At 58.8% G+C, this 57,517-nt stretch carries 51 protein-coding genes, 4 tRNA genes and 1 pseudogene (2 of these 56 only partly in view); 33 read left to right on the top strand and 23 right to left on the bottom strand.

The annotated features are described in order from the left end of the window. Positions 1-65 carry the end of a glutathione-disulfide reductase gene (gene gorA / locus ABD827_RS08515; protein WP_344964077.1) on the top strand. It extends 1,288 nt beyond the left edge of the window, so the window shows 65 of its 1,353 coding nt (coding positions 1,289-1,353); the start codon falls outside the window, past its left edge; it ends in the stop codon at positions 63-65. Between the two features lie 724 nt (positions 66-789). Here the strand turns inward: gorA and ABD827_RS08510 are convergent. Continuing rightward, positions 790-1,122, bottom strand: coding sequence for a hypothetical protein (locus ABD827_RS08510; protein ID WP_344964075.1), 333 nt, complete (start codon positions 1,120-1,122; stop codon positions 790-792). A 378-nt stretch (positions 1,123-1,500) separates the two neighbouring features. Continuing rightward, positions 1,501-1,755: a hypothetical protein gene (locus ABD827_RS08505; protein WP_344964074.1), complete on the bottom strand. Its 255-nt coding sequence runs from the start codon at positions 1,753-1,755 to the stop codon at positions 1,501-1,503. A gap of 364 nt (positions 1,756-2,119) precedes the next feature. Between ABD827_RS08505 and ABD827_RS08500 the strand changes: the two genes are divergently transcribed. Further along, positions 2,120-2,575 carry an aminoacyl-tRNA deacylase gene (locus ABD827_RS08500; protein ID WP_344964072.1) on the top strand — a complete coding sequence of 152 codons (456 nt, stop codon included), beginning with the start codon at positions 2,120-2,122 and terminating at the stop codon, positions 2,573-2,575. A 102-nt stretch (positions 2,576-2,677) separates the two neighbouring features. On the opposite strand, the gene ABD827_RS08495 is transcribed toward ABD827_RS08500, so the two are convergent. Next, entirely contained in the window at positions 2,678-3,160 is a 483-nt protein-coding gene (locus tag ABD827_RS08495) for an FKBP-type peptidyl-prolyl cis-trans isomerase (protein WP_344964070.1), read from the bottom strand. Positions 3,161-3,333: 173 nt separating this feature from the next. Here ABD827_RS08495 and ABD827_RS08490 point away from each other — a divergent pair, with 173 nt between their 5' ends. The 8 genes from ABD827_RS08490 to phaR are packed head-to-tail and all read left to right on the top strand — an operon-like array spanning position 3,334 to position 10,248. Then, a complete protein-coding gene (locus tag ABD827_RS08490; RefSeq protein WP_344964068.1) occupies positions 3,334-3,981 on the top strand; it encodes a thermostable hemolysin in 648 nt (215 codons plus the stop codon). Then, a complete protein-coding gene (locus tag ABD827_RS08485) occupies positions 3,978-5,435 on the top strand; it encodes an AMP-binding protein (RefSeq protein WP_344964066.1) in 1,458 nt (485 codons plus the stop codon). The genes ABD827_RS08490 and ABD827_RS08485 overlap by 4 nt, the downstream gene beginning before the upstream one ends. After that, positions 5,432-6,094: an iron-containing redox enzyme family protein gene (locus tag ABD827_RS08480; RefSeq protein ID WP_344964064.1), complete on the top strand. Its 663-nt coding sequence runs from the start codon at positions 5,432-5,434 to the stop codon at positions 6,092-6,094. Before ABD827_RS08485 ends, ABD827_RS08480 begins: the two co-directional genes overlap by 4 nt. Continuing rightward, positions 6,081-6,890, top strand: a complete 810-nt coding sequence (locus tag ABD827_RS08475) for an SDR family oxidoreductase (protein WP_344964061.1) — start codon at positions 6,081-6,083, stop codon at positions 6,888-6,890. Before ABD827_RS08480 ends, ABD827_RS08475 begins: the two co-directional genes overlap by 14 nt. Beyond that, complete coding sequence (locus tag ABD827_RS08470) at positions 6,887-7,498, top strand: tetratricopeptide repeat protein (protein ID WP_344964059.1); 612 nt, start codon at positions 6,887-6,889, stop codon at positions 7,496-7,498. The genes ABD827_RS08475 and ABD827_RS08470 overlap by 4 nt, the downstream gene beginning before the upstream one ends. Before the next feature lie 54 nt (positions 7,499-7,552). Further along, positions 7,553-8,218, top strand: a complete 666-nt coding sequence (locus ABD827_RS08465) for a response regulator (protein ID WP_344964057.1) — start codon at positions 7,553-7,555, stop codon at positions 8,216-8,218. Next, positions 8,218-9,627, top strand: a complete 1,410-nt coding sequence (locus ABD827_RS08460; protein WP_344964055.1) for an ATP-binding protein — start codon at positions 8,218-8,220, stop codon at positions 9,625-9,627. Before ABD827_RS08465 ends, ABD827_RS08460 begins: the two co-directional genes overlap by 1 nt. Positions 9,628-9,687: 60 nt before the next feature. Further along, positions 9,688-10,248 (top strand): polyhydroxyalkanoate synthesis repressor PhaR, encoded by a 561-nt coding sequence (phaR, locus tag ABD827_RS08455; protein WP_298721461.1) that lies wholly within the window; start codon positions 9,688-9,690, stop codon positions 10,246-10,248. A gap of 49 nt (positions 10,249-10,297) precedes the next feature. Here phaR and phaP read toward each other — a convergent pair whose 3' ends face one another. Next, positions 10,298-10,948 carry a TIGR01841 family phasin gene (gene phaP / locus ABD827_RS08450; protein ID WP_298721458.1) on the bottom strand — a complete coding sequence of 217 codons (651 nt, stop codon included), beginning with the start codon at positions 10,946-10,948 and terminating at the stop codon, positions 10,298-10,300. Between the two features lie 812 nt (positions 10,949-11,760). Here phaP and gcl point away from each other — a divergent pair. The 7 genes from gcl to ABD827_RS08415 all read left to right on the top strand — a co-directional run bounded on the left by gcl (position 11,761) and on the right by ABD827_RS08415 (position 21,307). Continuing rightward, complete coding sequence (gcl, locus tag ABD827_RS08445) at positions 11,761-13,536, top strand: glyoxylate carboligase (RefSeq protein WP_344964051.1); 1,776 nt, start codon at positions 11,761-11,763, stop codon at positions 13,534-13,536. Between the two features lie 67 nt (positions 13,537-13,603). Beyond that, positions 13,604-14,386 (top strand): hydroxypyruvate isomerase, encoded by a 783-nt coding sequence (hyi, locus tag ABD827_RS08440; RefSeq protein ID WP_344964049.1) that lies wholly within the window; start codon positions 13,604-13,606, stop codon positions 14,384-14,386. A gap of 65 nt (positions 14,387-14,451) precedes the next feature. Continuing rightward, positions 14,452-15,339 (top strand): 2-hydroxy-3-oxopropionate reductase, encoded by an 888-nt coding sequence (locus tag ABD827_RS08435; protein ID WP_344964047.1) that lies wholly within the window; start codon positions 14,452-14,454, stop codon positions 15,337-15,339. A 176-nt stretch (positions 15,340-15,515) separates the two neighbouring features. Continuing rightward, entirely contained in the window at positions 15,516-16,784 is a 1,269-nt protein-coding gene (locus ABD827_RS08430; protein ID WP_344964046.1) for a glycerate kinase type-2 family protein, read from the top strand. A gap of 490 nt (positions 16,785-17,274) precedes the next feature. Further along, complete coding sequence (locus tag ABD827_RS08425; RefSeq protein ID WP_344964043.1) at positions 17,275-18,657, top strand: YfcC family protein; 1,383 nt, start codon at positions 17,275-17,277, stop codon at positions 18,655-18,657. Positions 18,658-18,903: 246 nt separating this feature from the next. After that, entirely contained in the window at positions 18,904-20,016 is a 1,113-nt protein-coding gene (locus ABD827_RS08420; RefSeq protein ID WP_344964041.1) for a carboxynorspermidine decarboxylase, read from the top strand. Between the two features lie 52 nt (positions 20,017-20,068). After that, the gene (locus ABD827_RS08415) at positions 20,069-21,307 is read left to right on the top strand and encodes a saccharopine dehydrogenase family protein (protein WP_344964039.1); all 1,239 of its coding nucleotides are present in this window, start codon (positions 20,069-20,071) and stop codon (positions 21,305-21,307) included. A gap of 305 nt (positions 21,308-21,612) precedes the next feature. On the opposite strand, the gene ABD827_RS08410 is transcribed toward ABD827_RS08415, so the two are convergent. From ABD827_RS08410 to ABD827_RS08390, 5 genes are all read right to left on the bottom strand, one after another. Further along, positions 21,613-22,443, bottom strand: a complete 831-nt coding sequence (locus ABD827_RS08410) for an IclR family transcriptional regulator (protein WP_344964037.1) — start codon at positions 22,441-22,443, stop codon at positions 21,613-21,615. 344 nt (positions 22,444-22,787) lie between these two features. Next, positions 22,788-22,864: transfer RNA gene (locus tag ABD827_RS08405), tRNA-Pro, on the bottom strand. Between the two features lie 65 nt (positions 22,865-22,929). Continuing rightward, positions 22,930-23,015 (bottom strand) — tRNA-Leu (locus tag ABD827_RS08400). 33 nt (positions 23,016-23,048) lie between these two features. After that, positions 23,049-23,124: transfer RNA gene (locus ABD827_RS08395), tRNA-His, on the bottom strand. A gap of 28 nt (positions 23,125-23,152) precedes the next feature. Then, positions 23,153-23,229: transfer RNA gene (locus ABD827_RS08390), tRNA-Arg, on the bottom strand. A gap of 228 nt (positions 23,230-23,457) precedes the next feature. Between ABD827_RS08390 and ABD827_RS08385 the strand changes: the two genes are divergently transcribed. The 10 genes and pseudogenes from ABD827_RS08385 (at position 23,458) to ABD827_RS08340 (ending at position 38,389) form a co-directional block, all read left to right on the top strand. Further along, positions 23,458-24,024 (top strand): TetR/AcrR family transcriptional regulator, encoded by a 567-nt coding sequence (locus ABD827_RS08385; RefSeq protein WP_344964035.1) that lies wholly within the window; start codon positions 23,458-23,460, stop codon positions 24,022-24,024. A 28-nt stretch (positions 24,025-24,052) separates the two neighbouring features. Continuing rightward, positions 24,053-25,183 carry an efflux RND transporter periplasmic adaptor subunit gene (locus ABD827_RS08380; RefSeq protein WP_344964033.1) on the top strand — a complete coding sequence of 377 codons (1,131 nt, stop codon included), beginning with the start codon at positions 24,053-24,055 and terminating at the stop codon, positions 25,181-25,183. A gap of 12 nt (positions 25,184-25,195) precedes the next feature. Further along, entirely contained in the window at positions 25,196-28,273 is a 3,078-nt protein-coding gene (locus ABD827_RS08375) for a multidrug efflux RND transporter permease subunit (RefSeq protein ID WP_344964031.1), read from the top strand. 495 nt (positions 28,274-28,768) lie between these two features. Next, positions 28,769-28,969 carry a hypothetical protein gene (locus ABD827_RS08370; protein ID WP_344964028.1) on the top strand — a complete coding sequence of 67 codons (201 nt, stop codon included), beginning with the start codon at positions 28,769-28,771 and terminating at the stop codon, positions 28,967-28,969. 77 nt (positions 28,970-29,046) lie between these two features. Further along, positions 29,047-29,961, top strand: coding sequence for a DMT family transporter (locus ABD827_RS08365; RefSeq protein WP_344964026.1), 915 nt, complete (start codon positions 29,047-29,049; stop codon positions 29,959-29,961). Between the two features lie 79 nt (positions 29,962-30,040). Then, a pseudogene (locus ABD827_RS08360) lies at positions 30,041-30,201 on the top strand (GntR family transcriptional regulator); the annotation flags it as partial. A gap of 27 nt (positions 30,202-30,228) precedes the next feature. Beyond that, on the top strand, positions 30,229-32,019 hold the full coding sequence (locus tag ABD827_RS08355; protein ID WP_344964024.1) for an aminopeptidase P family protein: 1,791 nt from the start codon (positions 30,229-30,231) through the stop codon (positions 32,017-32,019). Positions 32,020-32,176: 157 nt separating this feature from the next. Continuing rightward, the gene (gene pssA / locus ABD827_RS08350) at positions 32,177-33,526 is read left to right on the top strand and encodes a CDP-diacylglycerol--serine O-phosphatidyltransferase (RefSeq protein WP_344964023.1); all 1,350 of its coding nucleotides are present in this window, start codon (positions 32,177-32,179) and stop codon (positions 33,524-33,526) included. An 88-nt stretch (positions 33,527-33,614) separates the two neighbouring features. Next, positions 33,615-35,687, top strand: coding sequence for an ATP-dependent DNA helicase RecG (gene recG, locus ABD827_RS08345; protein ID WP_344964021.1), 2,073 nt, complete (start codon positions 33,615-33,617; stop codon positions 35,685-35,687). 668 nt (positions 35,688-36,355) lie between these two features. After that, positions 36,356-38,389 carry an AsmA family protein gene (locus ABD827_RS08340; protein WP_344964019.1) on the top strand — a complete coding sequence of 678 codons (2,034 nt, stop codon included), beginning with the start codon at positions 36,356-36,358 and terminating at the stop codon, positions 38,387-38,389. 49 nt (positions 38,390-38,438) lie between these two features. On the opposite strand, the gene ABD827_RS08335 is transcribed toward ABD827_RS08340, so the two are convergent. The 5 genes from ABD827_RS08335 to typA form a co-directional block, all read right to left on the bottom strand. Next, complete coding sequence (locus ABD827_RS08335) at positions 38,439-39,329, bottom strand: bifunctional GNAT family N-acetyltransferase/hotdog fold thioesterase (RefSeq protein WP_344964017.1); 891 nt, start codon at positions 39,327-39,329, stop codon at positions 38,439-38,441. 85 nt (positions 39,330-39,414) lie between these two features. Beyond that, positions 39,415-39,852, bottom strand: a complete 438-nt coding sequence (gene dtd / locus ABD827_RS08330; RefSeq protein ID WP_298721403.1) for a D-aminoacyl-tRNA deacylase — start codon at positions 39,850-39,852, stop codon at positions 39,415-39,417. Next, positions 39,849-40,808 (bottom strand): prolyl aminopeptidase, encoded by a 960-nt coding sequence (pip, locus tag ABD827_RS08325; RefSeq protein WP_298721398.1) that lies wholly within the window; start codon positions 40,806-40,808, stop codon positions 39,849-39,851. The genes dtd and pip overlap by 4 nt, the downstream gene beginning before the upstream one ends. Then, positions 40,808-41,710: a virulence factor BrkB family protein gene (locus tag ABD827_RS08320; protein ID WP_344964014.1), complete on the bottom strand. Its 903-nt coding sequence runs from the start codon at positions 41,708-41,710 to the stop codon at positions 40,808-40,810. The genes pip and ABD827_RS08320 overlap by 1 nt, the downstream gene beginning before the upstream one ends. Positions 41,711-41,875: 165 nt before the next feature. Further along, positions 41,876-43,702 (bottom strand): translational GTPase TypA, encoded by a 1,827-nt coding sequence (gene typA / locus ABD827_RS08315; RefSeq protein WP_344964012.1) that lies wholly within the window; start codon positions 43,700-43,702, stop codon positions 41,876-41,878. Positions 43,703-44,045: 343 nt separating this feature from the next. Between typA and glnA the strand changes: the two genes are divergently transcribed. Continuing rightward, a complete protein-coding gene (glnA, locus tag ABD827_RS08310) occupies positions 44,046-45,455 on the top strand; it encodes a glutamate--ammonia ligase (protein ID WP_298721389.1) in 1,410 nt (469 codons plus the stop codon). A 154-nt stretch (positions 45,456-45,609) separates the two neighbouring features. Here glnA and ABD827_RS08305 read toward each other — a convergent pair whose 3' ends face one another. Genes ABD827_RS08305 through slyA form a run of 3 tightly spaced genes read right to left on the bottom strand, consistent with a single transcriptional unit; the run spans position 45,610 to position 48,158 of the window. Then, entirely contained in the window at positions 45,610-46,626 is a 1,017-nt protein-coding gene (locus ABD827_RS08305; RefSeq protein ID WP_344964010.1) for a DUF2955 domain-containing protein, read from the bottom strand. A 10-nt stretch (positions 46,627-46,636) separates the two neighbouring features. Continuing rightward, on the bottom strand, positions 46,637-47,686 hold the full coding sequence (locus tag ABD827_RS08300; protein ID WP_344964008.1) for an HlyD family secretion protein: 1,050 nt from the start codon (positions 47,684-47,686) through the stop codon (positions 46,637-46,639). A 16-nt stretch (positions 47,687-47,702) separates the two neighbouring features. Further along, positions 47,703-48,158, bottom strand: a complete 456-nt coding sequence (gene slyA, locus ABD827_RS08295) for a transcriptional regulator SlyA (protein WP_344964006.1) — start codon at positions 48,156-48,158, stop codon at positions 47,703-47,705. Positions 48,159-48,380: 222 nt separating this feature from the next. Between slyA and glnL the strand changes: the two genes are divergently transcribed. From glnL to add, 3 genes are read left to right on the top strand one after another with little or no spacing between them, the layout of a single operon-like run. Beyond that, on the top strand, positions 48,381-49,451 hold the full coding sequence (gene glnL / locus ABD827_RS08290; protein WP_298721376.1) for a nitrogen regulation protein NR(II): 1,071 nt from the start codon (positions 48,381-48,383) through the stop codon (positions 49,449-49,451). Positions 49,452-49,460: 9 nt separating this feature from the next. After that, complete coding sequence (gene glnG / locus ABD827_RS08285) at positions 49,461-50,891, top strand: nitrogen regulation protein NR(I) (protein ID WP_344964002.1); 1,431 nt, start codon at positions 49,461-49,463, stop codon at positions 50,889-50,891. Positions 50,892-50,921: 30 nt separating this feature from the next. After that, positions 50,922-51,926, top strand: coding sequence for an adenosine deaminase (gene add, locus ABD827_RS08280; RefSeq protein ID WP_344964000.1), 1,005 nt, complete (start codon positions 50,922-50,924; stop codon positions 51,924-51,926). 94 nt (positions 51,927-52,020) lie between these two features. On the opposite strand, the gene hemN is transcribed toward add, so the two are convergent. The 5 genes from hemN to ABD827_RS08255 are packed head-to-tail and all read right to left on the bottom strand — an operon-like array spanning position 52,021 to position 55,774. Continuing rightward, positions 52,021-53,391 (bottom strand): oxygen-independent coproporphyrinogen III oxidase, encoded by a 1,371-nt coding sequence (gene hemN / locus ABD827_RS08275; protein ID WP_344963999.1) that lies wholly within the window; start codon positions 53,389-53,391, stop codon positions 52,021-52,023. Positions 53,392-53,403: 12 nt separating this feature from the next. Then, positions 53,404-53,847 carry a DUF2489 domain-containing protein gene (locus tag ABD827_RS08270; protein WP_344964264.1) on the bottom strand — a complete coding sequence of 148 codons (444 nt, stop codon included), beginning with the start codon at positions 53,845-53,847 and terminating at the stop codon, positions 53,404-53,406. A gap of 11 nt (positions 53,848-53,858) precedes the next feature. Then, a complete protein-coding gene (yihI, locus tag ABD827_RS08265; RefSeq protein WP_344963997.1) occupies positions 53,859-54,449 on the bottom strand; it encodes a Der GTPase-activating protein YihI in 591 nt (196 codons plus the stop codon). After that, a complete protein-coding gene (locus ABD827_RS08260) occupies positions 54,446-55,108 on the bottom strand; it encodes a class I SAM-dependent methyltransferase (RefSeq protein ID WP_344963995.1) in 663 nt (220 codons plus the stop codon). The genes yihI and ABD827_RS08260 overlap by 4 nt, the downstream gene beginning before the upstream one ends. A 48-nt stretch (positions 55,109-55,156) precedes the next feature. Continuing rightward, complete coding sequence (locus ABD827_RS08255; RefSeq protein WP_298721356.1) at positions 55,157-55,774, bottom strand: c-type cytochrome; 618 nt, start codon at positions 55,772-55,774, stop codon at positions 55,157-55,159. A 143-nt stretch (positions 55,775-55,917) separates the two neighbouring features. Here ABD827_RS08255 and yihA point away from each other — a divergent pair, with 143 nt between their 5' ends. Together yihA and rsuA are read left to right on the top strand one after the other, a co-directional pair. Then, entirely contained in the window at positions 55,918-56,571 is a 654-nt protein-coding gene (yihA, locus tag ABD827_RS08250; RefSeq protein ID WP_298721353.1) for a ribosome biogenesis GTP-binding protein YihA/YsxC, read from the top strand. After that, entirely contained in the window at positions 56,571-57,257 is a 687-nt protein-coding gene (gene rsuA / locus ABD827_RS08245) for a 16S rRNA pseudouridine(516) synthase RsuA (protein ID WP_344963993.1), read from the top strand. The genes yihA and rsuA overlap by 1 nt, the downstream gene beginning before the upstream one ends. 93 nt (positions 57,258-57,350) lie before the next feature. Here the strand turns inward: rsuA and ABD827_RS08240 are convergent, their stop codons facing one another. After that, positions 57,351-57,517 carry the final stretch of a PAS domain-containing protein gene (locus tag ABD827_RS08240; RefSeq protein WP_344963991.1) on the bottom strand. 2,668 nt of this gene lie beyond the right edge of the window, so 167 of the gene's 2,835 nt are visible here — the last part of the coding sequence; its start codon lies beyond the right edge, outside the window — the gene reads right to left on this strand; it ends in the stop codon at positions 57,351-57,353.

Below are 57,517 nucleotides of genomic sequence, written 5' to 3'. Positions count from 1 at the left end.
CCGACTTCGACGCCTGTGTAGCCATACACCCGACCGGCGCCGAAGAATTCGTCACGATGCGTTAATCGATTGATATAGAAAGTAAAAGGCCGAGCGATTGCTCGGCTTTGTTGTTTTAAACCATTAAACCGATGTCCGCTTTCGGTACTCGATAAAGGTCGAACAAAGGGTCCGCTCCGCTGACTCGCTCAAGCACATCCATGTGACGCTCAGCACATGACATCCCTGTCATGTGATGGCCGGCGGAGCGAATCCCTTTGTCCTCCCTGATGATCTGGTGCCGTCTGTTGGTCCCGTCTGCCGGCAATTCTCCATTCCAACTTTCAACCCGATCTGCCTATGACAAGGCTTCATATGGACTTCTTTTTAATAGAGCATCACGGGGTTCAGGTCTTTCTTTTTCCCCTGCTGCCCCTGTCTTCCCACTCAAGTTTTTTGCTGCATAAGGCAAGAAGCAAGACCAGACCCCAAGTACCTACAGTGCGGCTCACCGAGTCAGCGCAACAAACTGAAACGGGCCAGTTGGAACGACGATTACCGAGCTCAGTTATTCTTTGGTTAAATTAACAGCAAAGTATGCTCCCGCCCTGTGGCTAGAACCGCTTGAATGTTCATGTGGGAGAGTAATAAAGTTTCATACTAAAAAGTCTTCTGCAGCCAATTCCGTGGCTTTGGATACGAGCTGAATTTTAAAAAAGTATCATACTAAAGCTATGGTTATCGAGGCGTGTCCGTTAAAGCGGTGATATCCAAGTCGCATTGGTTTTTTTAGTTGAGAAAGAATTAACGTCAGTTACGGAGGTGATATTTACCACTAAGCGAGGTTTTCAATTTTTTATTACAAATCACACGTATAACATCACTTCGTTCGACCCTCTCGAAAACTTGTTCCTTAGTGAATTTTCCATCCTCTACAAGTGTTAACCATCGCTTTTCGGCATTATCTTTAGCTATTCTCATATTAATACCATCCGCAATATCTTTGTACATATGCTCACCTACGTCTTTAGGTAAACTAACCAAACTGTACATGAAACAATGGGACATTCCATCTAAGAACTCTTTAACTATAATATTTGCCTCCTCATCACTTTTACCTTCAGCATTCAGTTCTTTATGCATGTGCCCCCCCGAAAACTGAAAGCATATATTGTGAAACATTACGATTAAATCGCTGTTCAAGCTCAGTGTACTCGTCAGCATTGAGAATATTTGGAATTAAAAAAGGATAAATATATAAACATGCCTCATATGATACTCCATCTAGAAACATTGAAAACATCCATACAAAAATTAGCACATAACCAAAGTGTAAAGAATTCCCCTACACTTATAAGCTTCTTCAACTTAGTAAAGGACTGATTTAAGCAGCTAACCCATCAATAACCGGCGCAGCTTTGCTCCACTCAGCACATGAAAGGTGCATGGTTGATTGATTTTTTGACACTTATCCTTATTTTTTATGTACGTAGCTAAGACGTCAGTTATTATCACTTTGGCCTACACGCCGAAATCCGGTTCACCATATTTCGATTTAAGCTCTTTGATTTTATCCGGATTATTTATGTGAGTTTTCTCTGAAAATGTTTCATTTACATCTGCACCTATAGCACCAATATAACTCTCCTTTCGAACAGTTAAAAATACGCCTTTTGGAGTTTCGTTTTTATCAAACGCATGATCATATCTGATGTTACCTTGGACCCATCCTTTTTCAGTAAGATGTTGCTCTTCCCACTCTTTACTCAAAGACATAATACGCTCCTTGTTACATTGCCGTAGATAGAGTAGTCCTGAGCTTCTGTAGCGTCCAGAAATTGATAAAATTCACATAAGGTCATCACCAGCGCGCACATAACGGGGGCAGGTCTTGATTTTTGCCCCTTGGCCTTTTGATTAGCGCTTTCCACCGGCAACACCATACCGATGAGAGAGGCAGCAGGGATTGCTGTAGCCGACCGTCAAATGCCAGGGACGGCATTTGCCGAGCGCCGCATGGATGCGGGTTAAGCGCGTCGGCGTTAGCAACCCTGCTGCCTCTATACATACGCCCAGCCGTCAGCGTTCCCCCATGACCTATACTTCAACCGCGTGAAGCATTTGTCGAGGAGGATTTGTTATGCCGGCCCAACGATTACAACAATATCTGGATCAACAGGGGGTCAAATATCGGGTCATTACCCATTCGCCGGCGTTTACCGCCCAGGATGTGGCCGAAGTCGCCCATGTACCGGGCAGGGTGATGGCCAAGGTGGTGATCATGACGCTGGATGGTCAGATGACCATGATAGTGGTGCCCGCCCCCAAGAAGATTCATACCGACACCCTGGCCCAGGCGCTGTCGGCACAGGAGGTGGCCTTTCTGCATGAAAACGACTTTCGCGAGAAATTTCCCGACTGCCAGGTCGGCGCCCTGCCGCCCTTTGGCAACCTGTATGAAATGCCGGTGTATATCGACACCGAACTCGCCCATCAGCAAGAAATCGTGTTCAGTGCCGGCAGTTACCGCGAGCTGTTCAGCCTGCCCGTGAAAGACTACCTGAAACTGGTTCAGCCCAAGCAGTTTACCGACTAGCTCAGGCGTGTGCCGCAGCCAACAAAAAAGGCCGAGCAACAGCTCGGCCTTTTTTGTTTAGTCTTTTTCTTACCGCTTAAAGCTTACGGCTTAAAGCTGGTTTTAGTGGTGGTGACCACCTTCACCGTGGGCGTGGCCGTGCTCCAGCTCTTCTTCGGTGGCGGCACGTACGCTGACCACTTCCAGATCAAAATTCAGCGTCAAACCGGCCAGGGGATGGTTCATGTCCACGTCCGCCATAAACTTGCCGACCTTGGCTACCGTTACCTGGCGCTCGCCCTGCTCGGTGTGCACCGTGGCCATCATGCCCGCTTTCCACTTCTTGGCACCGTGCAGATGCTTGACCGGTACGCGCTGGATCATGTCGTCTCTACGCTCGCCGTAACCTTCTTCCGGGGTCAGGGTAACGCTGAAGCTTTCGCCTTCTTCCTTGCCGGTCAGCGCTTTTTCCAGGCCTTCCATCATGCCGTTATGGCCATGTAAATAGGCCAGCGGCGTGTTGCCGACGTTGGTGTCCAGCACCTGGCCGTCTTCACTTTTCAGGGTGTAGTTGAACTGTACTACGGTGTTGTCTGCAACTTGCATCGGTTAGTCCGCCTGTGTTGAAAAAACAGTATCAAAAAATAAGTGGCGCGCATGATAGCAGATACCGGCCCAACACATTCAAGCACTGCCTTTTTTTGCTGCATTTCGCGGCGCTTAAGTCTGGCTTAAGATTGCCCCGTTAAGCTTTCTCATAACGTCCAGAGGAGGCCGTTATGAGTATCTACATTCGCCCACCCTATACCATGCAGATCGCCACCACGCCCGAACAGGTTACTAGCCTGCAAACGTTTATCGGCGACGCTTATCTGCGCGAATTCCGCGCCCGCATTCCACACTTTCTGCCGCTGCTGATTGGCCTGTACCGGGCCGACGATACCCTGGTGGCCGCCTGCGGCCTGCAACTGGCCGCCACCGGCCCCCTGTATCTGGAACAGTATCTTGACCTGCCGGCCGAACAACAACTGGCCGCCATACAGGATGACGCCCCCCGTCGTGATGGCATCGCCGAAATCGGCAACCTGGCCACCAGCGCCCCCGGCAATGGTCGGCTGATGTTCGCCGCCATGTGCCAGCTGCTGTATCAGCAAAACATGGAATGGGTGATGTTTACCGGCACCCGCAAGCTGCGCAACAGCCTGCGCCGCCTGCAACTCAGCCCAATTACCCTGGCGGCGGCCTCGCCGGCACGGGTGGGCGATCACGCCGACCACTGGGGCGACTATTACCAGCATCAGCCCATGGTCATGGCCGGTCGGCTGGCCGAAGGGCGCAATATTCTGTCGGCCAACAGCCTGCTGCTGCCGCTGCTCGCCCCCACTCCTTCACTGCACGGCGCGGCCGATGCGAGGGCCTGGCAATGAATTCGCTGTTGCAACGGCTGGTCGAACTGGCACAAACCCATCCGCACACCCTGGCCCTGAGCGAAACCGGCCGCCAGCTGACTTACGGCGAACTCTGGCCCGCGCTGCAGCAACAGGCACAACACTTATCGCAGGCCGGAGTACAACGGCTGGCACTGCAGCTGGATAACGGCATCGACTGGGCATTGCTCGACCTGTCCTGCGCCCTGGCCGGCATAGTGGTGATTCCGGTTCCCGGTTTCTTCAGCGCCGAACAGCGCCGCTGGCTGCTGGAAAGCAGCGGCGCCGATACCCTGGTCGGCCCCGCCGTCGAGGGCTGGCAACCAAGCACCCTGCTGCCCGGTCTGCCCTGCTGGCGCCAGCAGCCGACAGTGGTGCCGCCGCTGCCCGCCGGCACCGCCAAAATCACCTATACCTCGGGCACCACCGGTCAGCCCAAGGGCGTTTGCCTGAGCCTTGAGCTACAGGTCACCACAGCACAAGCGCTGGCGCAGAGTGTGGCTTCCAGCCGGGTTGAACGGCACATGACGCTGCTGCCGCTGGCCACCCTGCTGGAAAATCTGGCCGGTCTGTATGTGCCGCTGCTGCTGGGTGCCGGCGCCTGCCTGCCCGGTCTGGCCGAGGTGGGCTTCACCGGCAGCAGCCAGCTGAACCCGGCCCGACTGGCCGCCGCGCTGGCACGCTGGCAGCCCCACAGCCTGGTGCTGGTGCCCGAGCTGCTGCGCTTGCTGCTGGTGATCTGTCATCACCAGCCGCAGCTGGCCCACTCGCTGCGGCTGGTGGCGGTGGGCGGCGGCAAGGTGGCTCCCGCCCTGCTGCAACAGGCCAGCGCCATGGGTATTGTGGCGCAAGAAGGTTACGGCCTGTCGGAATGCGGCTCTGTGGTGGCGCTTAACACCCCCACCGCCAACCGCCCAGGCACAGTAGGTCGCCCGCTGCCTCATCTCAGAGTGCGCATCGCCGACGACGGTGAAATCTGCGTGCGCGGTGCCACCATGCTCGGCTATCTGAGTGGTGGTTCGGCCAGCGCCGACCTCGGCTCGGAGATAGCGACCGGTGATCTCGGCCGGCTCGACGCCGACGGCTTTCTGCACATCACCGGGCGCAAGAAAAACGTGCAAATCACCGCCTTTGGCCGCAACTTTTCGCCGGAATGGGTAGAAGCCGAAGCCCAGGGCTGCTCTGCCATCGCCCGACTGGTGATCATGGGTGACGCCCTGCCCGCCAATGTGGCGCTGGTGCAGCCGGTGCCCGGGCAGGAAGCGGCGCTGGCCGAGCAAATTGCCGAACTCAATCACCGCCTGCCCGATTACGCCCGCATTCATCACTGGCTGGTGCCGGAACCGTCACTGGCCGCCACCGGCCTGCTTACCGCCAATGGTCGACCCCGGCGCACGCTGATCCGCCAGGCCTTTGCCACGCAAATTCAACACCTCACGGGAGTATCCGCATGAGCTTTTACCTACAGCTGCAGCACGGCACCGCCACCGAACGGGAATACCTGCTCAGCGCCCCTATCATTGCCGCCTGCCAGCGCGGCGACATCGCCCTCAACAGCTACGTCGCCTTTCTTACCCAGGCCTACCACCATGTTCGTCATACGGTGCCGCTGCTGATGGCCTGTGGCGCCCGCCTGCCCGCCAGCCACGAATGGGTGCGCGAGGCACTGGTGGAATACATAGCAGAGGAAGTTGGCCATCAGGAATGGATACTCAACGACATTAACGCCTGTGGTGCCAATGCCGAGGCGGTGCGCCACGGCCGGCCCGGCGCCGACATCGAGTTGATGGTGGCCTTTCTCTACCACCAGATCGATCGCGGCAACCCCATGGCGCTGTTCGGCATGGTGCAGGTGCTGGAAGGCACCAGTGTGGCCATTGCCCTGACCGTGGCCGAACAGCTGCAACGGGGGCTGCAATTGCCGGAGCAGGCCATGAGCTACCTCAGCTCGCACGGCGCCCTGGATCAGGAACACCTGCGTTTCTTCGAAAGCCTGATGAACAAGGTCAGCGAGCCCGCCGATCAGGCGGCCATCATTCATGCCGCCCGCATCGTGTACCGTCTGTATGGCGACATGCTGCGCGCGCTGGAGGTCGGTGATGAGGCTGCGTGATAAAACCGTACTGCTGACCGGTGCCAGCGGTGGCATTGGCGCGGCGCTGGCGCAAGAGCTGGCCGCCGCCGGTGCCCGGCTGTTGCTGCAGGGCCGGGATCGCACGCGTCTCAACCGGCTGCTGGCCGGACTGCCTGAGCCGGGGCAACACAGCATAGTGGTGGCCGACCTGCTGCGGACAGAGCAAAGGCCAGCCCTGCTGCAGGCGGTGCAGAAGGCCGGTGGTCTGGATGTGCTGATCAACAACGCCGGCACCAGTCATTTTGCCTGGCTGGAAGATCAGGCGCAGGAGCAGATAAGCGAGCAGCTGGCGCTTAACCTGACCGCGCCCATTTTGCTGACCCGCGAGCTGCTGCCCTGGCTGCGGCGCCCGGGCCTGGTCATGAACATCGGCTCGGCCTTTGGCGGCATCGGTTATCCCGGTTACAGCGTGTACTGCGCCGGCAAGTTCGGCCTGCGCGGCTTTAGCGAAGCGCTGGGCCGGGAGCTGGCCGACAGCCGCATCAAGGTGCTCTACTTTGCCCCTCGCGCCACCCGCACCACCCTCAATTCAAGCCGGGTATACGACCTGAATCAGGCCCTGGGTAACCACACCGACAGCCCCGAACTGGTGGCAGCCCAGGCGATGATGGCACTGCAAAAAGAACAACGGCAACGCTGGCTGGGCTGGCCCGAATGGCTGCTGGTACGGGTGAACGCCCTGTTCCCCGGCCTGCTGGACCGTGGCCTGGCCAAACAAACCGCCGTGATTGCCCGCTACGCCGAACACCATTGTGACAAGGAAGCAAAATCATGAAAAACGTCATTTTATTCAGTCTGCTGCTGGCTACCCCTCTGGCGCAGGCCGCCGACCGGCTTGAGCCCATTCAGCAACAGTGGGCCCACTGTCAGTATCAGCTGGTGGACGATCGGCGCGAAGACTGCCTGGCCGCGCTCAGCATCAAGGCGGATCTGGCCAGCTCCGCCAACCCCCAGCGCACCGATCTGCTGATTTGGTCGGCCATCGTCAAAAGCACCTGGGCCGGCGCCAGGGGCGGGCTGGGCGCACTCAAGCTGGTGAAAGATGCCAAAAGCCGGCTGGAGCGGGCACTGAAGCAGGATGACAAGGCGCTGGACGGCTCGGCCTACACCAGCCTGGGCTCGCTCTATTATCAGGTACCGGGCTGGCCGGTCGGATTTGGTGACGACGACCAGGCCGAACAGTTGCTGCGCAAGGCACTGGTGGTGAATCCCGATGGCATTGACCCCAACTTTTTCTACGGCGACTTCCTGTTGCAGCAGGGCAAGGCCAGTGAAGCGAAGGCATATCTGAACAAGGCGCTGCAGGCCGCACCGCGTCCCGGCCGGGAACTGGCCGATCGGAGTCGACGCAAAGAGATTGAACGGCGCCTCGAGAGCCGATAACGTAGCTGGCCGGGTTGATCCTCAAACCACATAACCGGTCGACAGGGAATAGTGATGCGCGTATTGCTGGTGGAAGATGATTTGATGCTGGGCGATGGTCTGGTCGATGCCCTGCGCGGCAGCGGCTATACCGTCGACTGGCTGACCCGCGGCCTGCCGACGCTGGACGCGCTCAAGAACGAGGAGTTTGCCGCCCTGATCCTGGATCTCAACCTGCCCGATATCGACGGCCAGCAGTTGCTGCTGCGCCTGCGCAAGGCCGGACACCGGCTGCCGGTGCTGATCCTCACCGCCCGCGACGACCTTAACGACCGGGTACGCGGGCTGGACGGCGGCGCCGATGATTATCTGGTCAAACCCTTTGCCCTGCAGGAACTCAATGCCCGGTTGCGCGCCCTGGTGCGCCGCAGCCAGGGGCAGGCCCAGGCGCGGGTGCAGCACGGCGACATAGAGCTGTGCCCCGACTCTCACCAGGCCAGCTACCGGGGCGAGCCGGTCAAGCTCACCCCTCATGAATACAAGCTGTTGCAGGAGCTGGTGTTCAATGCCGGCCGGGTGTTCAGCAAGGAGCAGCTGGAACAGCGGCTGTACGGCTGGGAGCAAACCGCCGCCGGCAATGCGGTCGAGGTACATATTCACCACCTGCGCAGAAAATTCTATCCGGATCTAATCCGCAATATTCGCGGCGTCGGCTATATCGTCGAACGGCTGGCGAGCTGATGCGATCCATTCGTCGTTTTCTGCTCGCCGGGGTGCTGCTGGTAGTCAGCGTCAGCCTGGGACTGTCGTCGCTGGTCGGCTACCTGGATGCCAGCCACGAGCTGGAAGAACTGTTCGATGCCCGCCTGGCCCAGTCGGCCCGCATTACCGACCGCCTGCTAAGCGATTATCTGCTGCATGCCGAGACGCTGCCGCCGGCCGGCACCGTTTATGAAGACTGGCACGGCGGTCAGACACCCGCCACTCCCGCAGAAGAGCAGGACGAGGAAGCCACCGCCCTCGGGCATGAATATGAAGGCAAGCTGTACTTTCAGTTGCTGGGTGCCGGCGGGCAGCTGTTGCTGCGCTCGCCGTCGGCACCAGGCAACCCCATTACCCGCCCCGCCCCCGGCTTTGCCACCATTGCCTATGGCGACCATCACTGGCGCATCTTTACCCTGCACGACCTGGATACCGACCGCTGGCTGATTGTGGCCGAACGGGACGATGTCCGCGGCGAACTGGCCAGCAAGCTGGCGCTGCGCGCCATATTGCCGCCGCTGCTCACGCTGCCGCTGTTGCTGTGGCTGCTGTGGCGGCTGGTGGCCCGCGGCCTGCGCCCGCTGCAACAACTGACCCGTGCCATCGGCCAGCGCCACCCGACCAACCTGAGCCCGCTGACCACCGCCGACAAGGTGGTGGAGCTGACCCCGCTGACCGGCGAGCTGAACCGGCTGATGCTGGCCCTGGCCGACACCCTGGCGCGGGAAAAGCAGTTTACCAGCGAGGCGGCCCACGAGCTGAAAACCCCGCTGGCGGTGCTGCGCATTCATATCGAAAATGCCCTGGCCGCCGACTCGGTGCAATCGCAGCAAGGCTCCCTGTACAAGGCGCTGAAAGCACTGGGCCGCAGCGACCGCCTGATACAGCAGCTGCTGACCCAGGCCCGGCTCGACAACCAGCAGGCCGCCGAGCAAACGCCGCTGGCCCTGCAGCACCTGTTACGCGATACCCTGGCCGAGCTGGCCCCGCTGGCGCTGGAAAAACAGCAGCAACTCGGTCTGTCGGCCGACATCGAGGCGCCCTTTTACGGCCAACCGGTGCTGCTCGGCTTGCTGTTCGGCAACCTGATCGACAACGCCATTCGCTACACCCCGAACGGGGGCGTGATTGAGGTGAGCCTGGAACGGCTGCCGGGGCAGTATCTGGTAACCATCGGCGATAACGGGCCGGGCCTCGATGAACAGCAGTTACCGCGAGTGTGGGAGCGCTTTTTTCGCGGCAACCCGCAACAGGGCGACGGTGCCGGACTGGGCCTGGCCATAGTGCGGCGGGCGGCGGCGTTGCATCGAGCCCAAATCACGCTGGATCGGGCGCCCGCCGGTGGCTTGCGGGCCCGGGTGTATCTGCCGGCGCCGCCAGCAAATTGAGCGCTGTGGGCGATTCGGATACACTGCCAGTCAAACCTATCCGCCGAGAAGCAGTGTCGCATGTCAAAATCGCAGGACAGTATCCGCATCATCAAGAAGTACCCCAACCGCCGCCTGTATGACAGCCACACCAGCAGCCACGTCACCCTGGTCGATATTCGTCGGCTGGTACAGGAAGAAGAACCCTTTCAGGTGGTGGACGCCAAAAGTGGCGACGACATTACCCGCAGCATTCTGCTGCAGATCATTCAGGAAGCGGAAAGCGACGGCGACCCGATATTTTCCAGCGACATGCTGAAGAACATCATCCGTTTCTACGGCCCTTTTCAGGGGGTGCTGGGCAGCTATCTGGAAGAAAGCATTCAGTCGGTGATCGACATTCAGACCCAGACCGGCGCCCAGTCTTCCCAGGCCTGGACCCAGTTCATGCACAGCCAGGCGCCGATGATGCAGGACATGATGCGCCAGTATGTGGAGCAGTCACGCAACCTCTACCTCAACACCCAGAACATGTTCGGCCTGTTCGGCGGCTTCAACCAGCCCGATAACAAAAGCGACAACACGAACGACGATACCGGGAACGCGGATAATAAAGACGAAAAAAAAGACGATAAGGAGTAATCCTTATCGTCTGAACGAACTAACCGCTGTTATTTGTCGTTTTTGTTAATCAGTTAGCCTTGGCTGAACCACGTGCGGTTTTTGCATTGCTGTTGGCGTTGCTGGCGTGCTGCGCAGCAGCATTGGTGGCGGCACTGATGCCTTTTTCGGCGTTTTCAGCAACCTGACGAACCGCTTTCTCCGATTGCTCGGCAGCCTGCTTGACGGCCTTGTCGGCGATGTCACTGGCATTCTTGGCCGCTTTTTGGGCCTGATCATAGGCTTCGTTGGCACTGGTTACCGCGGTCTTCAGCGCGGTAACGGCAGACTCGGTACCGGCGGGGGCATGGCCTGCCAGCTGATCAATCGCCTGATTCAACTGCTCGCTACCGGCGGCAATTTGCTGCTCGGTAAACTCGCCTACTTTCTGCTGGGTATCGGTCAGCACGGCCAGTACTTCACGGTTGAAAGACAATTGACGATCCAGCACGGCGGTCGGGCTGAAGAAGGCGCTTTGCAGCTCGCACAAATCCTTGATGTCGCGCACGGCCAGCAGCTTGCCGGCATAGTCAAACTGAGCGGCACCCAGCTCGGTCAGTGAATCCTGCTGCAGCTTGCCCAGCTTGGTGGCGCTGGCGAACAGGTTGTTGGTCAGACCCTGTACCAGGTTCAGGTTGGTTTGCTGGATGTTTTGCAGTTTATCAAAATCGAACAATGACATTTTTTATCTCCTGAAGAATGGAATGGCTCTAGGCCCGGTACGCCAGCAAGAAAAACATCATCACTCCACTTTCTTGGCTTCGGCGCACACCACTAATATTGCACTGCACAAAAGCCGTTTACAAGATCTTTTTTGTGCGCCGCACAATTCAAATTCGTACTCGGTCAAGTCCAGTGCCTGCAGCAAAGCATCGCAGTGGCAGATGACCGCAGCATGACAGGAGTTCGGCTATCGCCCCACTCCCACGGCTTCCCTCTTCCCGTCATGTTGCGGCCCAGCCTCAGGTCGACATCAACTGCCGGCGCCTGACCCGCACAAGCTGCCAAAAGCGAACTAGACTAAGAAGGCTCGCACTCAACGTATCTTGCGGTATTGCACAAGATTTATGGGGCGTCATTTATATAAAAAAACGGGTTAATTGTTCACACAATTGTAATCAAACCTGTACCAAATGTTTGTTTGGTAATATTATTGTTACCATCCGTGCGCCGGTGGTAGCTTCGCTCCCGGCTTCTGCGCTCACCCAGCCACACCCGGAACATCCGTTCCCACGTCGGTAGCGCAGCAATAAACTCCTTTAAAAACAAAAAATAACGACAAAATAGTCAGGTGCGATAACAGGCTGATTCGTTTTAACAATTTCCGTATTGTAAAAATGATTTCCAAAAACATGTTGATCGTCACAGTTTTTTTTGTATCATCAAGCTAAGGGTTACGTGGTTGTTAATCGCCCCACCAAGCGAAACTGCGTGCCGAATATCAGGACAACCAACAACGGTGCCGAGAGCACCTCAGATGAATGGATACCGATTATGGCTAAAATGAAAGCAATCGAGGCAGTCGCCAAAATCCTTGAGCTGGAAGGTGTAACTAAAGCCTTTGGCGTTCCCGGCGCCGCGATCAACCCCTTCTACGCAGCACTGCGTGGCCTGGGTACCATCGAGCACGTACTGGCCCGCCACGTTGAAGGCGCCTCTCACATGGCCGAAGGCTATACCCGTGCCAACCCGGGTAACATCGGTCTGTGTATCGGTACTTCCGGCCCTGCCGGTACCGACATGATCACCGGTCTGTACTCGGCCATGGCTGATTCCATTCCCATTCTGTGCATCACCGGCCAGGCGCCGCGTGCTCGCATGCACAAAGAAGACTTCCAGGCCGTAGACATCGAGTCTATCGCCAAGCCGGTCACCAAGTGGGCCATCACAGTACTGGAGCCGGCTCAGCTGATCGGTACTTTCCAGCAGGCGTTCCACATCATGCGCTCCGGTCGTCCGGGTCCCGTGCTGATCGACATGCCGTTCGACGTGCAGATGGCCGAAATCGAATTCGATGCCGAAGCCTACCAGTCGATGACTGCCTACAAGCCGGCTGCCAATCGCATTCAGATCGAAAAAGCGCTGACCATGCTGAACGAGTCAGACAAGCCGCTGCTGGTTTCCGGTGGTGGTGTTATCAACGCCAACGCCGATGCCATGCTGACCGAGTTTGCCGAACTGGTTAACGTGCCGGTCATCCCGACGCTGATGGGCTGGGGCACCATTCCCGACGATCACGAGCTGATGGCCGGTATGTGTGGTCTGCAGACTTCACACCGCTACGGTAACGCCAACATGCTGGCATCCGACTTCGTACTGGGTCTGGGTAACCGTTTCGCCAACCGTCACACCGGTTCTGTTGATGTTTACACCAAGGGCCGCAAGTTCGTCCACGTAGATATCGAGCCGACTCAGATTGGTCGCGTATTCTGCCCGGATCTGGGTATCGTATCCGACGCCGGCGCCGCTCTGGAGCTGTTCATCGAAGTAGCCAAAGAGTGGAAAGCGGCTGGCAAGCTGAAAGATCGCTCTGCCTGGGTTGCCGAGTGTCAGGAACGCAAGCGCACCATGCAGCGCAAGACCAACTTCGACAACGTGCCGGTTAAACCGCAGCGCGTATACCAGGAAATGAACAAGGTCTTTGGCCGCGATACTACCTATGTATCCACCATCGGTTTGTCTCAAATCGCCGCTGCCCAGTTCCTGCACGTGTATAGCGCGCGTAACTGGATCAACTGTGGTCAGGCCGGCCCGCTGGGTTGGACTATTCCTGCCGCTCTGGGTGTTTGTGCTGCAGACAAGTCTCGCAACGTCGTCGCCATTTCCGGTGACTACGACTTCCAGTTCATGATCGAAGAACTGGCCGTTGGCGCCCAATTCAAACTGCCGTACATCCACGTACTGGTAAACAACTCCTACTTAGGGTTGATCCGTCAGGCACAGCGTGGCTTCGACATGGACTTCTGTGTTCAGCTGTCGTTCGAAAACATCAACTCTCCCGAGCTGGGCGAGTACGGCGTTGACCACGTGAAAGTGGTTGAAGGCCTGGGTTGTAAAGCCATCCGCGTATTCAAGCCGGAAGAAATCGCTCCTGCCCTGGAACAAGCCAAGAAGCTGATGGCCGAGTTCTCTGTACCGGTAGTGGTTGAAGTTATCCTCGAGCGCGTTACCAACGTCTCTATGGGCGTTGAAATCGACGCCGTCAACGAGTTTGAAGCACTGGCAGAAAAAGGCCTTGACGCCCCGACTGCTATCTCTCTGCTCGACTGATAGTGACATGAAGCCCGGTCACGCGACCGGGCTTGTTCTTGCCCCCAACTGAACAAAGGACATCGCAATGCCGAAATTAGCTGCCAACCTGTCGATGCTGTTTACCGAAGTCGACTTTCTGGATCGTTTCGACGCCGCCGCCAAAGCCGGCTTCCAGGGTGTTGAATACCTGTTTCCCTATGACTTCTCTGCCGAAGAGATCAAGGCCAAACTGGACGCCACCAGCCTGACTCAGGTGCTGTTCAACCTGCCTGCCGGTGACTGGAACGGTGGTGAGCGCGGTATCGCCTGTCACCCGGATCGGGTAGAAGAATTCCTGGCTGGCGTAGACAAGGCCATTGCATACGCCAAGGTACTGGGCAACACCCAGATTAACTGCCTGGCCGGTATTCAGCCTGCCGGTGTGTCTTACGAAGAAGCGGAAGCGACCTTCGTGGCCAACCTGAAGTTTGCTGCCGACAAGCTGGAAGCAGCGGGCATCAAGCTGATTGCCGAAGCGATCAACACCCGTGACATTCCCGGCTTCTTCCTGAACAACACGCAGCAGGCGCTGGATATCATCGAGAAAGTGGGTTCCGACAACCTGGCTTTCCAGTATGACATCTACCACATGCAGATCATGGAAGGGGACATCATCCCGACCATCGAGAAGAACCTGGGCATCATCAACCACATTCAGCTGGCTGATAACCCGGGCCGTCACGAGCCGGGCACCGGTGAACTGAACTACCACAACATCTTCGCGTTCCTGGACAAAGCGGGTTACCAGGGTTGGGTAGGCGCCGAGTACAAGCCGGCCACTACCACCGAAGAAGGTCTGGGCTGGTTGAAGACCCACGGCGTAGTCTGAGTCTCGAACATCTGATTTCTCCTGGCGTCGGTAGTGCCGGCGCCGCAAGACAAGAGGAAAAGAACATGAAAATTGGTTTTATCGGTACCGGTATCATGGGCAAGCCCATGGCTGCCAACCTGCAAAAAGCGGGTCACACCCTGTATTTCTCCGAGCATTACAACAAGGCTCCGGCCGACCTGCTGGGTGACAACGGCATTGCGCTGGCCACGCCGGCTGCCGTTGCTCAGGAAGCAGAAGTCATCATCACCATGGTGCCTAACACGCCTCAGGTTGAAGACGTACTGTTCGGTGCCAACGGCGTTGCCGAAAGCCTGACCGCCGGCAAGATCGTGATCGACATGTCTTCCATCTCTCCGATCGCCACCAAGGAAATCGCCAAGCGCGTAAACGAAACCGGTGCCGATTACCTGGATGCTCCGGTATCCGGTGGTGAAGTGGGCGCGATCAACGCCGCGCTGACCATCATGGTGGGTGGCGAGCAGTCCGTCTTCGACAAGGTCAAGCCGCTGTTCGACGCCATGGGCAAGAACATCACCCTGGTCGGTGGTAACGGCGACGGTCAAACCACCAAGGTGGCCAACCAGATCATCGTAGCGCTGAACATCGAAGCCGTTGCCGAAGCGCTGGTATTCGCTTCCAAGGCCGGTGCCGATCCTGCCAAGGTGCGTGAAGCACTGATGGGCGGTTTCGCTTCTTCCAAGATCCTGGAAGTACACGGCGAGCGTATGGTCAAGGGTACCTTCGACCCGGGCTTCCGTATTGCCCTGCACCAGAAAGATTTGAACCTGGCGCTGAGCGGCGCTCGCGAACTGGGTGTCTCTCTGCCCAACACCGCCGGTGCTCAGGAACTGTTCAACACCTGTAACGCCCTGGGCGGTGCCGGTTGGGATCACTCCGGCATGGTCAAGGCGCTGGAGCATCTGGCCAACCACAACATCCGCGGCGAATAAGCCTTTACCGGTTCGCGACCTTTAGGCTTCGGTCGCGAATCGGTCTGAATCGGGGCAGGCATCGGCAAGCGCAGACTTTCACTCAGGGGGCTTTGTGTTAGTTCTTGATTGCCGATTGTGCTGCCCCACCTCTATAAGCGTAAAATAACGACAGCCGTTTTTTCAGGAGTATTGCAATGGATATCCACCCCAAGGAGTTGTTACAGCAGTTATTCGACAGCGCCGTTGCGGCCGCCCTGCCCAAGGGTAACCTGGCCGAATACCTGCCCAAGGATACTCGTCAAAAAGCCGTTGTCATCGGTGCCGGCAAAGCTGCCGCATCCATGGCTGCCGAACTGGATGCCATCTGGGAAGGTGAACTGTCCGGCATGGTCGTGACCCGCTACGATCACGGCGCCCCGTGCGAACGCATCGAGATCATCGAAGCCGCCCACCCGGTACCGGATGATGCCGGTGAGCGCGTGGGTCGTCGCATGCTGGAGCTGGTTTCCGCCCTCGGCGAAGACGATCTGGTGATTTGCCTGCTGTCCGGTGGCGGTTCTTCTCTGCTGAGTCTGCCGGCGCCGGGTCTGACCCTGTCCGACAAGCAGTCCATCAACAAGGCGCTGCTCAAATCCGGTGCCGCCATCGATGAAATGAACTGCGTGCGCAAGCACCTGTCCGGCATCAAGGGTGGCCGCCTGGCCGCCGCCACCTACCCGGCCCGCCTGATTGCCCTCGGCATCTCCGACGTGCCCGGCGACGAGCCGACCGTGATTGCCTCCGGCCCCACCGTGGCGGATCCGACCACTTCGGCCCAGGCTCAGGCCATTCTCGACAGCTACGGCATCGACGTGGGCGAGCATGTGCGCAGCTGGTTGCAGAACCCGGAGTCAGAAACCGTCAAGCCCGGCGACGTACGCCTGAACAAGGCCGAGTTCCACATGATTGCCACCCCGCAGGATGCTCTGGACGCCGCGGCCGCCAAGGCCCGCGAGCTGAACATCACGCCGCTGGTACTGGGTGACTGCATCGAAGGTGAGTCACGCGAGGTGGCCAAGGTACATGCCGCCATCGCCAAGCAGATTCAGAAATGTGGCCAGCCGATTCCGGCGCCCTGCGTGATTTTGTCCGGCGGTGAAACCACGGTAACCATCAAGGGTAACGGCCGCGGCGGACGCAACAGCGAATTCACCCTGAGCCTGTTCAACGAACTCAAGGGCCAGGCCGGTGTTTATGCCCTGGCGGCCGATACCGACGGCATCGACGGCGTGGAAGACAACGCCGGCGCCATTATCGACCCCGAGCTGTTCACCCGGGCGGAAGCGGCCGGACTGAAAGCCGAAGAGTACCTGGCCAACAACGACAGCTACGCCTTCTTCTCTCAGCTGAATGCCCTGGTGGAAACCGGCCCGACCCGCACCAACGTCAACGACTTCCGCGCCATTCTGGTGTTGCCGAAGTAATTCACTTTGATATAAAAATGACCGCTCCAATCAGCGGTCATTTTCCCTACTCTTTATCCCCGAATACCAGCCACATCAAGCTTCGGCCCGGAATCCGCAAATTAAAACCAACCGAGCCATTTCTCATAATGGCATATTAAGCAACAAGATAAGTTGCTTAAGTGAGTAATGGATCACCGTCCCCTTCCTTCATATTTTTCATCATAGTTCCATTGTTAAAACTCAAATTTACAACCCACATTCCACACTGTGGAAATACCTCCCTAAAATGTTGCCAGAGTGTTTTACAATCGTTATTAATATCCATACGAGTACTTCTGACATTGCCTGCTTTCTGCCTAAACACAGGGTGATGGTTTTCGCTGTGCCGTAAGGACGAAACCGGATTACAACAACTCTTGATACAAGTAAGGGATAAACCATGGAGCCGATACCTCAATCGAATCAGATGTCCGCCGCAAGCGCAGCAAAGAAAAAGAAATCATTCGAGATGCCGCATATCTACGTTATCTTGTTTGTGTTCAGTGCCATTGCCGCAGTTCTCACCTATATAGTGCCTGCGGGCCAGTACGATCGCATACCCGGACCCAACGGACGAACCACCATAGACCCCAACTCATATCAGATGATCGAGTCCAATCCGGTCGGTGCGGTCGACTTCATGCTCGCCATTCCCAAAGGACTTATGGATGCGGGCACAGTAGTATTCTTCACCTTCATGATCGGCGGCATGTTCATGGTGCTGCGCCGCACCGGTATCATCGAGATCGGGGTCGACAAGCTGACCCGCCGCTTCGCAAATAACACCATAGTGATCATTCCGGTGTTGATGACCACCTTTGCTGTCATCGCCACCCTTATTGGTACCCAAGAGCTGGCTCTGGTCTATGTGCCGGTTATCCTGCCGTTGATGATTGCCCTTCGCTTCGACTCTATCACCGCCGCCGGTGTGGCCTTATGTGCCACCACCGCTGGCTTTACCACCGGCGTGCTCAACCCCATTAACACCGGTCTGGGTCAACAACTGGCTGATCTGCCCGTTTACTCGGGCATGCTGCTACGCGCCCTGGCTTTTGCAGTTATCTTGCTGATCGGTATCTTCTATGTCACCCGCTATGCGCTCAAGGTACGCAATAATCCTGCACTGAGCCTGATGGGCGATGATGCTAAAGAAAAGGAAAAGCGTGCCCGTTACCTGCACAGTGCCAGCGAGACGGCACTGACCGCCACGACACGTCAGAAGTGGGCCTCACTCGCTGCCTTCGGCTTCTTTGGTCTGCTGGTGTGGGGGGTAATGACCCGCGGCTGGTTCATGATGGAAATGGCTGGCCTGTTTATCATCATGGGTGTGGTGGTAGGTCTGATTGCCGGCCTTAAAACCGAAGATATCAGCGAAGGCTTCAACGAAGGTTTCCGAGACGTGCTGGTCGGTGCCATGATTTGCGGTATCGCCCGGGCAGTAGCCGTGATATTGGAAGAAGGCCAGATTATGGACACCCTGGTCTACGGCCTGGGTAACCTGGTCGGCGGCTTTCCGGCCATCCTTTCGGCCATCGGCATGTTTTTCGCTCAGCTGGGTTTCAACTTCGTGATTCCCTCGGGCAGCGGCCAGGCGCTGGTGACCATGCCCATTATGGCCCCGCTGTCGGATCTGGTCGGCGTTACTCGCCAGACCGCCGTGCTGGCTTACCAGCTCGGCGATGGGCTGGGCAATATCCTGTATCCCACTTCCGGTTACTTCATGGCGACCCTGGCTCTGGCTGGTGTGACCTGGAATAAATGGGTCAAGTTTTTCCTGCCTCTGTTCGCGGCATGGATCGCCATCGCCATGGGCTTCCTTGTCTTCGCACAAGCAACCCAATGGGTGGGCTGAAAACATAAACCCGCTTACATGCACCATAAGGCTTCCTGCGGGAAGCCTTATTTCTTTATTCCATGTCTACAACGGTCGCCAGTGACGTGATGGGCAACCGGGTTTTTATCGACCGGGCTCACGATTTAGCTAAACCGGACGAGAGGCTACTACACTTTTTGCTCGAAGCATCCCCCCCTTTCCACTATAATCACGCGCTTTAAATTTCCCGAGCTGCGGCCGGGCGGTTAAACCGAGCAAGAGGGTATGACTCAGGTGATCAAGACGCCGTACTATCTCATCGACAAAAGCAAGCTGCTGCGCAACATGGAGAAGATCGCCTATGTGCGCGAACACTCCGGCGCCAAGGCGCTGCTGGCTCTGAAATGTTTTGCCACCTGGTCGGTCTTCGATCTGATGAGCCAATACATGGACGGCACTACCTCGTCCTCCCTCAACGAAGTCAAACTCGGCAAACTCAAGTTTGGCGGTGAAACCCACGCCTACAGCGTGGCCTACGCCGATGACGAAATTGAGGAAGTGCTGGCCCACTCCGACAAGGTCATTTTCAACTCTGTCGGTCAGCTCGAGCGTTTCAGCGACGCCTCCGCCCGCCATGTGCGCGGCCTGCGCCTCAACCCCGGCGTATCCAGCTCGGAATTTCTGATTGCCGACCCTTCCCGTCCCTTCAGCCGTCTGGGTGAATGGGATGCGAACAAGGTCGCTACCGTCATCGACCGGATCTCCGGCTTCATGATTCACAACAACTGCGAGAACAGCGACTTTGCCCTGTTCGACCGCATGCTGTGCGAAATCGAAGACAAGTTCGGCAACCTGCTGGAACAGCCGCAAATCAACTGGGTCAGCCTGGGCGGCGGTATTCACTTTACCGGCGATGACTATCCGCTGGACCAGTTCTGCGCCCGCCTCAAGGCGTTTGCCGAGCGTTACGGGGTACAGGTGTTCCTCGAGCCCGGCGAAGCTTCCATCACCATGAGCACCTCGCTCGAGGTGACGGTGCTCGACACCCTCTATAACGGCAAGCAGCTGGCCATAGTGGACAGCTCCATCGAAGCGCACATGCTCGATCTGCTGATCTACCGCGAGTCGGCCAAAATGGCGCCCAACGAGGGTGAGCTAGAATACATGGTGTGCGGCAAGTCCTGCCTGGCCGGCGATATCTTCGGCGAATTCAAATTCGAGCGCGAGCTCAAGGTCGGTGACCGTCTGTCCTTTATCGACGCCGCCGGCTATACCATGGTCAAGAAAAACTGGTTCAATGGCGTCAAGATGCCCGCCATTGCCGTTCGTGAACTCGATGGTACCGTGACCACGGTCAAGGAGTTTACGTTCGACGACTTTGTGAACAGCCTCTCCTGAGGCATGGAGTAACCCCAACTAAGCCTTTCCAAGGAGGCTCCAGAGGAAGAAAATGAAGAAAAACGTTCTGATTATTGGTGCCGGTGGTGTATCCCAGGTTGTTGCCCACAAATGTGCGCAGCATAACGATGTTCTGGGTAACATCCATATCGCCTCGCGTACTGTCGAGAAATGTCAGCAAATCGTCGACAGCGTGCGGGAAAAGGGCAGCCTCAAGGTTGCCGGTGAATTGCAAGCCCACGCATTGGATGCGCTCGATATCGAAGCCACCAAGGCGTTGATTGACAAAACACAGTCGCAACTGGTGATCAATGTCGGATCGGCTTTCATCAATATGTCGGTGCTGCAGGCCTGTATCGAGACCGGTGCCGCCTATCTGGACACCGCGATTCACGAAGATCCGGCCAAGATCTGCGAAACGCCGCCCTGGTACGCCAACTACGAGTGGAAGCGCAAGCAGCTGTGTGCCGACAACGGCATTACCGCCATTCTGGGTGCCGGTTTCGATCCGGGTGTGGTCAACGCCTATGCGGCGGCGGCATTCAACGAGTACTTCGACAGCGTCGAGTCCATCGACATCATCGACATCAACGCCGGCAGCCACGGCCGCTACTTTGCCACCAACTTCGATCCTGAAATCAACTTCCGCGAGTTCACCGGCCGGGTCTGGTCCTGGCAGAACAGCGAGTGGGTGCAGAACCAGATGTTCGAAGTGAAGCGCACCGACGATCTGCCGGTGGTAGGCAGCCAGACCAGCTACATGACCGGTCACGATGAAGTGCACTCTTTGTCCCAGAACCTGGGCGTACCCAATGTGCGTTTCTGGATGGGCTTTGGCGAGCACTACATCAACGTGTTTACCGTGCTGAAGAATCTGGGCCTGCTGTCCGAGCAACCGGTGAAAACCGCCGAGGGCCTGGACGTGGTACCGCTGAAGGTGGTCAAGGCCGTGCTGCCCGATCCCTCTTCACTGGCCCCGGACTACACCGGCAAGACCTGCATCGGCGATGTGGTCAAGGGCAAGAAAGACGGCAAGGACAAGGAAGTGTTCATCTACAACGTGGCCGATCACGCCGACGCCTATGCCGAAGTGGGCAGCCAGGGCATTTCCTACACCGCCGGTGTACCGCCGGTGGCCGCCGCCATCCTGATCGCCACCGGCGAGTGGGACGTGAAGAAGATGGCCAACGTGGAAGAACTGCCCCACCGCCCCTTCATCAACCTGCTCAACGAAATGGGTCTGCCGACCCGCATCAAGGACGAACAGGGCGATCGCCCGCTGAGCTTATAAGCCCAGCCGCCTGATGAGCAAAAGGCCAGTCCACCGGACTGGCCTTTTTTGTTGGCTATGCGAAGTAACAGCGCGGTTGCGCTCCGCCGACACGCTTCAAGCCCATCCATGGGTCGCTCGGCACATACCATCCATGGCATGTGACGGTCTGCTCCGGCAATCCCCACTGCTCCTTCGTGAAGCATCGGTGTCGCTTGCCTGTTCCTGTCGTAGGTTGCGAATGAGCGTAGCGAATTCCAACACGAAGCCGGCTGCGGAATGTTGGGATTCGCTGCGCTCATCGCCAACCTACACACTCTATCGGCTTACCGCTTATGGCTGGTGCTGGGTACCTTGCCGCCGATAGCATGAGTGACTTCCCGGGCCGCATCCATCACCAGGGTGCTGAGCTGAGGCAAGCGCTCGCGCTTCACTCGTACCGCCGGGCCGGAAATGGAGATGGCGGCCACCGCTTCACCGTATTCGTTATAGATATTGGCGGCGATGCAGCGCAGGCCCTCGAACTGCTCTTCATCATCCAGCGAATAACCCTGTTGATGAATGCGGCCCAGCTCCTGCTCGAACTGCTCATAACGGGTAATGGTATGCTCGGTAAAGGCAGTCATCTCGGTTTGCCGGATCAGCGCCATCGCTTCTTTCGACGGTATCACCGACAGCAGCGCCTTGCCCACGCCGGAGGCGTGCAGCGGCGAGCTGCTACCCAATGACACCACCATGCGCATGGTCTGGGGGGACTCTACCTGCCCCACATAAACGACCCTGTCCTGCTCCAGTATCGCCAGATTGGAGGTTTCGCCGGTTTCGGCCACCAGCCGCTTCATGAAGGGCCGGGACTGGGCAATCACATCACGCTTCTTGAGGTAGGCGTTGCCGATGGAAAAGGCATTAACGCCTATGCTCCACAGACCCTGGGTTTCATCCACATCGACAAAGTCGTGACTACGCAGGCTGTTGAGCAGGCGATGGGCGGTAGAGGGCGCCAATCCCAGGCTGGCGGCCACTTCGGTCAGCGACATGCCCATGTCGGACGCCGCCAGGCGTTCAAGCAGCAACAGGGCACGAGAAAGGGACTGCACCTGAGTGGCGCCGCCCGACTTGGTGGTTTTCGGTTTTTTATGTTTTATTTCTTCGGCCATGAATAAACCATGATCTACAGATACTTGACTGCCATTGTATGGTTATTCGGCCGCCAAGTCCTGTTTGTGTTTGAAGGCGGTGGAAGCGAGAGGTGCCGAACTCGGCAGAAGATGGTGAGGAGCAGGATTGGTGCCTGGCCCCGTTGTTGATGATTCGCGGACGAAAAAAAACCAGCCTGATGGCTGGTTTTTTAAATTGGTCGGCGTTGCAGGATTCGAACCTGCGAAAACACACTCTCTGGTCCGCTTATTCCCAAGACACGAGATGCGCTACCAAGCTGCGCTAAGATACTTCGTGAATTTCAGACAGAAAAAAGCCAGCTACAAGAGCTGGCTTTTTAAATTGGTCGGCGTTGCAGGATTCGAACCTGCGACCCTCTGGTCCCAAACCAGATGCGCTACCAAGCTGCGCTAAACGCCGAAGTCTTACTTTTCAACTCTGTGCATTGTACTTATTTTAAGAACAATTACAACCTATTGAAGCAGTGGTGCGAAGGGGGGGACTTGAACCCCCACATCCATAGGACACTAACACCTGAAGCTAGCGCGTCTACCAATTCCGCCACCCTCGCATTTTCTACTGCTTCCAGACCGTGGCCTGAAACTGGGGTGACCGACGGGGCTCGAACCCGCGACAACCGGAATCACAATCCGGGACTCTACCAACTGAGCTACGGTCACCATTTTCAATACTTCGTCCAATACCAGATGGCGCGCCCGACAGGATTCGAACCTGTGACCTCTGCCTCCGGAGGGCAGCGCTCTATCCAGCTGAGCTACGGGCGCTCTACATTCGGACGACGCGAATACTAAGACCCACCCTCTTTCTTGTCCAGCACTTTTTCACAATAAGCCACCGAATGGTGCTTTTGTCGGCAGTGTGCTGTTTTTTTTAGCTAGGCTGACCTTATGCGCCCCGGTGGGCGATTGACTTATAGATGAAAAGACCTAGAATTCACGAAATGAATGAACGTTCATTCATTAGTCATCTCATACTGAAAGAGCCGTCGCCTCATGCCAGACAAACGTGAACGTATTTTAGCTGCGGCAGAAACCCTGATTGCTCACTGTGGCTTCCAGGGCATGTCGATGCAACTGGTAGCCAAACAGGCTAACGTCGCTACCGGTACCATCTATCGTTATTTTGCCGATAAAGAAACCCTGCTGCGCTGTGTGCATGAAGAACGACTGCTCGAGGTGTCGGCCACCATTCTGCACAACGTCAACACCACCGAACCGAGCCATGCTCAGTTTCGGCAGCTGTGGCTCAACACCCTGCACTACCTGCAGGCCAATCCGGACAGTCTCTGTTACCGCATCCAGTATGAAGCTTCTCCCCTGTTTGACAGGGAAGAGGAGCGTCAGATGAGCGATCGTTACTTCAAACCGGTTTTCGAATTTTTTGAACATGGCCGCGATGCCGGGTTATTTCGGGATATGCCAGCCGAGCTGCTTGGCTTTCTGGCACTCGAAAACCTGATGCTGCTGTCGCAGAAATGCACCAAGGGCTGTATCGAGCTCGATGATTATCTTTATCAGCAGCTGCTCGATGCCAGCTGGAATGCCATTCTTAAACGTTAATCAATAACAAATTTGCGGGAGTAACCTGATGAAAAAATGGACACTGTCCATGTTATTGCTGGTGGTTGTCATTTTCGGCAGCGTCATCGGCTTTAATCTGTTCAAGCAAAAAATGATGGGGGAGTACTTCGCCAACATGCCGGTACCCAGCTTTCCGGTCACGGTAGCTGAAGTCAGCCCCACCGACTGGACCCCTCGTATTGCCGCCATCGGTTTTATCGAACCGATTCAGGGCATCAATGTCAGTAACGAGGCGGCGGGCATAGTGCGCGTCATTCACTTCGAGTCCGGCCAGCAGGTCAGCACCGGCGATATTTTGCTGGAACTGGACGCCGATGTGGAAAAAGCCAACCTGCGCAGTACCCAGGGGCGCCTGCCCGCGGTGAAGGCCAACCTGGAACGGATGCGCCAGCTGTTTGCCCGCGGCTCCGTCTCCAAGGGTCAGCTGGATGAAGCTGAGGCCAACTATCGGGAACTGCAGGGTCAGGTTGACTCCCTCAAGGCGGTCATAGCACGGCGCACCATTCGCGCGCCGTTCGACGGCGTCATGGGCATCCGCAATGCCTTTCTGGGGCAGTATCTGAATGCCGGTACCGATATTGCCCGGCTGGAAGACATCAGCCAGTTCCGTATTCGTTTTACCATTCCCCAGACTCGCATCGCCGACATTGCCGTGGGTCAGGCGCTGAATATCTTCGTCGATGCCTACCCGGAGACGCCGTTCGAAGGCGAAATCACCGCCATCGAACCCCAGGTTAATCCGGAGTCGGGCGTGGTGCAGGTACAGGCCAGCATTCCCAATAAAGAGGGCAAACTGCGCTCCGGCATGTTTGCCAAGCTGGATGTACGGCTGCCCACACTGAAAGATCAGCTCCTGGTACCCCAGCACGCCATCAACTTTACCCTCTACGGCCAGACCGTCTATGTAGTGGAAGAACAGCAGGCCGAAGGTAACGACGCGGGTGAAACCGTGCAGGTCGCCCGGCAACGGGTGGTGGAAGTCGCCGAACGGGAAGCCGAATTTGCCCGCGTGACCAAGGGCCTGATGCCCGGCGAGACCATAGTGACCTCGGGTCAGGTGCGCCTGTCCAACGGCAGCCATGTGAAGCCGGTAGAAGACGATGCGCTGGCCACGCCTGAATCAGCCCCCCAGCTGTAAGCGGAGAATTCGATGCGTTTTACCGATATCTTTATCAAACGGCCGGTACTGGCCATCTCGATCAGCCTGCTGATCGTGCTGCTGGGGCTGCAGGCCCTGCAGAAAATGCAGGTGCGTGAATACCCCGAGATGACCAACACCGTCATCACCGTCAGCACCGGCTATTTCGGCGCCAGCGCCGATCTGATCCAGGGCTTTATTACCCAGCCGCTGGAACAGGCTATCGCCCAGGCCGATAACATCGATTTCATGAGCTCCAGCAGCAGCAACGGCAGCTCCAAGATCACGGTGCAGATGAAGCTGAACACCGACTCCAACGCCGCGCTGTCGGACATACTGGCACGGGTCAACTCGGTGCGTTCCCAGCTGCCACGGGAGTCGGAAGACCCCAGCCTGGAGATGACCACGGGGGCCTCCACCTCTATCATGTACATCTCCTTCAGCAGTGAAGAGCTGAACGCGCCCCAGATCAACGACTATCTGGAGCGGGTGATACGACCCCAGTTCTATTCGGTGGACGGGGTGGCCAAGATCAACCTGTTCGGTGGTGCCAAGTTTGCGCTGCGCATCTGGCTGGATCCGCTGCGCATGGCGGCCCATCAGCTGACCGCCCCCGAGGTGCTGTCGGTGCTGCAGGCCAACAACTTCCAGGCCGCCGCCGGCCAGGCCACCGGCTATTTCATGCTGTACAACAGCGACATCAACACCCAGATCGAGAATGCCGAAGAGCTCGAGACGCTGGTGGTCGCCACCCGTGACGACGCCGTGGTAAGACTGCGCGATATCGCCCAGGTATCGCTGGAAAAAAGCCACGACGTGGTACGGGCCCTGGCCGACGGCGAGTCGGCGGTGATTATCGGGGTGGATCCGACCCCGTCCGCCAATCCGCTGAGCGTGGCGGACAATGTGCGTGAGATGCTGCCCAGCCTCGAACGCAACATGCCCGACACCATCAAGATGAAACTGCTGTACGACGCCACCGACGCCATCAACGAGTCCATCAGTGAGGTGATCAAGACCATACTCGAAGCCTCGCTGATCGTTATCATCGTCATCACCCTGTTCCTCGGCTCGCTGCGGGCGGTGCTGATCCCCATCATCACGATTCCGCTGTCGCTGATCGGGGTGGCCATTCTGATGAACTTTTTCGGCTTCAGCATCAACTTGATGACGCTGCTGGCCATGGTGCTGGCCATCGGACTGGTGGTGGATGACGCCATCGTGGTGGTGGAAAACGTCGACCGGCATATCAAGGCCGGCGAGTCACCCTACCGGGCCGCCATTATCGGTACCCGGGAAATTGCCGTGCCGGTCATTACCATGACCATCACCCTGGCGGCGGTCTATGCACCCATCGCGCTGATGAGCGGCATTACCGGCTCCCTGTTCAAGGAATTCGCCCTGACCCTGGCCGGGGCTGTGTTCATCTCCGGCATAGTGGCACTGACCCTGTCGCCGATGATGTGCTCCAAGTTGCTCAAACCGCACACCAACCCCAACCGCTTCGAGCGCGGGGTGGAAAACACCCTGGACAAGCTTACCGCCGGCTATGCCCGCATGCTGGATGCGGTGCTGGCCAGGCGCCCGGTGGTGATTGCCTTCGCGGTACTGGTGTTCGGCTCCATGCCGGTGTTGTTCAGCTTTATTCCCAGCGAGCTGGCACCGAGTGAAGACAAGGGCGCCTTCCTGATGATGGCCAAGGCGCCCAACTCGGCCAACCTCGATTACATCGAGAACAACATGCGCAAGGCGGTGGAAGTGCTCAACAAGGAAGACGGCCTCGCCACTTCCCTGACCATTGCCGGCGTGCCCAATGCCAACCAGGGTCTGGCCGTGGCCGTACTCAAACCCTGGAGCCAGCGCGACAGCCAGAAAACGGTGATCGAGCGGGTTACACCGCCGCTGCAGGCCATTCCGGCGGTCGCCATCAGTGCCTTCGGCTTTCCCGAGCTGCCCGGTGCTTCCAGCGGTCTGCCGGTACAGTATGTGCTGACCACCCCCAACAGCTTTGAAAGTCTCTATGATGTGGCCGCCGAGGCGCTGGGCAAGGTCAGCCAGAGCCCGCTGTTCGTTTACAGCGAGCTGGATCTGGCGTTTGATTCGGGCACCATGAACATCAAGGTCAACCGGGACAAGGCCGGCGCCTATGGCGTCACCATGCAGGACATCGCCATGACCCTGTCGACCATGATGAGTGACGGCTATGTCAACCGGGTGGATCTGGACGGTCGCAGCTACGAGGTGATCCCTCAGGTCATCCGTTCAAACCGGCTCAATCCGGACTCCATCAAGGACTACTATGTGCGCGCCCACAACGGTGACATGGTGCCGCTGGCCAACCTGGTGTCCATCACCATGGAAGCCCAGCCTCGCTCCCTGCCCCACTACAATCAGCTGAACTCGGCCACCATTGGTGCCGTACTGACGCCGGGTGTGTCGATGGGCGATGCCATCGGCTTTCTGGAGCAGAGCGTAAGCGCCGAGTTGCCCAACGGCTACAACCATGACTACCTGGGTGCCGCTCGCCAGTTCGTCACCGAGGGTAACGCCCTGTACATGACCTTTCTGCTGGCGCTGTTCATCATCTTCCTGGTGCTGGCATCCCAGTTCGAGAGCGTGCGCGATCCGCTGGTAATCATGGTCTCGGTGCCGCTGGCCATTTCCGGCGCCCTGATTGCGCTGGCCTGGGGGCTGGCAACCATGAACATCTATACCCAGGTGGGGTTGATCACCCTGGTCGGCATCATCACCAAGCACGGCATTCTGATGTGTGAGGTGGCCAAGGAAGAACAGTTGCACCGGGGGCTGAACCGTACCGACGCCATTCGGGTGGCCGCCCGCATTCGTCTGCGCGCCATTCTGATGACCACCGCCGCCATGGTTGCCGGTTTGATCCCGCTGCTGTTTGCGGTGGGTGCCGGTGCCGTTTCCCGCTTCGGCATGGGTATCGTCATCGTCTCGGGCCTGAGCATAGGTACCCTGTTTACCCTGTTCGTGCTGCCGGTGATCTACACCTTCATCGCATCGCATCACAAGCCATTGCCGGAGTTTGATGAAGACCAGGCGCCCAAGGCACTGGGTAATCATTAATCCCGTTTCGGAGTAATGGAATGAACCGAAGGGCTGCCTCAGGCAGCCCTTTTTCTTTGTTTAGCTACCCGGGGAGACAAGAGGCGGCAAAGAGAAAAAAGGGGCTCGCGCCGATCTGCTCCCTCCCCTTTGCCTCCGCGTGTCGGTCAACATCGACACCCCCTCCCAACCTCCCCCTGGCGAAAATCCGCCGTTATGTCTGTTAGTCCGCGGTCAAGGGGAGGAGCAGATCGGCGTTGCCAGCAGACACCTCCATCCATCAACTCCGAGTCATGAAAGAGACTGCAGGGTTCGGCGCCATCGACCGTCACATGCCAGGGATGGCATGTGCGAGCTTACAGGGAGGTACTTGTAGCGTGTCGGAGGCGACGAGCCTGCTGCCTCTTTGACTGCGATGACACAAGCCTTGGATCCTGTTCGGGATCTCGCCATTCTTTCTTTATTACGCTCGCCATTGGATAGTAAGCTGACCTTTTCACACCAAAGGGAACCGTCATGTTGCTGTGGATACTGTTGCTGGGGCTGGCCATCGGTCTGGTATTGCTGCTGGTCAACCAGGGCCGGACTCAGGGCGAGCTCGACGATCGATTACAGGCGCTGGAAACAGAAAACCGGCAACTGCGCGAGCGGGTCCGAATTCTGGAGGAACTCACACTGGAGGAAGAAAAGCGCCGTCCCTTCGATGAACTGAAATAGCCGGACCGGCACACCCCTTGCTCCCTGCCCTCAGGCTTCCTACACTGGCCTATTCTCTGCACGGGTTAACTATAACAATGAAAGATCAAAAGAAAGCCTATCTGTTCGGGCTGGGTGCCGTGGCCTGCTGGTCTACCGTGGCCACCGCCTTCAAGCTGTCGCTCGGTTACTTTTCTCCGGCTCAGCTGTTGCTGGTGGCCACCGCCAGTTCCTTGTTGCTGCTGCTCGGCATACTGGCGTGGCAGGGCAAGCTGACCTATCTGGCGCGCTATTTTCGCGCCCGCCCCGGCTATTATCTGCTGCTCGGGCTGATCAATCCGGCGCTCTATTATCTGGTGCTGTTTCAGGCCTACAACCGGCTGCCCGCCCAGCAGGCGCAAACACTCAACTACACCTGGGCCATCACCCTGACCCTGCTGGCGGTGCCCTTTCTCGGCCAGAAGATTCGCAAGCAGGACTGGATAGCCATAGTGCTCGGCTATCTGGGCGCCATGGTGATCGCCACCAAAGGCGACCTGCTCAGCCTCAACTTCGAAGATCCGCTGGGGGTCGCACTGGCGCTGTTTTCCACCCTGCTCTGGGCCGGCTACTGGATTTTAAGCGCCCGCAACCAGGACGATCCCCTGGTAGCGCTGACCCTGAGCTTTGTGCTGGCGCTGCCGATCATCGTGCTGGCCACGGCGTTATGGTCCGACTTCAACCTCACCGCCTGGCAGGGCTGGGTCGGTGCCATTTATGTAGGCATGTTCGAGATGGGCTTCGCCTTCGTGATGTGGCTGCTGGCCATGCGCTATGCGGAAAACACCGCCCGCATCTCCAACCTGATTTTCATTTCGCCCTTCGCCTCGCTGTTGCTGCTGCGTTTTCTGGTGGGCGAAGAAATCTACCCCGCCACCCTGGTGGGACTGTCGATGATAGTGGTGGCGCTGCTGATCCAACAACTGAAGAGCAAATCCAAACGGCGCCGGCAACAGGGGGCCGAAACAGGCTGATCCCGAACTCAAGGCCCGGTTTGCCAACCGAATCAAGGCAGAGTAGAGTGACTTCATCGCAAACCGCATACGATTTCAGATAAGCCGGACGCCTTGTAAACCCCTGACCCGTTTGGTGGTCGAAACGCTTCGTCCCCGTATCCCAAAAGGGGAATTCGGCGCCGGTGCCCCCTGCGTCAGGACACCCTGGCCCAGGAGCTGAACGTCAGCCGGGTACCGGCCCGTCAGGCGCTGATACAACCGCTTACTTCTCGCTAAGGAGACACCATGCCCCATGCTTCTCGCCTCAACGCCGTGCGCAACAGCATGACACAGCAGGGCCTGCATGCCTTTATCGTGCCCCACGACGACGAGCACCTGGGCGAATATATTCCCCCTTGTGCCGAGCGGCTGGACTGGATCAGCGGCTTCAACGGCTCCGCCGGCGCCGCCGTGGTGCTGGCCGACAAGGCGGCGGTGTTTGTGGATGGTCGTTATACGGTGCAGGTGCGTCATCAATGCAATCCGGCGCTGTTTGAATATCATCACCTGATTAGCGAACCTTACCTGGACTGGCTGCTCGCCGAGCTGGCCCCGGGCAGCCGGGTGGGCTTCGATCCCCGTTTGCACAGTCATCACTGGCATCAGCAGGCCCAGACCCGACTGGCCGCCCACGACATCACCCTGGTGCCGGTAACGGACAACCTGATCGATCTGCACTGGCACGACCGACCTGAGCCTGCCAGCCACCCCGCCTTGTTGCTCAGCCAGGAATACAGCGGTCAGCACAGCGAAGCCAAGCGCAGCCGCATCGCCGACACCCTGGCCGCCGGCCAGATAGACGCCCAACTGCTGACCCAGGCCGAGCCCATCAACTGGCTGCTGAATATTCGCGGCCGGGACATCGACTGTTTGCCGGTGGTGCTGAGCTTTGCCCTGTTGCACCAGAACGGCGCCGTACAGCTGTTTGCCGATACGACCAAATTCGAGGATCTGGATCTGGCCGGCCACTGCGGCCAGGACGTGACCCTGGCGCCGGTCAGCGAGCTGGAAGCCGCGCTGAAGACGCTGGGCAAACAAGGCGCCCGGGTACAACTGGACCCGCACACCGCCAACGCCTGGAGCGCCCTGGTGCTGAGCCGGGCCGGTGCCGAGCTGGTGCCGGCCGACGATCCCAGCATGCTGCCCAAGGCCTGCAAGAACCCGGTAGAAGTGAACGGCAGCCGCGCCGCCCACCTGCGCGATGGCGCCGCCGTCAGCCGTTTTCTGGCCTGGCTGGATCACCGGCTTCAGCAACCGAATCCCGAACAGGAAGACGAAGGCACCCTCGCCGACCGGCTGGCGGCCTTTCGTCGGCAAAACCCCGAGTTTGTAGAGCCGAGCTTCAACACCATCTCGGCGCTGGGCCCCAATGCCGCCATGTGTCATTACCACCACGACAACGGCACCCCGCGCGCCCTGGGGCAAGATGCCATCTACCTGGTGGACTCCGGCGGTCAGTACCTGGACGGCACCACCGACATCACCCGCACCGTCGCCGTGGGCACGCCCACCGACGAGATGCGCAAACTGTTTACCCTGGTGCTGCGCGGCCATATCGACCTGGCCTGCGCCCGCTTTCCTGCCGGTACCGGCGGCCTGCAGCTGGACGCCCTGGCCCGCATGCCGCTGTGGCAACAGGGCTATAACTTCGACCACGGCACCGGCCACGGCGTGGGCCACTACCTCAGCGTGCACGAAGGGCCGCAGCGCATTTCGCCCAAGGGCAGCACGGTACCGCTGACCACCGGCATGATCGTCTCCAACGAGCCCGGTTATTATCGCGAAGACGGTTTTGGCATTCGCTGCGAAAACCTGCAGGTGGTGCAGCCCGCCGACACCGGCGGCGACATTCCGGTGTTCGAGCTCGAAACCCTGACTCTGGTGCCCTTCGATACCCGGCTGCTCGATGTGAACTGGCTCGAAGCCAAACATGTGCAGTGGCTGAACCACTACCACAAGACGGTATGGGAGCGAATCAGCCCGCAACTCGCCGGCGATGATCTGGCCTGGCTGGAGCAAGCCACCCGCCCCTTGTAGGATGAACGGCGGGGACTCGAGATTGGGGCGCTTCCCTAATCCCCAATCCCTAATCCCCGCACTAATTTGCTGCCTTTCCCCTAAATTCGGTAAACTGCTCCGAATCTTGTCGTGCGAAACTGATCTTGCACCGCAGTCTTATTAACCGGGTCCATCTATGCCACTAGCCAACGATTATCGCGCCTTGCTGGAACGACTGCCTACGCTGGCGGTCCATGCCGACCAGGTGCAGACACTGCACTCCGCTCGCAACTTCAAGCAGCGGTTGCTGGAACTGATCGCTACCGCCCATACCCGCATCTATCTGGCGGCACTCTATCTGCAGGATGACGAGGCCGGCCGTGAAATTCTGACCGCCCTCCATGAGGCCAAGCAGGCTCGCCCCGCGCTGGATATTCGCCTGTTCGTCGACTTTCACCGGGCCCAGCGAGGTCTGATTGGCCACCAGGGCCAGGGTGGGAATCACCGGATGTATCAGGAGTTTGCCGCCCGTTATGCCGACCCCATCGCCATTTACGGGGTGCCGGTCAAAGGTCGTGAAATCCTGGGCGTGCTGCATCTCAAAGGCTTCGTGTTCGACGATACCCTGCTGTATTCCGGCGCCAGCCTCAACGATATTTATCTGCATCAACAGGATCGCTATCGCTTCGACCGTTATCACCAGTTTACCGATGCCCGGCTGGCGGACACCATGGTCGATTACATGAACCGGTTGTTTACCGATAACCCGGCGGTGCCCTTGCTGACGGCAGAACCCATTCCCAACGCCCGCCAGCTGCGCCATGCCATTCGCCAGTTCAAACCACAGATGAAGCGCACCCGCTACGAATTCACGTCCATGCCCCCCGGGGCGGGCCAGGTAGCCGTGACCCCCCTGGCGGGCCTGGGCAAGCTCGGCAACCGCCTCAACCGGGCGATTCGTAACCTGCTGCGCAGCCCGCGGGAAAAGCTGTTTATCTGCACCCCCTACTTCAACCTGCCCAAGCCCCTGGCCAAGGACATTCGCGGCCTGCTGAAAAAAGGGATCGAAGTGACCCTGGTGATCGGCGACAAGACCGCCAACGACTTTTATATTCCACCGGATCAGCCGTTTCGCACCATCGGCGGCCTGCCTTATCTGTACGAAACCAATTTGCGCCGTTTTGCCCGCGCCCATCAGACCTATATCTATCAGGGCAAGCTCAACATCATGCTCTGGCATCACGACCGCAACTCCTATCATCTCAAGGGGTTGTTCGTGGATGATGATCTGGCGATGATTACCGGCAATAATCTCAACCCCCGCGCCTGGGGGCTGGATCTGGAAAACGGCCTGCTGCTGCAGGATCCGCAGCGGCTGTTACAGGCCGAGTTCGAGGCAGAAAAAGCCAATATCCTCAAACATTGCCAACGCCTGGCGCACTTCACGGAAATCGAGGAACTGGCGGATTATCCCGCCCCGGTACAGAGACTGCTGAAGCGGGTTCAACGTACCCGCGCCAATGTGCTGCTCAAGCGGCTGCTGTAACATTCGGGAGTAGGGACTGGGGACTGGCCAGTCCCCTTTTAATCCCGGCTTTGCTATTCTCTGTATATATTTACAGGGTGGGGCCGTTATGAATCTGGACAAGATGTCCCTCAGTCAGCTCAAGGGCGTGGGCGACAAGATGTTGGAAAAACTGCACCGGCTGGGTCTGGAAACGGTGCAGGATCTGCTGTTTCACCTGCCGCTGCGCTACGAAGACCGCACTCGGGTCTGCCCCATCGCCGGGCTGATGCCCGGCATGCATGTGGCCGTGATCGGCGAAATCGTCGACAACAACATCAGTTACGGCCGCAAACGCATGCTGGTTTGCCGCATGCGTGACCACAGCGGTACCCTGACCCTGCGCTTCTTCAACTTTGCCGCCGCCCAGAAAAACCACCTCACCGCCGGTACCCGGCTGCGCGCCTTCGGCGAAATCAGGCCCGGCCATCACGGCCTGGAGATTATCCATCCGGAATACAGCCTGCAGCAGGACGAGCAGCCGGTGGCCGCCGAAGCCAACCTGACCCCGGTGTACGGCACCACCGAAGGGCTGCGCCAGATAAGCCTGCGCCAGCTCACCGATCAGGCATTGGCGCTGCTGGATCAGCAACCGTTGCAGGAATGGCTGCCCGAGGGCCTCTATCACCACCAGCTGGGCCTCAACGATGCCCTGCGCCTGCTGCACCGGCCACCCGCCACCGTGGCCCTGTTCGAGCTGGAGCAAGGCACACACCCGGCCCAGCAACGACTGGTAATGGAAGAGCTGCTGGCCCACAACCTGTCGGTGCTCAAGGTACGAGAGCAGAGCCAGTCTCATCGGGCCCGGGGCTTGTCTTATCCCCGCCGGCTGATTGACGACTTTCTGGCCCGGCTGCCCTTCTCGCCCACCGGTGCCCAGCAGCGCGTGGTGGCCGAAATCGGCGAAGATCTGCAGAAAGACGTCCCCATGATGCGGCTGGTACAGGGCGACGTCGGCTCCGGCAAAACCCTGGTGGCGGCGCTGGCGGCACTGCAGGTGATCGGTAATCAGGGCCAGGTGGCCTTGATGGCCCCCACCGAGCTGCTGGCCGAGCAGCATGCCAACAACTTCGCCGCCTGGCTGGCGCCACTCGGCATTCAGGTTGGCTGGCTGGCGGGCAAGATCAAGGGCAAGGCCCGGGCCGAGCAGCTGGAACGGCTGGCCAATGGCGAGCTGGGCATGATCGTCGGCACCCATGCGCTGTTTCAGGAACAGGTGCAATTCAACGCCCTGGAGCTGGTGATCATCGATGAACAACACCGCTTTGGTGTGCATCAGCGGCTGGCTCTGCGTGAAAAAGGCAGCCAGGGCGAATTTTACCCGCACCAGCTGATCATGACCGCCACCCCCATTCCCCGCACCCTGGCGATGACCGCCTATGCGGATCTGGACACCTCCATCATCGACGAACTACCGCCGGGGCGCACCCCGGTGACCACGGTCGCCATGCCCGACACCCGTCGCGACGACATCGTCGCCCGGGTGCGGGAGGTGTGTCGGGAGCAGGGTCGCCAGGCCTACTGGGTCTGCACCCTGATCGACGAGTCCGAGGTACTGGAATGCCAGGCGGCGGAAGATGCCGCCGCCGAGCTGACCGCGCAACTGCCGGAGCTGAAGGTCGGCCTGGTACACGGTCGCATGAAGGCGGCAGAAAAACAGGCGGTCATGGCCGACTTCAAGGACGGCCAGCTGGATCTGCTGGTCGCCACCACCGTGATTGAAGTGGGGGTCGACGTGCCCAATGCCTCCTTGATGATCATCGAAAACCCGGAACGCCTCGGCCTGGCCCAGCTGCATCAGCTGCGCGGCCGGGTCGGCCGGGGCGCCGTGGCCTCCCACTGTGTGCTGCTTTATCACGCCCCGCTGACCAAGACCGCCGGCCAGCGGCTGGGGGTGCTGCGCGATACCAACGACGGCTTCATCATCGCCCAGAAGGATCTGGAAATTCGCGGCCCGGGCGAGCTGCTCGGCACTCGTCAGACCGGTCTGGCGGACCTTAAAATTGCCGATCTGGTACGCGATCAGGCCTTGTTGCCCGAGGTACAGCGGCTGGCCCGCTATCTGGCCGACCGCCACCCGACGGTGGTAGAGCCGCTGATCCGGCGCTGGCTGGGGCAAAGGGATCACTACGGAAAGGTTTGAAAATGTGAGGCGTAATGAGTAGGGAGTAATGCCAACTCCATTAAGTATCTGATCATATTGAGGCTTACGGTACCAGAGGCAACACAGCCGCCTCCCTCGACACGCCACTGGTAAATGACACTCACAGTTGCAGCCTATTGCGAACATTCACTGGATGCTCGGTTAGGCTGCAACCGCTCGTCACGGCGAGACAAGCTCGCCCCCTGGGGGCTCGGAAATGCCGTCTGACCGCCAGGGAGGGCGGGAATGCCGGAACGGCAGGAGCATTTTCCGGCCATGGCATTTCACGGTCGTGGGAGGCGATCTCTGCTGCCTCTTCTCGAGCATCGAGTGGTCTGAAGACGGCGCCAACAGGCGACTCTGTAGCATCAAGAAGGACGAAGGGATCTGCTCCACCGACCATCACATGACAGGTCAACAAAAGCTCCTGCCATGCTGACACTCCCGCCATCCCTGGCGGTCGGATGTCATGTGCTGAGCGCCACAAGGATGTGCTCGAGCGGGTCGGCGGAGCGGGCCCTTTGTCCGGGATTGGTATGACCATCAAAAAGATCGAGTGTTTAATGCGATGGGTATAAGGGGGACGCCCGCCTCACCATCCATTGTGCTATTTCCGCCCCTGTTCAAGCTATGTATGATACAAGTATCGGATTTTAAAGGGATACACCATGAAGAAGCTGGCCAAATATCTGCTGGTGTCGGTGCTGGTACTGTTGCTGGCCGGCTGGCTGCTGCTGAGTATATTTGATGCCAACCGGCTGAAACAACCGGTACTGGGCTGGCTCAACGAACACACCGAGCTGGATCTCACCATAGGGCGCCTGGAATTCAACCCCCTGCATCCCTATACCCTGCTGGCGGAAGACGTGCGCCTGGGCGACTGGTTCAGCGCCCGCCAGCTCTATCTGCAGTTGGCAACCCTGTCGCCGCTGTCGGGTCAGACCCGCATCGCTACCCTCGATATTATCGACGGCAAGCTGCAACTGGATAACGCCACCGAGCTGGTGCTGCCGGACAATCTGGCCAACATCCGCATCGACGAATTGAACACCAAAAACCTGACCCTGAGCTGGAATGGCTGGCAGGCCGGTGGCGCCGATCTCACCCTGAGCCAGTGGCAGCCCAGACGCCAGGGATCATGGCAATGGTGGTCCGATCTCGAGGTCAGCGGCCAGCTGCGCCACCTGTCTCATCCCGCACTGGACATGTCCCGCATCAACCTGTCCGGTCGCATCAGCCAGCAGCAACTGATAGTGGACCGAGTGCAAAGTCGCTTGTTCGGCGGCCTGTTCGACTCGGCCCTGAGCCTGAATCTGCCGACTCGGGAACTCACCCTGAACGAGCCGCAATTCAGCCATAACAAACTGCAATTCGAGCAACTACCACAACTCGATAAAGACTGGACCCTGCTGCTCAACCGCGCCCGACTCAAGGACGTCAGCATCACCAGCCCAACCCTGACCGCCAACGGCATCGACGGCGACCTTCGTTATCTCGAATGGCAAGATGGCGGCCTGCCCGAGGTCAGCGGCAGCTGGCAGGCCAGCGAGGCGGTGCTGGACTGGCTACGGCTGGACGAGCATCAGGGCCAGCTGTCGAGCAGCCGGGAGCGGCTGGGGCTGACCCTCAGGGGCAAGGCCTATCAGGGCGCCTTCGACTCCGAGCTGCGCTGGTATCCGCAGCAGGGCCGACTGGATATCGACAACCTGCAACTGCAGGGCAACAAGCTGAACTGGCAGTCTGATCTGTACTGGCCGGTGCCGGATGTACGTATTCACAAGCTCAACCTGAACCAGGGCGAACTGCTGTCACTGGACCCCGGGCTGCCGCTGTCGCTGCTGGGTGGCGAGCTGTTTATCGCCGATCTGGCCTGGTCTGGTGCCCAGTGGCGCCCGCTCAGCGCCCAGGCCCGGTTGGAAGGCAGCTGGAGCGAAATAGCCTTCGACAGCCTGATCGCCCGCCATGGCCATTTCAACGCCCGGCTCGATGATACCCGGCTGTTGCTGGACAAACTGAGCACCGATGCCCTCGACGGTCGTATCAGCCTCGATGGCAGCATAGGCCTCTACCCGCCCCATCAGGGCCAAATACGGCTGAAAGGACAGGCGCTGGAGTTACGGCGGTTAAGCCACTGGCTGCAGGCCGAGCGCGCCTTTTCCGGTCAAGTGAATATCGACGCCGATCTTGCCGGCACGCTGCGCGAGCCCGCCAGTTGGCAAGGCGCGCTGGCGCTGGATGGCCACGATATCTTCATCGAAAAACTGGGGCTGGACGACTGGCTGAAACGCCGGCTGGGTGAAGACTATGGCCGCCCGACCCGGGTCGACCCGCTACTGGCGGCGCTGGATCTGGAGCAAAGCGACGGCTTTATCTACCGGGCCGAGCTGAACGGTCCGGTCAAACAGGGACGCTGGCAACTGGACGGCAGCGCGGTGCAAAGCGTACGTCACCTGCTGGCCCTGCGCGGAGCACTGGACTTCGCCGGACGCTGGCAACTGGAGCTGGGCGCGGTCAATGACCAGCGCTGCCGGGAGCTGGCCATTCGGCTCGAAGACAGCTGGCGCGCTCCGCGTCTGCGACTGCACCAGCCGGAGCTGAATACCCCCTGCCAGCCCTGGTACCGGGGTTCCGTACCCTACCCTGCAGCCGGCCTGCCCGGCCGCCTCACAGAGGCAGTCCGCAAACTCAAGAACGGGAATTAGGGACTGGGGATTCCCACGCGGAGCGTGGGAACGAGAATACCCAGAAGAATCAGTGCGGCAGTATCACGTAGCGGCCGGTGAAGCTGGCGGCTTTTTGTTCGCCGCTGTACAGGGTCACGTTCAGCTCTATGCGTACCCGTTCGCCGGACTGCAGCGGCATCAGCTGTTCTCGCAGCCGCCCCTGTACCTCGGCGGTGGGCTCGTCCCATACCGGGGTCAGATACTTGATGTCGCCACTGCCCTGCACTATGTCGCCGCTCAGGCCGAATTCCTGCATCTGCATCCAGATCAGGCCCCATCCGGTCAGCACGCACTGGCTGTAAATGCTGCCGGCAAACATCGACTCGTGCATATTGAGGTTGGCGGTCAGGTTGGCCTTGGTCTTGAAGCGGCTGCCGGTGTACTGAATAATCCTGACGCCCATTTTCTCGCTGATGGGAATACGTCGGTGCCACTGGCGCTGCAGCTCGTCACACAGCTCGGGACAGTGCCGAATCTGATGAATCGAGGTCAGCGCTTTGATCATCTGCCGATGGGGGATTTTGCCGAAGCTGATGGGGCCTTCGCCTACCACGGTAAAGCCGCAGCGACCGTAAAACGCCACCGCCTCTTCCCGGGCGTTCATCACCAACCGGCGTACCCCCTGCTGGCGGGCCACCTGCTCCAGCGCCTGCACCATGCGGGTACCCAGGCCATGATCGCGACAGTCGGGCACCACCGCCATAAAGCGGATCTGGGCCTCATCACCGCTGACATAAAGGCGGCCCACGGCCACCAGGTTGCCGTTGTTGTCCACCATCATGCGATGGTGGGCATATTCGTCGAATTCGTCTCGTTCCGAGCCTCTGGGCTGTTGCCAGGGTTTACGCAGCAACAACCAGCGCAGCTGGTAATAGGCTTCAAGTTCCGCTTCCGTTTGCGGGGTGACCACACGATACATGGTCTGCTCCTGTTAGGGTTATCTGGGGGTATATTGCCGCGAGATACGGCAGAGTACAATTTGTGGTTACTTCAGGGTGTCGGCTTCAAACCTGCAGCCAGAAGGTGACGGGGCCGTCGTTGGTCAGGCTGACCTGCATATCGGCACCGAAGCGCCCCGACTCGGTAGCGATGCCCTGATCCCGCGCCGCCATCACGAAATAGTCGTACCAGCGCTCGGCGTCTGCCGGAGCCGCACCGCGAGAAAAACCGGGCCGCAGGCCGCTGTGGGTATCGGCGGCCAGGGTAAACTGCGACACCACCAGAAGGCTGCCGCCGGCTTGCCGTACATTCAGGTTCATTCTGCCGGCCTCGTCACCGAACACCCGGTAACCAAGCACCTTGTGCAGCAGCTTGTCGGCGCGCGCCCGGTCGTCGTCACGCTCTACGCCCAGCAGCACCAGCAGGCCGGGACCGATAGCCCCCACCCGGTTATCGGCGATACTGACCGACGCCGAACTCACTCTCTGAATCAGGGCTATCATGACTGCGCCAACTCCTTCGCCATCTGATCGGTGGCTTTCACCAAGGCATCTATAATACCCGGTTCAAAGGCGGAATGTCCGGCTCCCGGCACGATTTGCAGTATTAATTCGGGCCAGTGTTCCGTCAGGGTGACGGCGCCACCCGGCTTGCAGATGGCGTCATAACGGCCATGGATCAGCACAGCGGGTATTTTGCGCACCCGTTCGAGGTGCTTGATGATGTAGTTTTCTTCTATAAAACAGTTATTTATAAAATAGTGACATTCAATGCGCGCCAGCGCCAGGGCGGCATGCGCCTCGCCGTAATGGGTCTCGGCATCCACCCTCGGCAACAGGGTCGAGATACGCCCCTCCCAGATGGCCCAGGCCCGGGCCGCATTGAGCCGGGCCAGTTCGTTGTTGCTGGTCAGCAGCCGGTAGTAATGACGTAACAGGTGGCGCGTATCTCCTTCGAGCGGAGCCAGAAAATCCCGGTAATAATCGGGAAAAAGCTGGGCCGCACCGCCATCGGGTTGATAGAGCCAGTGCAAGTCCTGCTGTCGGCCCAGAAAGAGACCGCGCAATACCAGACCCTTTACTCGCCCGGGATACTCGATGGCGTAGCACAGGGCCAGGGTCGAGCCCCAGGAGCCACCGAAAACCAGCCAGGCATCAATGTTCAGCGCCTCGCGAATCTGCTCCATATCGGCGATCAATGCCTGAGTATGATTATCGGCAAGCTCTGCATGAGGCTCGGACTGACCCGCACCCCGCTGGTCAAACAAGATGATGCGATAACTCTCGGGATCGAAAAAGCGCCGGTGTTCACCGCCGGTGCCGGCACCGGGCCCGCCGTGCACCAGCACCACCGGAATACCCAGCGGGTTGCCGCTTTCTTCCACATAGAGTCGATGTCGCGGCGACACCGATAACCACTGCTGGCGGTAGGCGCCAATGCTCGGGTACAGGGTTCTCATCAATCAAGGTCCTCGGGCGAATCGGGATCATCATCCTCAAAGCTTAGCCGCTGTCGCCGCTCGTAGTCACCGAGGCCGGCGGTCAACTCGGCGCCCAGCAGGGCAATCATCCAGCTCAGATAGATCCAGACAAAGAGAATGGGAATGGCGGCCAGGGCGCCGTAAATTGCCTCGTAGGAAGGAAACTCGGTGATATAAAAAGCGAAGGCACGCTTGGCCAGCTCGAACAGCAAGGCCGCCACCAGGGCCCCGCAGATGGCATGACTGAAGCGCACCCGCATATTGGGCACCACCATGTAGAACACCACGAACATCAGGGTCGACAGCAAAAAGGGCAACAGCCCCAGCAGCAATGTCCCCATCCCCAGAATGGTATCGGCCTGGAACACCCGCAACGAGGTAATGTAGGAGGTCAGCGCCAGGCTGGCACCGGCCAGAATCGGGCCCAGAGTCAGGATCATCCAGTAGGTGGCAAAGGCCACCGACCAGCGTCGCTTCTGGGTCACCCGCCAGATGTGGTTGAAATTCTCGTCGATAGCGGAGATCAGCAGCATGGCGGTGACCGCCAACGCCGCCACGCCGACGGCGGTAGTTTTGGACGCGTTGTCGATAAAGCCCTGAATACTGTCCTGCACCACCTCCCCGGCGGCAGGCACGAAGTTGCTGAACACGAAGCTCTGAATGGTATCCCGCAACTCGGCAAACATGGGAAAGGCCGACATCATGGCGAACACCACTGCCAGCATGGGCACCAGCGACAGCAGGGTGATATAGGCCAGATAACCGGCGGTCACCTTCAGCCGATCCTGTTGTATCCGTTTCAGCAGAAAGATGCCGAAACTCGAGCCATGTTCTCGAATAAAGTGCAGTCGATGCCTGACTTGCGCGACAACCTGACTCATAACAACCTCATTTTGCTACCAATGGATTTCCATTGTGGCAAATTACTCGGGCACAGTGCCAGTCGGATATCATCACGCCGGGGTTCCCTTGCCGAAATCACCGGCCGACGCCCAATAAAAAAGGGCGCCCGAGGGCGCCCTTTTATTCAGCTCAGCAAGTCGGAATTAATCGCGACCGGCACGCTTACGTTCGTTCTCGGTCAGAGCACGCTTGCGAATACGCAGGTGGTTCGGCGTCACTTCAACCAGCTCGTCGTCACCGATGAATTCCAGTGACTGCTCCAGCGTCATCTTGATCGGCGTTACCAGGGTCAGCGCTTCATCGGTACCGGATGCACGAACGTTGGTCAGCTGCTTGCCCTTGATGCAGTTAACGGTCAGGTCGTTGGCACGGCTGTGAATACCGATGACCATGCCTTCGTATACTTCGGTGGCGTGATCGATAAACAGACGGCCGCGTTCCTGAATGTTGAACAGCGAATAGGCAGAAGCCTTGCCCTTGGCGTTGGAAATCAGTACGCCGTTGGTACGAGCACCGATGGTGCCGCCTTTATGCGGACCGTAGTGGTCGAAGCTGTGGTTCATCAGACCGGAACCGGAAGTCAGGGTCATGAATTCGGTCTGGAAACCGATCAAGCCACGGGCGGGAACGATAAAGTCGATACGGACACGACCCTTGCCATCCGGCACCATGTCGGTCATTTCGGCTTTACGCTCACCCAGCTTCTCCATGATGGAGCCCTGGTGCTCTTCTTCCACGTCGACGGTCAGGTTCTCGAAAGGTTCCATCTTGACGCCGTTTTCTGTTTTCAGAATAACTTCCGGACGAGATACCGCCAGCTCGTAGCCTTCACGACGCATGTTTTCGATCAGGATGCCCAGGTGCAGTTCACCACGGCCGGATACGCGGAACTTGTCCGGATCGGCGCCCTGCTCAACACGCAGTGCCACGTTGTGCACCAGCTCGGACGTCAGACGCTCCATGATGTTACGTGAGGTCACGTACTTGCCATCGAGGCCGGCGAACGGCGAGTTGTTGACCTGGAAGGTCATGGTCACGGTCGGCTCGTCAACAGACAGCGGCGGCAGTGCTTCGACTGAACCTTGCGCACAGATGGTATCGGAGATTTTCAGCTCGCCCAGGCCGGTAACGGCCACGATGTCACCGGCGTTACCTTCGGTGGCTTCGGTGCGCAGCAGGCCAAGATAGCCCATGACCATGCCCACTTTACCGTTACGAGTCTGACCATCGGCACCGATGACGGTGACCTGCTGGTTGACGCGAACGGTACCGCGCTTGATGCGGCCGATGCCGATAACACCGACATAAGAGGAATAATCCAGCTGGGAGATCTGCATCTGCAGCGGACCTTCCAGATCGGCATCGGGTGCCGGAACCTGGTCGACGATGGTCTGGAACAGCGCGGTCATGTCCGGTTCTGGCGCATCTACATCCAGGCTTGCCCAACCGTTGATGCCGGAAGCATAAATAACCTGGAAGTCGAGCTGGTCGTCGGTTGCACCCAGGTTATCGAACAGATCGAAAATCTGGTCCAGTACCCAGTCGGGACGCGCGCCCGGCTTATCGACCTTGTTGATGACCACGATGGGCTTCAGGCCCTGGGCAAATGCCTTCTGGGTCACGAAGCGAGTCTGCGGCATGGGACCTTCCTGCGCATCGACCAGCAGCAGTACCGAGTCAACCATAGACATAACACGTTCCACTTCACCACCGAAATCGGCGTGTCCCGGGGTGTCCACGATGTTGATGCGGTATGCCTGCTCGTCGGGAGCGGTCCAGCGAATAGCGGTGTTCTTGGCAAGAATGGTAATGCCGCGCTCCCGCTCTATGTCATTGGAGTCCATGACTCGCTCTTCCGCTTCGCCACGGCTTTCCAGCGTGCCGGACTGCTGCAGAAGCTTGTCTACCAGGGTGGTTTTACCGTGGTCGACGTGCGCGATGATTGCGATATTACGTAAGTTATCTAACATTCCTGCCTCAAAATACCGGGGGTGGATAAAAAATCGTCGTCATTTTACTCGCCCACCTCGGATCTGCCTAGCAGAATTGAAAATTACTGCTCGACAACTTCCCAAGGGGCTTTTAATGCACCATGATGATCGGCGCCGGCGCCTTACTGCACCAAAAGGATCCACTAATGCACCAATTTAGTGCATCAAAACGGTCATTGGTTCTCTTACATCAGGATAAACACCAGTGTGACAAGCATTTGGCAAACTGGCACAGTTTTCGCTTTGTATTTATCTGTAGCGATGGCAATTGATGAATTTGTTCATCAAACCCTAGGATGATTATTTTTGGAGGTCGAAATCCATGTCAGTAGAAAACGTAATGGACATGATCAAGGAACACGATGTCAAATTCATCGATCTGCGCTTTACCGATATCAAGGGTAAAGAGCAGCATATCAGCATTCCGGTCAATCAGATAAACGACGACTTCTTTGAAGAAGGCAAGATGTTCGATGGCTCTTCCATGACCGCATGGAAGACCATTCACGAATCCGACATGGTACTGATGCCCGATCCGGCTTCTGCGGTGATGGACCCCTTCACCGAAGACGCGACCATGAACATTCGCTGTGACGTGCTCGAGCCGGGCACCATGCAGGGCTATGACCGTGACCCGCGCTCCATCGCCCGCCGCGCCGAAGAATACCTGGTGTCTACCGGCATCGCCGACACCGTGCTGATCGGTCCCGAGCCCGAATTCTTCATGTTTGACGACGTGCGCTTCCATACCGACATGGCCGGCAGCTTCTTCAAGATTGATGATTCAGAAGCCAAGTGGAACTCCGGCAGCGAATATGCCGAAGGCAACAAGGGTCACCGTCCCGGCGTTAAGGGCGGCTACTTCCCGGTTGCTCCTATCGACTCCTCCCACGACATCCGTTCCGCCATGTGTCTGGTGATGGAAGAGATGGGCCTGGTGGTTGAAGCGCACCACCACGAGGTGGCGACGGCCGGCCAGAACGAAATTGCCTGCAAGTTCAACACCCTGACCCTGAAGGCCGATGAAATTCAGATCTACAAGTATGTGGTTCACAACGTAGCGCATGCCTTCAACAAGACCGCCACCTTCATGCCCAAGCCGCTGGTCGGTGATAACGGTTCCGGCATGCACGTACACCAGTCTCTGGCCAAGAACGGTGAAAACCTGTTCGCCGGCGACCTGTACGGTGGCCTGTCTGAAACCGCGCTGTTCTACATCGGCGGTATCATCAAGCACGCCCGCGCCCTGAACGCCATCACCAACCCGGCCACCAACTCCTACAAGCGTCTGGTACCCGGCTTTGAAGCCCCTGTTATGCTGGCCTACTCGGCTCGTAACCGTTCTGCCTCTATCCGTATCCCGCTGGTTGGCTCGCCCAAGGCTCGTCGTATCGAGACCCGCTTCCCGGATCCGGCTGCCAACCCGTACCTGTGCTTCGCCGCGCTGCTGATGGCCGGCCTGGACGGTATTCAGAACAAGATCCACCCGGGCGATGCCATGGACAAGGACTTGTACGATCTGCCGGCCGAAGAAGCCGCCGAGATCCCGACTGTCGCCGTGTCTCTGGACAACGCACTGGACAACCTGAACCAGGATCGCGAGTTCCTGACCCGCGGTGGTGTATTCAGCGACGAGTTCATCGACGCCTACATCAAGTACAAGCGTGTTGAAACCGAAACCATCAACATGGCGACGCACCCGCTGGAATACGACCTGTACTATTCCGTTTAAGCGGTAAGCTGTCAGCTATAAGCTGGAAAGTGAAAGGCCCGGGAAACCGGGCCTTTTTTTGTTTGTTGTCTGGTCGTATTTTGGAGCCATAGTCCAGAGGCAACAAGGTTGCCTCTGACGTACTCCTCACCCCTCACCCCTCACCCCTCACCCCTCACCCCAGAATCTCATGTCGGGTAGAAGGAAAAAGATTGAGCACCTTGTGCACCAGATACACACAGCACAGGGTCAGCAGAATAGCGATGGTCATCGAGCTCATCCGGTACAGGGCGCTGTACACCAGATCGTGCTCCGGTGACACATACTGGCCGAATAGAATGCCCACCGTGGTCAGACCGGCAAAGCCAACCCCGGGCATGCCTTCCTTTACATGCCAGCGTGCAAACACCATGGCGCACAGCCAGAATGACAGCGTCAGCAACAGCAGGTTGTGATAATAGCTGTATAAAAACAGCTGAGTCAGCAGCCCCAGCGCACAGCCGAGCAGGGTGCCGATGCAACGCTGACGACCCGACTGCACCGCCCCGACAAAGCTCATGGGAAACAGCACCAGCACCGTCGCCACCTGGGCCGAGAGCGAGTCCACCAGATCGACTGTCTGAAACACCGTAAAACTGAGGGTCGCCACTATGGCGCCCAGCAGCGCCTGATGACGGATGATATTATCGCTTTTGGCGGGCAGCGCCCGCGCCACCGGCGGCTCGCGATTCGGCAGCACCGCGTAGGCGATGTATGCCAGCGCTACCGATAACACCGAGGCGGTGATATTGCTCATCGCCATGTCGGCCAGGTCGAACTGCCGGTAGCTGGAAAAATGCAGCATGATGCTGAGGCTGACGCAACCCGAGGCCCCAAACAGCAGCATGGGCCCCCTGGCCATCAACAGAAACCGGCCCAGAAACAGGCAGAACACCACCACCGTAAAGGCCGGCGGCCAATGATTCAGCAGGCCGGGCAGCACCATGATCTCGAGCGAGGTCAGCAGCGACGAGCCGATGAACTGCAGGCTGACGAAGCGGTTCAGCACCGGCACCATGCCCAGCAACAGCATGGGGTAGACGGTGAAGAAAACCCCGAAGTTCCAGTTCATCATCTTGGCGATCAGCATACCGGCGGCACTGCCAAAGGCGATACGCAGACAAACGCGCAGCCGATCCGGGGTCAGTTCCATGCTTGTCTCCTCAGTACAGGTAACGCAGCAGGCTGACCACCCGCGCCTGCATGGCGGCCAGGCCGTTCAGCACCGGGTTGTCGACCGGATACAGCTGCACCGTGGCCTTGGCGCCGGTGGCCAGCGGTGGCCAGGCATCATCCAGTGCAATATGGGTGCGCAGCCGCTGGGCGTCGCGTACCCAGCGATCGGAATTGACCGGCTGGGCCAGCAGCCCGTCGGCCGCCTGCTGACCTTCCCTGACGCCGCTGTCGATACTGGTAACGTGGCCGGCGAAGATTTGCCCCGGCAGGGCATCGAAGATGATGTCAACCGGGGTGCCGCTCTGCACATGGCGCAGGCTTTTTTCACGCAAGTCCGCACTCACCCAGGCCTGATCGGAAATCAGCGCCATCAGCGGCTGGCCGGCCGCCGCATGCTGACCCTGGCGTAACTGCAGGTTGCCGATGCGGCCGCGACTTTCTGCATACACCCGGGTACGCGCCAGCTCGAGCCGAGCCTGGCGCAAGGCCACCTCGGCCTGTTCGACGGCAATGCCCGCCGCCGTCAACGCCTGTTCTACTTCTTGCCGGCGAGCCTCGGCCACGGCGAGCGCATCACGCGCCAGGCTGGTGCCGGTGTTGGCCTGTTCCAGCTGTTGCTGCGACATGTGACCCTGACGGTGCAGCCGGGCGATACGCGCCGCCTCCCGCTCCTGTTCCTGCAACTGCAGCCCGGCCTGGTGGGTTTCGGCCTTCACTTCCGCCAGACCGGACTGCGCCCTGTCTTGTGCCACTTTTGCCTGACGCTGCGCCAGTTCGGCCCGCCTGACCGCCAGTTGATAATCGCTGTCGTCCAGCTCAAACAACAACTGCCCCGGATCGACTCGCTGATTGTTGGTGACATGCACCCGGCTGACCTGGCCGGACACCCGGGCCGAGACCGGCACCACATAGCGCTGAATACGGGCTTCCGGTGTCATCGGCATGTAGTTGTCGGCGATGACGAAATAAACAAAAAGCAGAAAAAAGGCGCTCAGGGCCACTTTTATCCAGCGGCTGAAACTCTGTTCTGGCGTCATAATGACCTCGGTTGCGTTATTCTTTGTGACCACAGATCCCGTTGAGGTTCCGGTTGATGTGCTCCACCATGCGGTTGAATTCCTTGATTTCCTGTTCACTCAGGCCCGCCAGTACCTGCTGACGAGTCTGATCCAGCACCGCGTCCATCTCATCCATCAGCGGACGCACCGCCGGCGTCAGATGCACCCTCTTGCCACGGCGATCATCGGCACAGGGCCGACGCTCCACCAGCCCCAGCTGTTCCAGCCCGTCCAGGGTGCGTACCAGCGACGGGCTTTCCACCCCGACCCGACGCGCCAGCTGATGCTGTTGAATACCATCTTCGTATTTTAGATGTGTCAGGGTGATCCAGCGGCTTTGGGTCAGCCCCAGGGGCTTGAGCCGCTCATCGTTGAGCCAGCGCCACTGCCGAACCAGACAGGCCAGAGACATTCCCAGGGTTTTCATCGCCACCTCCCATTTAGTTAGCATGCTAATTATGCTCTTGCTAACGATATTATTCAAATTCCTCACTGCCGCAATCACTCTCGGCACCTTCTGGAAAACCGGCAGGTTTCTTGCATTCTTACGCTACCAGTAGCGGCACCAGTACGGGGCATACAGAGCCACCCTGCCCTCGAGCGGCAAGGGCGCCGAATTCGGGTTAGAATGCATGCACCATGGTGGTGCAAATGCAGACGAGAGGACAACAAGGTGCCGGAATCCCAGCCAGACGTACAAGCGATTATCGATAACCTGCTCACGGCGGTGCTGGTGGTGGATGCCGAGCTGCAGGTACTGTTTGCCAATACCGCCGCCGAGCAGTTGCTGCCGCTGAGCAAGCGCCGGCTGCAGGCGATGCCGCTCAATCTGGCGGACGAAGATATTTCGCTGGATACCGCCCGCATCAGACATTGCATCGACCGCGAACAGGGCTTTACCGACAGCGAGGTGCAGTTGATGATCGACGGCGTGCCGCGCTGGGTTGAAGTCAGCGTCACTCCCCTGCCCTGGTCCGGCTCCTCATCGCCGCGGACACAGACTCGAGCGCTGATCGAACTTCGGCTGATCGATCAGCAGAAAAAAATCAGCCAGGAGCTGCAGCAGCGCACCCAGCAACAGGCGGCGCGGGAGCTGGTGCGCGGCCTGGCCCACGAAATAAAGAATCCATTGGGCGGCCTGCGCGGCGCGGCCCAGCTGCTGGAGCGAGAGCTGCCGCGGGAAGAGCTGAAAGAATTTACCCAGCTGATCATCGCCCAGGCGGATCGGCTGCGTAATCTGGTGGACCGGCTGCTGGGTCCGCAGCGCCCCGGCCGGCGGCAAATCACCAACCTGCATTCGGTACTGGAGCAGGTGCGCCGGCTGGTGGCGATGGAAATACCGCCCGGCATCAGCCTGGACCGGGATTACGATCCCAGCATTCCCGACTTCGAGATGGATCCGGAGCAACTGCAGCAGGCCCTGCTCAACATAGTGCGCAATGCCGCCGAGGCGCTGGGCGAACAGGGCCACATTCAGATCAGAACCCGCACCGCCTTTCAGGTGATGCTGCAGGGCCGCCGCTACCGGCTGGCGGCGGAGATTCGCATTATCGACGACGGCCCCGGCATTCCCGAGCCGCTGCGCGACACCCTGTTCTACCCCATGGTGACCGGACGCGACGGCGGCACCGGCCTGGGGCTGTCTATCGCGCAGGATCTGATCCACCAGCACCAGGGCCGCATCGAGACCCAAAGCCGCCCCGGACGCACCGAATTTATTATCTATCTGCCATTACGCCGCTAGGAGAGCCTTATGACCGAACAAGTATGGATAGTCGATGACGACAGCTCGATTCGCTGGGTGCTGGATCGCGCCCTGAGCCAGGCCGGCTTCGACTGCCAGAGCTTCGCCGACGGCGAAAGTGTGCTGGCGGCCCTGGCCCGCAGCCAGCCCAGCGTGGTGGTGTCCGACATTCGCATGGGCGGCATGGATGGCCTGACCCTGCTGGGCGCCATTCACGAACAGGTGCCCCAGCTGCCGGTGATCATCATGACCGCCCACTCGGATCTGGACAGTGCGGTCAGCGCCTATCGTCACGGTGCCTTCGAATATCTGCCCAAGCCCTTCGATATCGACGAGGCGGTCACCCTGGTACAGCGGGCCATGGCGCACCTGCGGGAGAGCAAGTCCAAGGGCCGGGTCGCCGAGCAGGAAAGCGTCAATGCGCCGGAAATCATCGGCGAAGCCCCGGCCATGCAGGAGGTGTTTCGCGCCATCGGCCGCCTGGCCCGCTCTTCCATTTCGGTGCTGATCAACGGCCAGAGCGGCACCGGCAAGGAGCTGGTGGCGCACGCGCTGCACAAGCACAGCCCTCGTGCCAGCAGCCCCTTTATTGCCCTGAACATGGCGGCCATTCCCAAGGATTTGATTGAATCTGAACTGTTCGGCCACGAAAAAGGTGCCTTCACCGGCGCCAACAGCATTCGTCAGGGCCGCTTCGAGCAGGCCAATGGCGGCACCCTCTTTCTCGACGAAATCGGCGACATGCCGCTGGATATTCAGACCCGGCTGCTGCGGGTATTGTCCGACGGCCAGTTTTACCGGGTCGGCGGCCATCAGCCGATCAAGGTGGACGTGCGCATCATCGCCGCCACCCATCAGGATCTGGAGCTGAAGGTGGACGATGGCGACTTTCGCGAAGACTTGTTCCACCGGCTCAACGTCATTCGCGTCCATATGCCAGCGCTGAAAGACCGGCGGGAAGACATTCCCAAGCTGGCCCGTCACTTTCTGGCCCGGGCGGCCAAAGAGCTGAGTGTGGAGGCCAAGGGCCTGCATCCGGACGCTCAGGCCTGTTTGCAGGCCCTACCCTGGCCCGGCAACGTACGCCAGCTGGAAAACGTCTGCCGCTGGCTGACGGTAATGGCGTCGGGTCAGGAAGTACTGGTGGCCGACCTGCCACCGGAGCTGATGCAAAAGGAACGGGAGAAAGACAAAAGCGGCGCCACGCAAGACTGGCGTCAGGCGCTGCAGGAGTGGGCGCGGCAAGAACTGGCCCTGGGTCATCAACACCTGCTGGCCGAGGCTCAGCCCGACTTCGAACGCATCCTGCTCGACTGCGCCCTGAGTCATACTCAGGGTCACAAGCAGGATGCCGCCCGCCTGCTCGGCTGGGGTCGCAACACCCTGACCCGCAAGCTGAAAGAGTTGCATGGCAACGACCAACTGATAGAGGATGAATAATCACGCCGCCCCCAATCACGAGGAAACGTCATGATAGATCCCAGCCTGCCCTTGCTCGATCTGCACCGTCATCTGGATGGCAACATTCGCCCCGCCACCATACTGGAGCTGGGTCAACGCTTTGACATGGCGCTGCCCGCCACCACCCTGGCGGGATTGCGCCCTTATGTACAGGTACGGGATAACGCCCCGGATCTGATGTCGTTTCTCGCCAAACTGGACTGGGGCGTCAAGGTACTGGGCAGTTACGATGCCTGCCGTCGGGTCGCCTATGAGAACGTCGAGGATCTGCAAGGCGCCGGCATCGATTATGCCGAGCTACGCTTCAGCCCCGGCTATATGGCGATGCAGCACCACCTCGACCCCGAAGGCGTGGTGGAAGCGATCATCGACGGGGTGGCCGCCGGCAGCCGCGACTTCGGCGTACCGACCAAGCTGATTGGCATCATGAGCCGCACCTTCGGCCGGCAGGCCTGCGAACGGGAGCTGGCCGCCTGTCTGGCCCATAAAGACCGCCTTGTCGCCATGGATCTGGCCGGTGACGAACTGGGCTTTCCCGGGGACTTGTTCGAGGAGCACTTTCGACGGGTGCGCGACGCCGGTCTGCATATCACGGTGCACGCCGGTGAAGCGGCGGGCAGTAACAGCGTCTGGCAGGCCATTCGGGAGCTGGGTGCCGAACGCATCGGCCACGGGGTAAAAGCGGTACAGGACGAATCCCTGCTCGATTACCTGGCCGAGCATCGCATCGGCATCGAAACCTGCCTGACCTCCAACCTGCAGACCAGTACGGTCGCCGAGCTGAGCAGCCATCCCATTCACCGCTTTCTGGAAAAAGGCCTGTCAGTTTGTCTGAATACCGACGACCCGGCGGTACAGGGCATAGAGCTGCGTCATGAATATACCGATGCCGCGCTGGCCACCGGCCTGACGCCGGTGCAGACCCGCCGGTGTCAGGAAAACGCCCTGGCCATGGCCTTTATCAGCGCCGAAGAAAAAGCCGCCCTGCTGCTGGCCAGCGCCGAGCGAGAGTAAAAAGCGGGGACTGGGGACTGGGGACTGGGGACTGGGGACTGGGGAATGATAAATCCCTAATCCCTAATCCCTAATCCCTAATCCCCGCAGTTAATCAGATCACCCGCGAGAATTGCTGCATCCGCGCCTGGCGGCGCAGGTGCACGTCGAAACACATGCAGATATTGCGGATCAGCAGCTGGCCCTTGGCCGCAACCCTGATAGCGTCGTCGCTCAAGGTCACCAGGCCGTCGTCGATGAAGGTCTGCAGCAGCTTGAGATCCTCGGCGAAGTAATCGGCAAAGCGAATGCCGTACTGCCGCTCCAACGGGGCAAATTCCAGCTCGAAGTTACAGATCAGCGTCTTGATCAGATCCCGGCGCAGACAGTCGTCTTCGTTCAGGGCATAGCCGACGGTCTGGGCGTGGCCCAACTCGTCCAGCTGGCCGTAATACAGCTTCAGGTCCTTGTGATTCTGGGAGTAGGCATCACCAATCATGCTGATGGCCGACACGCCCAGCCCCAGCAAATCGCAGTCACCCTGGGTGGTATAACCCTGAAAATTGCGGTGCAGCTCGCCTTCCCGCTGGGCTACCGCCAGGCTGTCGTCCGGCAGCGCGAAGTGATCCATGCCGATAAACTGATAACCCTGGCCGGTCAGGTAGGCGATGCTGTCCTGCAACATCGCCAGCTTCTTCGCAGGGGCCGGCATATCCTCATCTTTCAGCTTGCGCTGGGCAGAGAAACGGCTCGGCAGGTGAGCATAGTTGAACACCGACAGACGGGCCGGCTTCATCGCCACCACCTGCTCCAGCGTATGGTGAAAGCTTTCCGGGGTCTGCAGCGGCAGGCCGTAGATCAGATCCAGATTGGTGGAGCCAAAGCCCAGCTCGGCGGCCCGGCTGACCAACGCCTTGATGAAGTCGTTATCCTGATCCCGGTTGACCACCCGCTGCACGTCTTTGTTGAAGTCCTGCACGCCCAGGCTGATACGGTTGAAAGCTTCCTCTTTCAGCACATCCAGCAGGCTCAGTTCGATGCGGCGCGGATCGATCTCGATGCTGAATTCGCCCTGTTCGGCAAAGCGAAAGTGCCGGCGCAGCAGGCCGTTCAGGCGACGGATCTGGGGTTCGGTCAAAAAGGTGGGGGTACCGCCGCCCCAGTGCAATTGGGTTACGGTGCGATCGACAAACAGCGGTGCCAGGCGAGCGATTTCCCGCTCCAGATAATCAAGGTAGATATCGGCCTTGTTCTGATGGCGGGTGATGACCTTGTTACAGCCACAGTAGTAACACAGCTTGTGGCAGAAGGGGATATGCACATAGAGCGACAGAGGTCGCCCGGGATAACGGCCGGCGGCGGCTTCGAGTTCCGCCATGCCAAAGCCGTCATTGAACTCCAGCGCCGTGGGGTAAGAAGTATAACGCGGCCCCGAATAGTTATACTTTTCGATCAGGGCCTGATCCCACTCTATTTGTGCTGACATAACCTCTCCCGGTCAGCGACCGGGCAGTTCCAGGCTGGCCAGCCGCGTTACCTCAATTTTGATTTGTGCTTCCAGTTCCTGTTCAAAACCGGCTCGTTGCAGATCCATGCGCATGATTTCGTTGCGTTTGTACTGCTTGCGGGCGTCGTGGGTCGGCATTTCTCTTACCCGTTCATACAGATCGTAGAGCCCCGGATATTCGCCGGCAAATTCTTTTGGCTGTGCAAACTGCAGGGCATTGAGCAGGTTGGCCAGCCGAATGGCGCCTTCCGACAGGTTGCATTGATCTTCGCGCACCGCCATGGCGATGGTGCGAATGCTCTCCAGAATGCGCTCGTTACGCCGGGTAATGGCCTGCTGCTGGCGCTGGGTTTGCAGCTTCAGTCGAGCCAGCAATCTTCCCGCATAAACCGCCAGCCCCACTATGATGACGCCGCCCACGAGGGCGGCAATCAACCAGGGTGAGATCATGACTTATCTTCCTTGTCTTCGTATTGCGCAGGATCAAGATCCGCATCCATAAAACGGGTCCAGAGATCATCGCCTTCTGCCGGCTCGTCTTCATCTTCTTCCAGCAAGCCGAGTTCTTCCAGCAACTGCTGATGACGAGCCAGGGTCTGGTCCAGCCAGCCGGCATCGTTTTTGCCCAGCTTCTCGCCCGCATCCACTTTATCCAGCAGGGTATTGAGCCGCTCGTTGTTTTCCAGCTGCTCCAGTTCCTGTTCCGGCGTCAGTACCTCGACATCGGTATCGATAACCGGTGTTACCCCGGCCGGTTTGGGTGCCTTGGCCGGCTTGGCAGGCGTGGAGGAATCGGCCACCTTGGTGGTTTCCCCCTGCACCAGGGCTATCGGCTTTTTCGACCCCAGACGCGGATCCCGAGGTGTCTTGCTGCCGCCGTGCTGCTGGCCGGACTCACCGGTGTTGTGCCGGGAGCCGGGGGCCAGCCCCTTGCGTTTGGCCTTGCGCTTGCGATCCTTGCTCTGCTCGGCAGTTTCCCGACTTTCCTTGCGGGCTCCGATTTGACCCGGAGTACGGGTCTTTTTAATGCGTGTCATACAGACTCCGGTATTTGCAGAAGTATCACATCGGCACCGATAAATTCGATACCGAGCCCGTCCCGTGCCGCCAGCCAGAGAAAGGTTTCCCGGCTGAAAAAGCTGACATGGGTGGGATCCTGTTTGTAATGCCAGTTGGCAAAGGCCGCCTGGTCTCGAGCCAGCTTGGTCATGATGGCCAGCCAGCCTCCCGGTCGAAGCAGGGTCAGCAACTGCTGCCATTCCCTGCCCGGCCGGTAAAAATGTTCTATCGCTTCGGTGCAGCAGACAAAGTCGTAACGCTGCTGCAACCGGTCCGGATAATGTGCATAGTAAGGATCATAGGTGGTGGTGGCAAAGCCTGCTTCACTCAGCATGGCCGCCAGCGCCGGGCCAGGGCCACAACCGAAATCGAGCCCTCGGCTGCCTGCCGGCAGGCGGGTCATCAGCGGATCGGCCACTCGCGCCAGAAAACGCCGATAGCCCATGTCATCGGGCCGATTCTCATGCAAATCATATTCTGCCTTCTCCGCTGCCGCATCCAGCCGGTTGTCGGGGTCGACAAAAATCAGTCGGCACCGATCACAGCGATGGTAACGCCGCCGCGCATCCTGCCAGAACAGAGACGTCTCGATATGGTCACAAAGGGGACAGTTCAGGTCGTGCAGCAGGGCAGACATGGGGAAACCAGAGAAAGCAGGGGGCGCCGGGCCCCCGGAGTGATAGTATTAACGCAGACCCGCTACGTACTGGGACAGTACGTCGATATCGTTATCGGTCAGCTTGGCAGCAACGCCGCGCATCATGCCGTTATGGTCGTTGGCACGCTCGCCACTGCGGAACATCTTCAGCTGAGCCGCAATATAGGCAGGGTACTGACCAGACAGCCGCGGGAACTTGGCCGATTCCAGGCCTTCGCCACGGGGGCCGTGACAGGCGATACAGGCGGTAATACCGCGCTCGATGTCACCACCCTGATACAGGGCGGCACCCTGCTCGATCACCTCTTCCGGCGTGGCGACAGGGGTAACGGCCTGGCTGGCAAAATAGGCAGCCACATCGGCCATGTCCTGCTCGCTCAGCGGCATGGACATGCCGCCCATGATGGCGTTGGCGCGGCCTTCACCACCGGTGGCGGCGGCCTTGAACTCGGCCAGTTGCTTGGCCAGGTAAGAGGCATGCTGACCGGCCAGTTTGGGATACATATCGGTCGGGCTGTTGCCATCGGCACCGTGGCATGCCACGCAGGTGGCAGATTTGGCTTTACCTGCTTCGACATCGCCCTGTGCCTGGACAACACCGGCCATTCCGAGTGTTAAGGCTAGCGTGAAAATAATTTTTTTCATGACGTTCCGACTTCTCGTTGTAAGAGCTTCCAGATCACATACCTGCGAGGGCATGTTACAATGCGATTCAAAAAACGACACCATTCTACAATGATTTTGCGAAAAAGTAAGCAAAGCGGGTTCAGAACCCGGGGGAATTCATATTGAATAACAAGCAGATAAATTTTAACACCGCCCGCTTTATTACCAGCGCGCCCGATATCAATCAAATGCCGGAAGACAGCGGCATAGAGATAGCTTTTGCCGGACGCTCAAACGCCGGTAAATCATCCGCACTTAACACCATAACGCAGCAGAAAAGTCTGGCACGGACCAGTAAAACCCCGGGCCGTACCCAGCTGATCAACGTGTTCGAGCTGAGCGAAGGCAAGCGGCTGATCGATCTGCCCGGCTACGGCTATGCCAAGGTGCCGGAAGAAATGAAGCTGAAATGGCAGCGAGCCCTGTCGGTCTACCTGCAACACCGCGAAAGCCTCAAGGGTCTGGTGGTGCTGATGGACATTCGGCATCCGCTCAAGGACATCGATCAGCAGTTGCTGCAATGGGCCAGCGAAAGCAAGCTGCCGGTACTGGCACTGCTGACCAAGTGTGACAAGCTCAAACCGGGCCCGCGCAAGTCCGAAGTGCTGCGAGTGCGCGAAGCCGTGACCGTGTTCGGTGGCGACATTCGAGTCGAATCGTTCAGTTCGCTCAAGGGTCTGGGCCTGGACAGAGCCAAGGAAATCCTCAGCGAATGGCTGCTGCAGGATCAGGACGATGAGCCGGCAGCAGCAAGCGCCGACGGTGAGAACGCCTGATGCGCCTCGATCGCTTTCTGAGCGAAAGTACCGGCCTGACCCGCTCCGTGGCCAAAAAGGCCCTGCACCGGGGTGATGTGACCGTCGATGGCATCGTGGTCAAAAAGAGCGACCAACAGATCAACGGTCAGGAAGTGCGCCTCGAAGGTCGTCTGCTGATGACACCGGGGCCGCGCTATCTGCTGTTGCACAAACCCGCCGGTTATATCAGCTCCACTCAGGATGAAGACCACCCCTGTGTGCTGCAATTGCTGCCACCGGAGCTGCGCCGCAGCATGCAGTGCGCCGGGCGGCTGGATGTGGATACTACCGGCCTGCTGCTGCTGACCGACGATGGCAAGTGGTCGCACCGCCTGCGCTCGCCGAAAAAAGCCTGCAACAAGGTGTATCGGGTCGATCTGGCCGAACCGCTGGCAGCGGATGTCGCCGAGCGCTTCGCTCAAGGGCTGGAGCTGCACGGCGAAGACAAGACTACCCTGCCTGCCGGCCTGGAAGTGATCACCCCTACTCGGGTACTGCTGACCATACAGGAAGGCAAATATCACCAGGTGAAACGGATGTTTGCCGCCGTCGGCAATCATGTGATGGGCCTGCACCGGTTGCAAATCGGGGACATAGTGCTGGATGACCGCCTGGCCCCGGGCGAGTGGCGTCATCTCACCGCCGCCGAAGTCGCCTCGATTTGACGTAAAGGGTGCGGGGGGCAGAGTGAAGCGTAACCCCACACCTAAAGACCCGGCGTTTTACCCCTCACACCTCACCATTCACACCTTACTATCTTATTCCGCCGCCGGTATCTCCAGCCAGAAGCAACTGCCCTGGCCCGGCGTCGATTCGAAGTCGACGCTGCCCCCCATCCGTTCCAGCAGCTCCCGGGTAATGGCCAAGCCCAGCCCGGTACCGCCTTTCTTGCGGGTATCCGAGCTGTCGGCCTGGGCAAATTTCT

The organism is Oceanisphaera sediminis (assembly GCF_039539745.1).
Taxonomy (GTDB): Bacteria; Pseudomonadota; Gammaproteobacteria; order Enterobacterales; family Aeromonadaceae; genus Oceanimonas; species Oceanimonas sediminis.
The sequence above is the reverse complement of the archived record's forward strand: the minus strand, read 5'-3'. Positions and strand labels throughout refer to the sequence as shown.

Bases quoted from the DNA above. Each gene is read 5' to 3' on its own strand.
- ABD827_RS08475 (WP_344964061.1), top strand. From the start codon at position 6,081: ATGAGGCTGCGTGATAAAACCGTACTGCTGACCGGTGCCAGCGGTGGC.
- ABD827_RS08420 (WP_344964041.1), top strand. From the start codon at position 18,904: ATGACTCAGGTGATCAAGACGCCGTACTATCTCATCGACAAAAGCAAG.
- ABD827_RS08470 (WP_344964059.1), top strand. From the start codon at position 6,887: ATGAAAAACGTCATTTTATTCAGTCTGCTGCTGGCTACCCCTCTGGCG.
- ABD827_RS08355 (WP_344964024.1), top strand. From the start codon at position 30,229: ATGCCCCATGCTTCTCGCCTCAACGCCGTGCGCAACAGCATGACACAG.
- typA (WP_344964012.1), bottom strand. From the start codon at position 43,702: ATGTTAGATAACTTACGTAATATCGCAATCATCGCGCACGTCGACCAC.
- ABD827_RS08500 (WP_344964072.1), top strand. From the start codon at position 2,120: ATGCCGGCCCAACGATTACAACAATATCTGGATCAACAGGGGGTCAAA.
- phaR (WP_298721461.1), top strand. From the start codon at position 9,688: ATGTCAAAATCGCAGGACAGTATCCGCATCATCAAGAAGTACCCCAAC.
- ABD827_RS08460 (WP_344964055.1), top strand. From the start codon at position 8,218: ATGCGATCCATTCGTCGTTTTCTGCTCGCCGGGGTGCTGCTGGTAGTC.
- ABD827_RS08490 (WP_344964068.1), top strand. From the start codon at position 3,334: ATGAGTATCTACATTCGCCCACCCTATACCATGCAGATCGCCACCACG.
- glnG (WP_344964002.1), top strand. From the start codon at position 49,461: ATGACCGAACAAGTATGGATAGTCGATGACGACAGCTCGATTCGCTGG.
- ABD827_RS08305 (WP_344964010.1), bottom strand. From the start codon at position 46,626: ATGGAACTGACCCCGGATCGGCTGCGCGTTTGTCTGCGTATCGCCTTT.
- glnA (WP_298721389.1), top strand. From the start codon at position 44,046: ATGTCAGTAGAAAACGTAATGGACATGATCAAGGAACACGATGTCAAA.
- ABD827_RS08255 (WP_298721356.1), bottom strand. From the start codon at position 55,774: ATGAAAAAAATTATTTTCACGCTAGCCTTAACACTCGGAATGGCCGGT.
- ABD827_RS08320 (WP_344964014.1), bottom strand. From the start codon at position 41,710: ATGAGTCAGGTTGTCGCGCAAGTCAGGCATCGACTGCACTTTATTCGA.
- gcl (WP_344964051.1), top strand. From the start codon at position 11,761: ATGGCTAAAATGAAAGCAATCGAGGCAGTCGCCAAAATCCTTGAGCTG.
- rsuA (WP_344963993.1), top strand. From the start codon at position 56,571: ATGCGCCTCGATCGCTTTCTGAGCGAAAGTACCGGCCTGACCCGCTCC.
- ABD827_RS08375 (WP_344964031.1), top strand. From the start codon at position 25,196: ATGCGTTTTACCGATATCTTTATCAAACGGCCGGTACTGGCCATCTCG.
- ABD827_RS08385 (WP_344964035.1), top strand. From the start codon at position 23,458: ATGCCAGACAAACGTGAACGTATTTTAGCTGCGGCAGAAACCCTGATT.
- ABD827_RS08260 (WP_344963995.1), bottom strand. From the start codon at position 55,108: ATGTCTGCCCTGCTGCACGACCTGAACTGTCCCCTTTGTGACCATATC.
- phaP (WP_298721458.1), bottom strand. From the start codon at position 10,948: ATGTCATTGTTCGATTTTGATAAACTGCAAAACATCCAGCAAACCAAC.
- ABD827_RS08430 (WP_344964046.1), top strand. From the start codon at position 15,516: ATGGATATCCACCCCAAGGAGTTGTTACAGCAGTTATTCGACAGCGCC.
- pssA (WP_344964023.1), top strand. From the start codon at position 32,177: ATGCCACTAGCCAACGATTATCGCGCCTTGCTGGAACGACTGCCTACG.
- add (WP_344964000.1), top strand. From the start codon at position 50,922: ATGATAGATCCCAGCCTGCCCTTGCTCGATCTGCACCGTCATCTGGAT.
- yihI (WP_344963997.1), bottom strand. From the start codon at position 54,449: ATGACACGCATTAAAAAGACCCGTACTCCGGGTCAAATCGGAGCCCGC.
- ABD827_RS08415 (WP_344964039.1), top strand. From the start codon at position 20,069: ATGAAGAAAAACGTTCTGATTATTGGTGCCGGTGGTGTATCCCAGGTT.
- hyi (WP_344964049.1), top strand. From the start codon at position 13,604: ATGCCGAAATTAGCTGCCAACCTGTCGATGCTGTTTACCGAAGTCGAC.
- ABD827_RS08410 (WP_344964037.1), bottom strand. From the start codon at position 22,443: ATGGCCGAAGAAATAAAACATAAAAAACCGAAAACCACCAAGTCGGGC.
- ABD827_RS08425 (WP_344964043.1), top strand. From the start codon at position 17,275: ATGCCGCATATCTACGTTATCTTGTTTGTGTTCAGTGCCATTGCCGCA.
- recG (WP_344964021.1), top strand. From the start codon at position 33,615: ATGAATCTGGACAAGATGTCCCTCAGTCAGCTCAAGGGCGTGGGCGAC.
- ABD827_RS08465 (WP_344964057.1), top strand. From the start codon at position 7,553: ATGCGCGTATTGCTGGTGGAAGATGATTTGATGCTGGGCGATGGTCTG.
- ABD827_RS08485 (WP_344964066.1), top strand. From the start codon at position 3,978: ATGAATTCGCTGTTGCAACGGCTGGTCGAACTGGCACAAACCCATCCG.
- ABD827_RS08335 (WP_344964017.1), bottom strand. From the start codon at position 39,329: ATGTATCGTGTGGTCACCCCGCAAACGGAAGCGGAACTTGAAGCCTAT.
- hemN (WP_344963999.1), bottom strand. From the start codon at position 53,391: ATGTCAGCACAAATAGAGTGGGATCAGGCCCTGATCGAAAAGTATAAC.
- ABD827_RS08480 (WP_344964064.1), top strand. From the start codon at position 5,432: ATGAGCTTTTACCTACAGCTGCAGCACGGCACCGCCACCGAACGGGAA.
- ABD827_RS08370 (WP_344964028.1), top strand. From the start codon at position 28,769: ATGTTGCTGTGGATACTGTTGCTGGGGCTGGCCATCGGTCTGGTATTG.
- slyA (WP_344964006.1), bottom strand. From the start codon at position 48,158: ATGCTAACTAAATGGGAGGTGGCGATGAAAACCCTGGGAATGTCTCTG.
- ABD827_RS08495 (WP_344964070.1), bottom strand. From the start codon at position 3,160: ATGCAAGTTGCAGACAACACCGTAGTACAGTTCAACTACACCCTGAAA.
- ABD827_RS08300 (WP_344964008.1), bottom strand. From the start codon at position 47,686: ATGACGCCAGAACAGAGTTTCAGCCGCTGGATAAAAGTGGCCCTGAGC.
- pip (WP_298721398.1), bottom strand. From the start codon at position 40,808: ATGAGAACCCTGTACCCGAGCATTGGCGCCTACCGCCAGCAGTGGTTA.
- dtd (WP_298721403.1), bottom strand. From the start codon at position 39,852: ATGATAGCCCTGATTCAGAGAGTGAGTTCGGCGTCGGTCAGTATCGCC.
- ABD827_RS08510 (WP_344964075.1), bottom strand. From the start codon at position 1,122: ATGCATAAAGAACTGAATGCTGAAGGTAAAAGTGATGAGGAGGCAAAT.
- ABD827_RS08380 (WP_344964033.1), top strand. From the start codon at position 24,053: ATGAAAAAATGGACACTGTCCATGTTATTGCTGGTGGTTGTCATTTTC.
- ABD827_RS08340 (WP_344964019.1), top strand. From the start codon at position 36,356: ATGAAGAAGCTGGCCAAATATCTGCTGGTGTCGGTGCTGGTACTGTTG.
- ABD827_RS08505 (WP_344964074.1), bottom strand. From the start codon at position 1,755: ATGTCTTTGAGTAAAGAGTGGGAAGAGCAACATCTTACTGAAAAAGGA.
- ABD827_RS08435 (WP_344964047.1), top strand. From the start codon at position 14,452: ATGAAAATTGGTTTTATCGGTACCGGTATCATGGGCAAGCCCATGGCT.
- ABD827_RS08365 (WP_344964026.1), top strand. From the start codon at position 29,047: ATGAAAGATCAAAAGAAAGCCTATCTGTTCGGGCTGGGTGCCGTGGCC.